The following is a 57,671-nucleotide window of genomic DNA, read 5'->3' as shown; positions in this document are numbered from 1 at the left end:
GCGTCGCCCGGGAAGTCTTCCTGCTCCAGCTGGTGCTCGTGGTGCTGCTCGTCGCGGCGGCAGTGGTGGCCATCGTCGTCCAGGCCCGGCGGGACACCATGACCGACGCGCGGCACCGGACGCTCGCCGCCGCTGAGTCCTTCGCGCACTCCTGGGGGCTCCAGGAGGCGCTGAACAGCGACAATCCGACCGCGAAGCTCCAGCCGCTCGCCGAGGCAGCCCGGAAGGCCTCCGGCGTCGACGCCCTCATCGTGTACAAGCTCGACGGGATCACCCTCACCCACAGCGACCCGCGGCAGATCGGCAAGCACGTCATCGGCCCGTATGCCGACGCCGCCCGGGGCAAGCCCTTCACCAGGACCTTCGAGGGCGCCCTGGGCCTCTCCGTGATCTCTGCAGTCCCCGTCAAGGACTCCTCGGGCAAGGTCGTCGCCATCGTCGCCGCACCGGTCAGGGTGGAGGAGGTGCAGAAATCGGTCGACCAGCAGCTGCCCCTCTTCCTGGGCACCGCAGTCGCGGCGCTGGCACTCGCCGGAGGCGGCGCGGGGCTGGTGAGCCGTAGGCTGCGCCGGCAGACCCATGGCCTGGGACCGGCCGAGATGACCCGGATGTACGAGCATCACGATGCGGTCCTGCACGCGGTGCGGGAGGGCGTACTCATCGTCGACCGCGACGGGCGGTTGTTGCTGGCCAACGACGAGGCACGGCGGCTCCTGGACCTGCCCACGGACGCGGAGGGACGCCACGTCGGCGACCTGGGGCTGGACCACCGCACCGCCGAGCTCCTGTCGTCCGACCGGATCGCCACCGACGAGGTGCACCTGGCCCAGGACCGGCTGCTGGCCCTCAACAAGCGGTCCACTGCCCCCCACGGAGCCCACCAGGGAAGCGTGGTGACCCTCCGCGACACCACCGAACTCAGGTGGCTGTCAGGGCGCGCCGAGGTGGCGCGGGAGCGGTTGCGGCTCCTCTACGACGCCGGAGTACGGATCGGCTCCACGCTGAATGTGGAGCGCACTGCCGAGGAGCTGGCGCAGGTGGCTGTCCCCCGGTTCGCCGACATCGTCACCGTCGAGCTGCTGGACGCGGTCGTGAAAGGCGAGGAACCGACCGTGGCGGGTACCGTGCTGCGCCGGACGGCCATCGCCGGCCTGGCGCCGCACCATCCGCTCTACCCCGTCGGCGAGCTGATGGGGTTCGTCCCGGGCACCGTGGTGGCGGCGGGTGTGGGCGACGGCCGCTCCGTGGTGGAGCCGGACCTGGCCGGCTCCACCGGCTGGCGGTCCCAGGACCCGGAACGCGCCCGGCGCATTCTGGACCACGGGGTGCATTCCCTGGCGGTCGTACCGCTGCGCGCCCGGGGGGCGGTACTGGGGCTGGTGGACTTCTGGCGGTCGGGGGGCTCACCTCCGTTCGACGACGAGGATCTGTCCTTCGCCGAGGAACTGGCGGGGCGCGCCGCAGTGGGGATCGACAACGCCCGGCGATATACCCGCGAACGCACGATGGCGATGACGCTGCAGCGCAGCCTGATGCCCCGCGGCCTGCCCGACCAGGACGCTCTGGAGGTGGCACACCGCTATCTCCCCGCCCAGGCGGGAGTGGGCGGGGACTGGTTCGACGTCATCCCGCTGCCCGGCGGCCGGGTGGCGCTGGTCATCGGCGACGTGGTCGGACACGGCCTGCATGCGGCGGCCACCATGGGCCGGCTGCGCATCGCCGTGCACAACTTCTCGGCCCTGGACCTCTCCCCCGGTGAGCTGCTGAGCCACCTGGATGAACTGGTGACCCACATCGACGTCCAGGACGAGGACACCGAGGACGGACCGGCGATCACCGGCGCCACCTGTCTGTACGTCGTCTACGACTCCGTCTCCGGGCGGGCCACCGCGGCGACGGCCGGCCATCTGCCGCCCGCCGTGGCCCACCCCGACGGCAGGGTGGAGTTCCTGCACTCACCGGTCTCCCCACCGCTGGGACTGGGCACCGGCCTGCCCTTCGAAACCGCCGAGCTGTCGCTGCCGGAGGGCTCCCGGCTGGTGCTCTACACCGACGGGCTGGTCGAGAGCCGCAGCCGCGACCTGGATGCGGGGCTGGAAGCACTGCGCGCGGCCCTCGCCGGGCCGGACCGCACGCCGGAGGACACCTGTGCCGCCGTCATGCAGTCGCTGCTGCCCGCCGGGTCCACCGACGACGTCGCGCTGCTGGTGGCCCGGACCCGGCGGCTGGACCCGGCACACGTCGCCGAGTGGGACGTGCCCCGCGATCCGGAGGCGGTGGGCCCGGTCCGCAACGGCTGCGTCCGGCAGTTGGCGGACTGGGGTCTGCAGCACATCGCTTTCGGCACCGAGCTCATCCTCAGCGAACTGGTCACCAACGCCATTCGCTACGGCGCCGACCCCATTCACGTACGACTGCTGTACACCACCCGAACCCTGATCTGTGAGATCTCCGACGGCAGCAGCACCTCCCCGCACATCCGCCATGCGAAGGACACCGACGAAGACGGCCGCGGCCTCTTCCTCGTCGCGCAGCTCGCCGAACACTGGGGCACCCGCTACTCCCCCAGGGGCAAGACGATCTGGGCCGCTCAGGCGGTCTCCCCCGACGCCCTGCCCTCCGAAGAGGAGCCGCGGGAGGACCTCCTCAGCCATTGGGAGAACCGCGAGGAGTGGTGAGGTCGTGGGTGACGCGCTCGCGCCCGGGGACGAACGTGGCGCCCCCATCGCGCGTTGCGCCCACTCGCCGCCATGACCTGGCCCGATCACCGTCCTGGCAGTGGCCCGCAAGGGGGCGGAGTACGCTGGTTTGGACCATTGCTGGAGAGAGAAGCGTCGGGCAGTGACACGTCGCGGCGAGATGACTCAAGGACCGCCCGCGCGCGAAGCCGTCGGCGGCTCTGTGGGAGTGCCGAGAACACCCACTCAGCGAGCCTGCGAGGCCCCGTCGGCGATCCGCCCCGCCTCCGGGCGTGCACCGTCCTTGGCGGTCGGGCCGCTGTACGGGCCATACGACCGCCCGGTGTCATGGCTCGCCCCGGTCCGCGTCCGCCACCCGCTCGGCGGACCGCTCCCCACCTGGCCCTGCTGGAGGCGTCGTGGCTACACATCACCGGGTCCGTGCGGGCGCTCTCCTCTGCTGTCTCGGCCTTGCGGCGCTCGGTCTCGGCGCCTGCCAGGAACAGAGCACCACCCGGCCGGTCGAGCCCTCCCGGGCCGAATCCGCCGCGGAGGTCGGCGGGACGACGGCACTGATCAAGGCTGCGAAGAAGGAGGGCAGGCTCAACACGATCGCGCTGCCGCGCCAGTGGGCCAACTACGGCGCGCTGATCGACGGCTTCGAGAAGAAGTACCGCATCAGGGTCGTCGTCGACAATCCGTCCGGTCACAGCCAGCAGGAGATCGATGCCGTCAAGAGCTACCGCGGCCAGGAGCGCGCTCCCGACGTGCTCGACCTCGGGGACTCCTTCGCCCAGTCAGCGGCGCGGCAGAACCTGCTGGCCCCCTACCGGGTCGCACAGTTCGACAAGATCCCACCGGAACAGAAGGACGCCGAGGCCCACTGGTACAACAACTACGGCGGTTACGTCTCCATCGGCTGCGACGCCGCCCGCGTCCGGACCTGCCCCGCGTCCTTCGCGGACCTGCTCCGTCCGGAGTACAAGGGCCTGGTCTCGATGCACGGCGAACCCACGATCGCGGGATCGGCCTTCGCCTCCGTGTACGCGGCGGCACTCGCCAACGGTGGGTCGTTCGACGACATCCAGCCGGGCATCGACTTCTTCGCCCGGCTCGACAAGGTCGGCAACTACAACCGGGCCGACCCCAACCCGGCCGCGATCGCCAAGGGCAAGACACCGATCAGCATCGAGTGGGACTACCTCAACCTGCAGCACATCGACCGGCTCCGCGGGACGGGCGTGGACTGGAAGGTCTCCATTCCCTTCGACGGCAGCTTCTCGCAGTACTACGCACAGGCGATCAACAAATACGCCCCCCACCCGGCCGCGGCGCGACTGTGGGAGGAGTACCTCTTCAGTCCGGAAGGCCAGAACCTCCGTCTCGTGGACTACGCCCGCCCGGTGCTGATGTCCGCCATGGCGAAGAACGGCACCCTCAACAAGGCCCTGGCCGCCCGGCTGCCGACGGTCGAGGGCACACCCCAGTTCCCGACCGAGGCCCAGCTGAACAAGGCGCTGCAGACCGTCCGTGAGAACTGGGCCAAGGCCGTCGGCGGCTGATCCGTCCTCGCCGAGCAGTCGATGCGCATGGTGAGCAGTATCCAGGAGAGCGGCGGCGGGCCGTACAGCGGATCCACGGCACCACCCGGCCCCTGAGTTCGGCAGAAAGTGCCCGCTCTCGGGAGTCACCGAACCCAGGAGCCGACCGTACTGAATCGAGAGGTACCGACCTGGCTCCGCGCCGACAAGGGTTACGACTGCGACCACCTGCACCGATGGCTTCGCAGGCGAGGCATCCAACACCGCATCGCATGCGCAGGAATTGAGCCCTCGCGGCCGCTGGGCCGACACCGCTGGGTGGTTGAGCGGACCGTGTGCCGGCTGGCCGGCTGCCGACGCCTGCATCGTCGCTACGAGCGCAAGGCCGAGCACTTCCTCGCCTTCGTCGGCATCGCCGCAGCTCACTTCGACGACCGACGACTCACGAAATGAAGCAACATCAAGTCGCGCCTGGCTTCTACGACATACCGTGTGGCCATGTCGGCGTTCATACAACAGCTCCCCGCCCTGATCGGCGTGGTGATCGGCGCCCTTGGCTCGTACTTGGCGATCATGCGCGGCGATCAAGCCCGATTCCGTCGCGAGCAGGCGGCCCGTTGGGAAGAGCGGCGGCTGAAGGCCTATGCCGACTACGCCAGGTCGCTGAAGAAGAGTGTCACCTTGACGTACCGGATCGCGGCCCATCTCGGCAACGACCCTCACCCGCACCCCTTGTCACCCGAGGAAGCGGCGCCTCACCTGGCCGATGCCACCGACGCCCGGGATCCAGCCGGGGAGGCACTGTTGATGCTTGGCACCCCGGACGTGGTGGAGAAGGCCCGCGAATGGGTCGTCGTGGTGATGGAGATGGAAGGGTTCCTGCGGGACCAGACTCATAGCCCGGAAACATGGTCAGCCATGATTAAGCGCCAACGCGCTGCGCGTGAGGGGTACTACACGGCTGTCCGACGCGACCTGGCGCTCCCACCTGGACATTCCGGGAAATGGCGGCTTGCGCCGACCCAGACTCCCTGAATGCGCACTGCCATCACGGCCCGGCGTTGTCGCGCTCGGGGCGTCAAGCCTGACCATTCCCGGCATTCGTCGGCCTTGTCGCCGAACGGTTCACCGTCCTCAGCAGCACCGCCACCTCACCAAAGTGAAACGACGTCTAACCTCACCAAGCAAAACGACGCCTAAGGTGACTAAACAGTCGCCGGGTCGTGGTGCACTTGCGCCGCGGCGCGGCGTTGGCGCCCGGAGGAGCAGGTCAGTCGAAGTGCGCGGGCAAGGGCGGAAGGCGCAGGTGCGCGAGGTCATCCGGGGGTGGGCTGGTGTGGGGCCACATGGGGGTGATGTCGGCGTCGGCGGTCGCGGGGGCATCGGTCAGGCGCATCCGCTCACGCAGCCTGCCGTAGAAGTCCGTCGGCCCGAGCCGCACGACGCGCAGGCGCTGCGGAGCCGCGTAGACACCGATCCAGTCCCCTGGGTCCAGGACGCCGCGCAACTGACCGTCGACGCTCACCGCCGCACGGCCGGAGTGCTTCAGGACGCGTAGGGCAACGGCCTCGTCGGGTGCGGCAACCACCGAGCGGTTGAAGGTCATGTGCGGAGCGACAGGGGTGAAGACGATGGCGTCGGCTCGGGGGGAGATGACGGGGCCGCCGGCGGCGAAGCTATAGGCGGTGGATCCGGTGGGTGTGGCGACCAAGACGGCGTCGGCGGAGTAGGAGGCGAGCAGTCGGCCCGCGAGGTACACGCCGAGGGAGACCTGCCGGTCGCGTGCCAGTTTCTCCAGGACGATGTCGTTGAGAGCCGTCACGTTCAGGGCCACCCCCCAGTCCCGGTCGACGGCACACTCGGGGCGCACCGGCGGAGGCGGTAGCGCGGGACCCCGGCCGTAGCGCAGGAGGGCCTCCATGCCCTCGGGGAGTTGCAGCGGACAGGACGCCCGCATCGTCAGCATCAGGCGGGACTCGATGTTCACTTGGCCTCGATGGACGGTGTCCAGTGCACGCTCGACATCGTCGGCCGGGACCTCGGTCAGAAAGCCGAGGGTGCCCAGGTCGATACCGAGGACGAGCGCGTCGTTCTGTGCGGCCAGGCGTGCTCCACGTAGGAAGGTGCCGTCCCCTCCGAGCGTGACGATCAGGTCGGGGCTGCCGGCAGTCCCGACCTCTTCCCACGCATCACGCCGTAATTCGTCCTGACGCCACACGTCGATGGCGACGCAACCAACACCCTGGCCCTCGCACCACCGTCGGACGACGTCGGCGGCCGCCACGGCACCTGGACGGCCCGCATGGACGACGACGCCCACCCGTTGCACGCTCACACAGCGTCCTTTCCATCCGGGCGCTCGGTTCGCTCGCCGCTGTGCGAACACCCCGTCCGGGACGGTCGCGGGCTGTGCGTCCCGTCCGGCGAGCTGTGCCACCAGCACCATCAGCGCATGGTGCCGACCATGAACGCCCGGCCCGTGAGCGGACCGGCACCTGCCCTCAGGCGCCTTCCCGAATATCAGCGATCCGAAGGCCGATAGCTCATATCTAGGGATGTTTGCATTCTCGGGCATCTTAGCGGGTGCCCCTGGTCTCCACTGGGGCTGCAGCTCACGCCAAGCGGCGTAATTTCCCTGAAATTACCAGGGACTCCCCGTCTCCAGCCGCCGAGTCGCGCCTCCACGCCATATTGCGGATTCAAAAGAATCACGTGATAGCCGAGCTCCATGGCGAACCGGCACCGCACCGCACCGTACCGGGCGACGTCGAGGTCAATCGGGCAGTGCGGGTGATCGTCAACGCCGCGCCGGAGCCACGACTGACTCCCCTCCCGGACGTGTTCATACGTGCCCACGGACATCCACCCACCACCATGGACGAAAACGTCCGATTCACCCGGAGGTCTTACATGCACCGTGAGGGTTTTCCCGCCCCGGATTCCGGGCTCCTCGTCACTCACTTCCTGACGGTGGCCGACGTAGCCCGATCTCGCGGCTTCTACACCGACGTTCTCGGCGGTGAGGTGGTGCTCGAGGAGAATCCCTGCACCGTCAAGCTCGCCAACACATGGATCATCATGAACCCAGGCGGCGGCCCCACCCCGGACAAACCAGAGGTCACCCTGCGCCCGCCCACCGACCCGAGCACGGTCAGCAGCTTCCTCAACCTCCGCGTCGCCGACATCGAGGCGTGTCACCGAGAGTGGAGTGCGAAGGGCGCCGAATTCCTCACGCCACCCATCGACCGCAAGGCCGAGGTGCGGTGCTACTTGCGCGACCCGGACGGCTATCTCATCGAAGTCGGGCAGGCCACCGGCATGCTGCACGGCGTCTACGCCGAACCGCCCGCCGGTACGAGCTAGTGCCGCATCAGACAACGTTCGCGCTGTGACGGTTGCACTCGCTCCGCCTCCTCACCGGCAACCTGCCACCGACAGCGAGGGCGCCCGCGGCACACACCTCCGCGGGCGCCCCAAGACGCTGATCGAACCCCCGCGTGACGGCAGCCTGACTGCCGCGATACGGAGACCGTGAAACCCCACCCCGGCCGGCAGCGGCCGAACAAGGCGGACGGCACAAGGACCCCGACCGGGAACCCCCGGCCCCGGCGCCGGGCGACCTTCACCCACCCACACGGCGTGCGACACCTGGTGCCGGGGCCCGGTCGGCCATGCGGGGACTTGCGCCCGGGTCCGTGACCCGCCCCTCAGCGCACCCGGTACACCTGCCCTGTCTGTGCCCCCTCGACCGCGCGGACGTACGCCGTCGCGACGCGCGTCGCCGGGACGGGCTCCATCCCCGCGAAGAACGGCCCGTAGGCGGGCAGCGACTCCTCGGCCACCGTCGGGCTCACCGCGTTGATCCGCTGCGGCGGGAGCTCGATCGCGGCGGCGCGTACGAACGCCTCGACGGCGCCGTTGGCCGCGGACGCGGCGGCCCCGGCCACGATCGGCTCCTCCGTGAGGATCCCGCTGACCAGCGTGAACGAGCCGGTCGCAGCCACGTGCCGAGCGCCCTGGCGGACCAGCTCCAGCTGGCCGAGGGCTTTGCCGCGAAACGTCGCCGCGAAGTCGTCCGCGGCCAGCTCGGCCAGCGGCTTGAACACGGCGTCGCCCGCCGCGACGGCCACCGCATCCAGCGGACCGGCCTGCATGTACATCCGGGCCACGGCAGCCGGAGCGGTGACGTCGCAGATCAGGTCCCCGCCCGTGCGACCCACGCCGATCACCTCGTGGCCGCGCTCCATGAGCGCCTTGCGCACCGCGGAGCCCAGCGTGCCGCCCGCGCCGACCAGAAGAATCCTCACAGCCCACCGTCCAATGTCTGAAAACAAACCCCCGGAAATGCCGGGAGATCCCTGGGAGTACCCCAGTAGGGGATACCGGGCGAACCACCCGGCGCATCCGACGCTACGGATCCCGCTCCCTACCCGGAAATGCCATCTGGGCAGCGACTATGCTTCGCACGCATGGATGTGGAGCTGCGTCACCTCAAGGCCCTGGCCGCCATCGCCGAGGCGGGCACCGTCACCGCCGCGGCCGCCCGGCTGCACATGACGCAGCCCGCCCTGTCCCGCACGCTCGCCCAGTTGGAGGCGCGCGTGGGAGTCCGGCTGGTCGACCGCTCCTCCCGGCATCTGGACCTCACCCGGGCCGGGGTGACCCTTCTCGGGCACGGACGCGCCATCCTCGCCCACCTCGACGCGGCACTCGCCGACACCCGGGCCGTCGACCGGCCGCTGCGGCTCGGCTACACGTGCGCGGTCCTCGGGCAGCAGACCGTCCCGCTGCTGCGCTCATGGAAGCGGGGGCAGCCGCACGCCCCGCTCGAGGTCGTCCGGCAGGACAACAGCACCGCGGGCCTGGCCACCGGCGACACCGACGTGGCGGTGCTGCGCACCGTCCCCGCCGACCCGCGCATCCGCACCGAGGCCCTCTACACCGAGGACCGGGTCGCCGCCCTGCCCGACGACCATCCGCTCGCGGCCCGCGACCGGGTGCGCCTGGCAGAGCTCACCTCCGGCCCGGCCCTCCCACTCGCCCTGTGGCCGGACACCGGCACCGCCTCGGTGGACCTCTGGCCCCCGGCGCAGCGCCCGCAGCGCACGATCGAGGTGCGCAACGTCGACGAGTGGCTGAACCTCATCGCCACGGGCGGCGCGTTCGGCGTCGGCGCCGCGGGCACGGTGGAGAGCCATGGTCACCCGGGGGTCCGCTTCGTCCCGGTCGACGACGCGCCCGCCGCCACGGTCTACCTCGCCCACCCGGCCCACCCCACGCACCCCCGCACGGAGGAGTTCCTCGCCGCGGTGCGGGAGGTGGTCGGCGCCTGACCGCTCGTTTCGGAGTGCGGTGCGTGGTCGGGGACCTGCAAAAGGAGCCGCCCGGAGGCATCACTGCCGAACCGAACGACCACGGTCTCGGACGCTCCCGTGGCGGTCTGACCACCAAAATGCACCTGGCCGTCGAACAGGGCCAGAAGCCCATGGCGATCGTCATCACGGCCGGACAGCACGCGGGCTCCCCGCAGTTCGAGCCCGCCCTGAAGGCGATCCGCGTGCCCCGCACCTGGTCGGACCGACCGCGCACCCGGCCCGACCGGGTGCGGGCGGACAAGGCGTACGCCTCCCGCAAGTAGCGCAGCTTCCGCGGTGGCCGTCCGCCGCTACGAGGGACCGTCCTCGTAGCGGCCGTCAACGAGTGGCTGTGATTGACGGGCCCCGCTGGTCTTGCACGCGCTCCGCCGGTACCGCGCAGGCCGCGGCGATTGCGGCGGTGTCCCAGTAGAAAGGGCGGATTTCGGCTATCTGCCCGTCCTTGACCTTGAGCGTCTGCAGGATGGGGAAGGCAAGCGCCCGGCCGCTGGCACGCGCGCGAGCACGGACCTGGGTGAGTACCACCGTGGTCTCGCCCGTGACGAGGAACTCCTGCTCCTCCATGTCGAACGATTCCCACGTCCGGCTCATCGCAAGGAAGAACCTTTCCATGCCCGCGTGCCCGCGCCAAGTGCCGCAATAGGGAAGAGCACCAGCCTGGTGCAGTACGACATCTGGAGCGAAGAACGACGCCAGCAGATCGAACGAAGCTTCACCTGGACCTCCTGCCGCTAGATATTCCGCCTCCGCCGAGTACATGCCGGTGAGAACGGCTGCGGCGTCTACCGCGAGTGGATCAGTCATGCCGCAAGCATGATGGGCCCCGTCAGGGCGTGCTGGCGGCAATCAGACATCAACCTGTAGCCACAATCGTCGCTTTCGTAACAGGCTCTAGCAGTGCACCTCGGTGACCAGCGGATTTCCGTCGTCGAAAACAAGGCGCGAGGAGCCCGGACAACCGTCCAGGCCCCGCGACCTCCGGCAGTGGACCGCGAGCGGCTCCGCGGCCCGGCCGCCGCCCGCGACATCCTCGACCTCAACGGCCTTCACCCGCCCGTCCAAGCCGTCGTTCTCAGCTGAAGAGCCCGGTGATCTCGTCAGCCGCCTCCTCGATGGCCGCCTCGTAGTCGTCATCGTCGAGGATCGGCGTGCACGAGGTGACGCGGTGCCGGAGCGCGGCCAAGTGGCTGCGGACCTCTTCGTCGGACAAGGTCTGGTCGAACCCGTCAACGTGGAGTTCGGTGTCGTGCTTCATCGCGTGCCTCCCTCGCGGAAGTCGTAGCCGAGTGAATCCCTGAGATCCTTGCGGGCCGCACTGAGCCTGCTCTTCACTGTGCCAGGGGGGATATTCAGCAGCTCGGCGATCTCGTTGACGGGGTACCCGTGCACGTAGTGCATGATCAGGCACTCGCGCTTGTCTCGCGTCAGGTTCCCGATCGCGGTGTACAACGCGAGCTTGTCCACCGTCGTTGACGCAACATCGAGGCCGGCGCAGGGCATGCCCGCATCCGTGTCGTCCAAGGGGCGCTCGGGGCGGGAGGCCAGCTTCTGGTACGCCCGATTCAGGATGCGTCGGCCGGTGAAAGCCACCCAGGCGACGGGATTGGGATGTTCACTCACTTCCGGCCACTTGCGGTAGGCGATCTCGAAGGCCCGGCTGGCTGCCTCCTGCGCGAGCTCCCAGTCGTTCTGCCGAGCGTTGAGGATGCGGCAGATCTGCAGGAAATGGGCCTTGAAGAAGTCGTCGAAGTTCTTGGCCGGTGGGCGAGGGGGTGGAACCACGGCCCTCACACCGGCCAGAAGCGCGTTGGCACGCTCCTCAAGTGGCCAGGCGGTGTGCTCAATGAGGGTGTGAGGGGCGCAACGATCCCCGAAGAGCACCACCTGATGGTGGCCGCGGCGGGAGCGCGAGGGCCACAGGAGCCCCTGGGCCCAGGGATTGTGTTGACGTAGCACCGATGACCAGGCCCGTGCGCGAACGAAGTCGTCGGAGAGGACGAGTTCGGAGGTAGCCCCGGCGGCGGCGAGAGATTCCGCCGTCGTCAGGTCGATGAGCAGGAGAGGGTCAGCGGTCCGCACCTGAGTGAGCTGACGGTCAACAACCGCCGCCGATGGCACTAGCCGCAGCCCATCGCGGTTGAACGGCAGCGCCCTCAGCAGCGTGTCGGCCACGGCCGCCTCGGGAGTCCGGGCCGCGTAGAGATAGGGATACGGATCCTCCGGAGTGCCGTCGAAGCGCCCGCCTGTAAAGACGTCCGCCGGTCGGGGGTTGAACGCTGTCGATGAGAATCGCTTGCGGTGGACCCTGTACAGCCAGGTGTCTGCTGGAAGCTCAGCGCGCCGAGCGGTCAACGGCCGCGCCGGCGGAGGAGAGATGGGCATTGATCACTTCTCCTCAGCCGTGGTGAGGGCGTTGCGACGGGCCCGGAGTAGTTCTGGGGACTCCGATGCAGCGCCATCGCCGCGGACAGCCTCACCTGCGATGACATCCGGCCGCTCCTGCAGGGGGACGGTGATCTCCAGGATGCTTCCGTCGGCCCGCTCGTCGTAGACCCTGCCACCTTGCTGAATTGCCAACGGGGCCGTGAGCAGAGTCGTACGCCGCTCTCGCTCGAACGTCGCCGCGTTCTTGCCCTCGACCCAGATCCGGATCGCGTGCCACATGCCGCCTTCCCTTCCGTTTCGGGCTCCGCCTACGAGCGACAGCGCCGCTCGGATCATCTGAACCACCATGCCCACTCCCTCAGCCTGTCGTGTCTGCCTTCACCCCGGTAAGGCCTTCGACCCGCGGACTGGTTCACACGAACTTCTGGGAATCCGACGCGGTCGACAACGGCTCCGGCGCCGTGCACGGCCCCGGTCGTTGTACCGGGTGGCGCACCGTCGAGAGGGGCGAGCACGAGCACGTGGGTACGGCCCGGCCCCCGATCCGTACGGACCGGGGGCCGTCTCATGCCTGGTGCCGGGGCCGGCGCGGCGCACCCGGCAGCACGGGACGTCCGGTCGGGGCCGTGGCGCCGGGCGGGGGGGCGCGTCCCTTCCCAGGACCGCGGAAGGGAGGCCTATGAGCATCGACGCAGGAGCGATCGACGTCCGCCTCGGTGGCGCCCGTGAACTGTCGCAGAAGCTGCCCGGCGCAGGTCTCTGATCAGCCTCACCACGTCAGTATCCGGGCACACGGCCCGAGCCCGTTCTCACCAAGATCCTGTCACGAGCTCGCAGAAGTCCGAGCGGGCGAAGGGCTCGGGTGCCATTCGCGGGTCGTGTCCCCTCATCCCGGCGGGCCGTGACAGCCCGTCTCGAGGGCTGCGCGAAGGATGGCCAGGGTTGAGGCGATGCGGGCCAGGTCGTCAGGGGGGACCGCCGCGGTCAGTGAGAGGAGCTCGCTTTCGACAATGGGGCGGGAAGCGGACAGCTGCTCCTCGCCCGCGGGTGTGAGGCGGAGACGGACGAGCGGCGGTCCTGGGGGTGCGCGACCCGCAGGCACCAGCCCGCAGCCACCAGCCGGTCGACCGCCTTGCTGACGGGAACGGCTTCCTCACGTGCGCTGACGGCCAGTCTCATCGAGATCCCCCTGCCGTCCTTGCTCCGGAATCGGCCGTTTGTGAAAGCACATGGGTGCGGACCGCCGCAGGTGCGTGATCTTCCGTATTGACAGGCGACTGTCGGGTGCATGTAATAGAAGCGGTGTCGCGTGACGCCGACCAAAGAGCAGTGGGCCGGTCGGCGATCGGGCGAACACCCTTCCCCAAGGGATACGCCATGAGTTCATACTCCGCGCCCTGCACATGACGTAGCGCAGCCGCACGTCGTCTTCCGTTCTTCGCGCCTCCCCGCACCGTCACGTATGCCGCGTGACGTCTGCGTGGCGCGCCCTGACGGCTCTTGCACCGCAGCAAGTGCTGCGGATGCGCGTACTCGACCACAGTCCGCGTCCGGCGAAAGGCCGTGCGGCGGCTTCGCCTTGCGCACGTCATCACCAGCCATGACCGCAGTCACTGCGGATTCACCTGCATCTCCGGAGACACAAAACCGTATGCCCACGTCTTTTAATCAATCGGTCATCGAGGAATTCCGCGCCAACGGGGGGAAGGTCGGTGGCCCGTTCGAAGGCGGGAATCTGCTCCTGCTGACGACCACCGGCGCGAAGTCGGGGACCGAACGGACCACTCCCCTCGGTTACGTCCGCCACGGCGACTCGCTCCTGCTTGTCGGGTCCAACCTCGGTGCCCCGAGTCACCCAGACTGGTACCACAACTTGCTCGCTCACCCCGTGGTGCGGGTGGAGCTCGGCACCCAGACTTTCCAAGCCCTCGCGGTCCCCGCAGAGGGGGCCCGGCGCGACGAACTGTTCGAGCATGCCGTGCGGATGGCCCCGGGATACGGCGACTATCAGGCCCAGACCAACCGGACCCTGCCGGTCGTCGTGCTGGAGCGCGCTGAGCCCGACGGCTGGGAGGGTGCGCGCGAAGTCAGTACCCTCGCTGACAAACTCATGGAGGTCCATACCTGGCTGCGCGGCCAGTTGCGTCAGGTGAAGGCAGAGGTCGACGCCCACTTTGCCGCATGCGCGGCTCACCGCGGCCCTGGTGAGCCGCCGGCTCCGAGTCTCGGGCTGCAGATTCGGCAGCGCTGCCTGGCGTTCTGCCAATCCCTGGAGTTCCACCACACCAGCGAGGACGCACACGTATTCCCCGGGATGGCCCGCTTTCACCCCCACTTGGCTGACACCTTCGACCGGCTCCGCGACGAACACCGCACCGTCGCGCGCATCCAGAGCGAGCTGGTGGGCCTGCTGGCCGGCATCAGCATCGCCGACCCTCAGCGCTTCCGCACCGAGCTGGACGAGATGTCGACGGAGCTGAACGCGCACCTCGACTACGAGGAAGAGTCGATTCTCCCCCTCCTGGCCGAGGTTCCATGGCCGCCGGCTCCTCCTGCGAACACGGCTGAGGACAGCGAGGACGGCAACGCCTGACAGCGCATGCGGGGCCGTGACGGCCCGGCCCCCCGAGCCGTCACGGCCCCGCAGCTCGCTGCTACGACCTGGTACTACGCCACGCTGCCCGACCAACGGGCCAAACGAAGATTCCGGTCGAAACCGGATCGATCCGAATCAGTGGAAGGTTCTTCCATGCGAGTGCGAGTCAGGGATTTCGATCACCTGGTACTCGACGTGCAGGACGTCGAGCGCGCCCTGGAGTTCTACTGCGGACCACTGGGCCAGGAGCCGGTCCGCGATATCCGCAGGACGACGCGGAGGGATGAACTCAGCGACGCCGCCGGTCGATAACGTGCGGAGCCAGGTGGCGATGGCTGCTGCCGTGGCTGTGCCGAGGAAGACATAGCCGCGCTTGTCGTATCGGGTGGGGTGCGCCGCGACCGCGGGGTGCGCCACGACCGCGGGTTGCACGTCGTTCGTGGCCCAGCCCGTCTGTCCCTCGCAGGCGTTTACGGTGGGCTGGGTGTATTCGACCCCGTCGCTGGTCCTGGCAGGTCGCGGCGCGGAGGTGGCGACCGCCAGGACCAAGAGCTGGCCGGTTTCACCGGGAGCGCACGACGGTCTCCAAGACCTCGTGGACGGTCTTCGCGCGGTGGCCGATGGTCGCTTCCAGAGTGGGGTTGGTGGCGTTGAACTCGCCATTGCGCGAAGCAGTGAACATCGTCAAGGTGAACTCCGCAGCCGGCCGCGGCATCCCGCCGGCGACTGCTGCGGATGTCCACTCGTTGTCGTCCATGACGACTCGGGTGATGGTCCGGCCGGTGATGCGGCTGAGGATTTCGGCAACGTCGGCGAAGTCCAGTGTGTGGGGTGCTGTCAGCGGCGGCGTGATTCCTTCGAGTGCACCGTCTTCGGTGAGGGCGAAGGCCGCGGCTTCCGCCAGGTCCTCGTGGGCCGTCCAGGACACCGGGCCGTCCTGCGGCACGGCGAGCATGCCGCTCTCCAGTGCCGCGCCGATGTAGGAGCCCAAGGTGGAGGCATAGAACCCGTTGCGAAGAGCGGTGTAGGGGGCTCCTTGCTGCTTGAGGTGCTCCTCGGTGGCCGCGTGGACCCTCTGCGGCGGGAAGAGCGACGTGGGAGAGGCGGCCTGGTGGCTGGTGTACAGGATGTGTTGGGCGCCCACTTCCCGTGCTGCGTCGATGGCGGCGCTGTTGGCGGTCAACGCGCCGCCGCCTCGAATGGCCGCGGAGACGACCAGGACGCGCTCGGCACCTTCGAAAGCGTGCTTCAGACTGTCGGGTTCGGTGAAGTCTCCCGCTCGGACTCGGACGCCGCGCTCGGCGAGGTCGGCGGCCGCGCTCACGTCGCGCACACTGACGCCGATCCTGTCGGCCGGTACCCGCTCCAGAAGGCGGTTGACGATCAGCGACCCGAGGTGGCCGGTGGCTCCCGTGACGATCAGCATCGATGACTCCCGTCTGATGACGTTTCCAACGGAACGGAAATCACGGTAACACTGATAATTCCGTTGGCTGCAACCGCACAAGTCCATCCAGAGACTGGCCGCCTGTGCCGGCGTCTTCGGGCAGGTCGGCAGCGGAGAGGTGGCAGTATCAGCGATAACATCGCCTGTCACACATGGGCGATACCATCGTCTCCATGGCACCGAACACGCAGCGGCGAGACATCACCCGGGACCGCATCGTGAAGACCGCGGCCGGCCTGCTGCGCGACCAGGGGCCGGCCGCGGTGACCACGCGCCGCGTGGCCCACGAGGCCGGGCTGCAGCCTCCTGCTCTCTACCGCTTCTTCCAGGGCAAGGACGACCTGCTGGATGCCGCTGCCGAGCATGTCTTCGCCGAACATGTGGCGAGCAAGCAGACCGCCGCTCCCTCGGACGACCCTGTAGAAGACCTCCGCGCCGGATGGAACACGCAGATCAGCTTCGGCCTGGCCAACCCGTACGTCTACGGCCTGCTGCTCGACCCGGCCCGCGCACGCCACACCCCGGCACAGGTCAAGGGTGTGCTGATCCTCGCCGAACGTGTGCACAGAATCGCCGCCGCCGGGCGCCTTCGGGTGAGCGAGGAACGCGCCGTCAACCTCATCCGCTCGGCGGGAATCGGAACCGTCCACACCCTGCTGACGCTGCCACCAGAGCAAAGCGACCCGCACCTGGCCGACGCCGCCTTCGACGCGATCGCTCGCGCCATCCTCACGGACGAGCCCGCTGTCCCCACCCAGGACCCGGCGGCCGTCGTTGCGACCTTCCGCACCCTCCTGCCCGAACTGCCCAGTCTCAGCAAAGCCGAAGCGGCGCTTCTCGACGAGTGGCTGCAACGCTGATCCAGCACCGCGCTAGGGCCCTGGCCACGATGGCAAGGTCGGTAGGGGTGGTACGAGTTGCCGAATCGACGCGGTCGACGTGTTCCGGGACGACCTGCCCACCATGCTGCTCTACCTCACCGGGTCCGCCTACGTGCTCCTCACCCTCGCCTTCCGGTCCCTGCTGCTCCCCGTGAAAGCACTGCTGACCGTCCTGCTGCCCACCGGAGTCGACCTGTCCACAGTGACCTGGGTCTTCCAGGAGGGCCACGGCGCCGGGCTCCTGGGATTCTCCCCGCCGGGCTTCGCGGGAGTCGTTGAGGGCCCTTTCATGACGCTCCTGTTGTTCGGGCTCGCCCTCGACCACGAGATGTTTCTCGCCCGCCGTGTCCGCGAGTACTACGACCTCACCGGTGACAACGACGAAGCCGTGGTTCTCGGCCTGGCCCGAACCGGTCGGATCATCACATCCGTCGCCGTCCTTGCCGCCTTCGCCACGAGCAGCGTCATCACCGTCAAAGAGGTCTTTCTCGGGCTGCCGGCGCTCGCAGTAACCGTCGACGCCACGCTGGCCCGCACCATCCTGGTCCCCACGACTCTGAAACTCTTGGGAGCCGCGAACTGATGGTTCCCCACTAGGTGGTTCACTCGCCGATCGGGCTCAAGCGAAGGCACTCCTGGTCAGCCGCGCCGTGAGAATTTCAGCGAGGCATGACACTTTTCAACCAGTACTGTCACCAATCCAATGCGGGAGGGGCTTAATCCATAGCGCGGCGAGTAGCTGTTTCTGGTCGGCCTACGGCGAGCGCATTCCGTAGGACGCACTCCGCGCGCCCCTTGCACTCCCAGCAGCCCTCGCGACCTTCCATGCGCCCATCCGCCATGGGCGACAAGGACCACCGCCGGTAGTTGAATTCAGATGTGGCGAAAAGTGCACTTAGGGCGATAGGCACGGACCAGGTACTAGACCGGCGGCGGCTGGCGGCGGCCTCAATAGTGGCTTTGGCTGGTGCGAGCGGACTGCTGTTGTGTATGGCTGATGGGGTGTTGGCGGTGTCCGTGGCGGGGGCCGGCGGTCCGTTCAAGGTGTCCGGCGAGCGGCTGGAGGGCGACGGATTCACGGAGATGACCGACACCGTGGTCGAGCGGAACGGAAGTCACCCGGTGGCGGTGGTGACCGCGGAACGGGCGTCGGTCTGGGGGTTGTGCGCCAGCCTGCTGATGCCCACGCCATTCGGCCCGTTCACCCTCCGCGGCGCCGCTGGACGCACCGCTCCCGTCCAAGCGACCGGGCTGATGGTCGACAGCGATCGGATCAGCGGCGCCGACACCACCTTGACCAACCTGCGCGTAGGGCTCCTGCCACACGGCGGCATCGGTGTCCGGGCCGGTCATGCGACCGTGGCCCGGCCCCGGTTCACCTCCTGGGTCGCCACTGCCGGAAGCTTCCGGGTGCGCGATGTGGACGTCACCATCAAGCCCGGTCGGGCGGAATGCTACTGATGCGGCTGCGTGATCGGGCATGGCGGCGTGGCCGCCCCTGGGGGGCCGCCGTGCTCGCCGTGCTGGGGTCGGTGGAGATAGTGCTGTTGCCGTTCTCCGGTGCCCCGGCGACGGTAACCGTGGCCGGGATCGTTGGCGGCGCGGGGTTGTCCACCAGCCTGCCGCTGCTGGCGGCTTCCCTGATGCTGATCACCCATCCGCAGCTGCATACCCCGGTTGGGCTGGTGGTGGTGGCACTCGCGCTGGTCGCCCTGGTGACCTGCAATGTGGGAGGCATGCTGCTGGGCAGCCTGCTGGCAGGCGCCGGTGGCGCATGGGGGTTCGCCTGGCTGCCGCCCGTTTCCCCGGACCGCCCGTGAGGTGGGTCGGATGGGCGGTGACGGTGCTGCTCAGCGGCGTGGCCGTGACGAGTTCCGGGCAAGCCTCGACGGGCGGGCCGCTGGCCGCATCTTCGCCCTCGCTGACCGTGCGGGCCCGGACCGTCAACGGCGGACCCGTCCACTGTGTCCGGCGCACGGAGGGCCACCGCCCACTTCTGCACTGCCGGTTCGCCCGCCTCGCTGTCACCGGGGCGGTGCTGACCACTCGCGCCCCAGACGGCGAGGTCACGGTGGAGTGCGCCCGCGCGGAACTCCCCGGCGTCGTCGAGGTGGACCTGACGGCCGTCAGCGGCCGGCTCTTCGGCGTGCTGCCGGTGCAGTGGGACGCGGCGCTTCCGGTACCCGTCACCGCCGCTCCGCCGGTGGCGCTGACAGATGTGACCGCCACCGTCACTGGCTTCACCATACGGAACGGCAGGCTCCGGTCCGTCGTGCAGCGCCGGTGACTGTCACGGCGGCTCGGCCACTGCACCGAAACGCCGTTTGCGGGCGGCGAAAGCCCTGATGAGTCCACGAAGTTGGTCACCGGTGAAGTCGGGCCAGAGGGTCTCCACGAAGAAGAACTCCGAATAGGCCGACTGCCATAACAGGAAGTTGGATACCCGCTGTTCCCCAGACGTACGGACGAGCATGTCCACATCAGGCAGGTCGGGCAGCAGAAGGTGGCGGGCGAAGACCTGCTCGTCGATGGCATCGGGTTCCAGTTGTCCGGCCAGCGTGGAGCGGGCCAGCGCCACGGCTGCCCGCATGATCTCGTCGCGGCCGCCGTAGTTCAGACAGAAGACAACGGTCATCGACCGGCCGTGCCGGGTCCGGAACTCCGCCTCGCGCAGCGCCTCGACCACATTCGGAGCCAGCCCTGCCTCTGCACCGCACCACCTCAGGCGAACGCCACGTTCGGAGTACTCGTCAATCGACCGCATGCTGTCGCAAGCCAGCCGCATCAGGGCAACCACCTCAGCCTCGGGCCGACGCCAGTTCTCAGTGGAGAAGACGAAGAGCGACAGATGACTGATGCCTTCATCGAGTGCCGCGTTCAGTACGGACCGGACGGCACGGACCCCCGCCTCGTGCCCGTTGATCCGAGGCAGACCTCGCGCGGTGGCCCACCGCCCGTTGCCATCCATGATGATGGCGATATGCCGAGGTCGGCCTGCGCGAGCCGAGGGCGCCGACGGAGCTACCACCGGGGATGCCTTGGCCCGAACAGCCACGCCACGGAGCAGCCATGCGGCAGCGGATATCCGCCAGTTCGAGTATCTACTCATCAACTACCCCTAATCGGACGCCTATTTGGAGCGTTACCTGGAAGGTGGATGCCGTATGCCCCAAACCATCCGGTCGGGCGAATCATTGGTGAGTTGTGGTGAAGAAGCGCACGCGCAGCAGCAATGTGACCGACCGGCTGGCCCTTTGGACGGGCCGGCTGTTCGCGCCCCCCGTCCTCCCGGTGGCCGCCGGATCCGCGCTCAGCTGGCGTGCATCCCTGCCGGCGTGGGGGATCACTGCCGCCGGGTGTGCAGCACTGGGGGTATCAGTCATCATCCTGGGCGCACACCGGGGTTGGTGGTCGGACGTGGAGCTGAGCCGCCGGGCGGAACGTCCGTTACCTCTCGCCTGCGCGACGGCCGGCGCCCTGGTGGTGTGGCTGGTCTGTTGGCGGCTCGGTGCCCCGCGTGAGCTGCTGGTTCCGGCGGTACTCGCCCCGCTGGGAGGCGCGGCGTTCCTGGTGTGCAGCCGTCGGGGCAAGGTCTCGCTGCACACCAGCGCCGCAGCCGGCGGGATCGCGCTGCTTTCGCTCGACGTGAGCGGGTGGTGCGCAGTAGTGGGACTCCCCCTGCTGGCGCTCATCGGCTGGTCACGGGTGCGGCTGCGAGCGCATAGCGCGCGTCAGGTGTGGGCGGGCGGGGCACTGGGCTCCGGACTCACCGCCGTGGTGCTGTGGCTGGCCGGCTGACCCAGGGCTCGGCCACCATCGGCAGCGCCCTGGGGCAGGGCCCGCGCGGTGGAGCCGTCGACATCGTCGTCCCGCAGAGGGGGGGCACAACCAGGGACCGCTTCGCTGCGGTAACCCCCGGAAACGGCGTTGGCCAGTACCGCCGTACGACGCGGGTGCTTCCCGCGCCGCACCGGCATCATGCCGCACGGACATCAAGTCACGTGAGACAACCTCTAAGCCTTGATTGGTGCGGCCGACCTGGCGGCCTGCTCGATCTTCGCGCAGTAGGCTGCACGGGCTTCCTCGTCGATCTGCTTCTCGTGTTCGGCGCGCATCCCGGTCCGGCCGTCCAGGCCCTCGCGCAGGATATCGGCGTGCCCGGTATGCCGGATGGACTCGCCGAGGACATGGACCATGATGGCGAACAGGTTCGTGTTGGGATGCGGCTCCGGCCACCACGGCACGTGGCCGGGGGCGTCGAGGGGAAGCTCGTTGATCGTCGCGTCCGAGTGTTCCCACGTGCGCCGGTAGAACCCGACGATCTGATCGCGGGTCTCGTCCTCGGTCGCCCACAGATCGCTGCCGTTGGAGTCCTGCCACCGGGGCAGCGGTTCCGGGGAAGGGCGGTCGAAGACGTCGCCGAAGTACCTGGCCTCGACGGTGGCCACGTGTTTGACCAGGCCGAGGAGGTTGGTCCCGGTCGCTGTCAAAGGTCGGCGGGCGTCGTATTCGGACAAGCCGTCGAGTTTCCAGAGCAGCGCCTTGCGGTCCCGCCGCAGTCTCCCGTGCAGGTGGTCTTTCGCGAATTCATCGATCATGCGGCATGAGCCTGTCATGGGCTGTGCGTGGTCTCAAGATCCCGTACGTGGTCCGCAACGACCGGCAGAGCCGAGGCCTGGCCATGGCCACCGCCCTGACCTGCTACAAGAAGCTCGCGAAACTTGCCAGGTGAGACAACCTCATAGTCGCCACGGCCTCCCCGCAGAGCCCGAAGCGGCGAGCCGGAACCACGCCCCACCGACTTGGAACCGCCCGCGCTCACGAGCACATGTGCGTCCGCCGGATCCCGTACGCGTCGCGTGTCATCGCAGGTCGTGGGCGCGGGCGTGGTCCCATGAACGGATGACAGCTGCGTCCGGCCCCCCGGTCAGCATCGCGCTGATCGATGGTGAGCACTACCCGCCTGTGACCGCCCGCGCGATCGCGGTACTTCGTGAGGCAGGTGAGCGTCCCGTACTGGCCCTGATGGCCGGCGGTCGGGAGAAACTCGGGCAGTGCCCGCTGGACGTCGGGGTGCCGGTCGAGATGCCGGCGGACATCGAGGCCGGGCTCGCCGAGGCGATCTCCCGTACCGGAGCGCGGACCGTCTTCGACCTGTCCGACGCTCCGATCCTGAGCAACGCGCGCCGCTGCCGGACGGCGTCCATCGCGCTCTGGCGAGGCGCCACCTATCGCGGCGCCGACTTCACCTTCACCCCTCCACCCCGCCCGCCGGTGGGCGACGTGCCGTCCGTGGCGGTGCTGGGCATGGGCAAGCGGATGGGCAAGACCGCACTGACCGGGCACGCCGCGCGCGTATGGCGTGCCGCCGGTCTGGCTCCGGTGGTCGTCGCGATGGGCCGCGGCGGTCCGGCCGAACCCCAAGTGATCGCCCCCGCAACACAGGTGAGCCCGCCCATGTTGCTCGACTGGATGGCACGGGGGCAGCACGCGGCCAGCGACTACATCGAAGACGCCCTGGTCGCAGGCGTGCCGACGGTGGGGACCTGGCGGGCGGGCGGGGGCTTCGCGGGGGCCACATTCGCCGACGACTACCGGCGAGCACTCGACCGCGCACTGGAGCTCGAGCCGGGGCTCCTCGTTCTTGAGTCCAGCGGCAGCGTGGTGCCGTCCGCCCACAGCGACACCGGGCTGCTGGTCGTCGGCGCGGAGACCGATCCCGCGGACCTGTCCGGCTATTTCGGCCTGTACCGCACCCTCCTGGCCGACCTTGTCGTGCTCACCAAGTGCGAGCAGGAAACCGACGAGCAGCAGCTCAAAGAACTGGACTCCATCGCCCGGGGATGCCTGTCCCGCCCCGAGGTGATCAGGACCGTGTTCCGCCCACACCCCGTCGGCGAGCTCGCGGGCAAGCGCGTGTGGTTCGCCACGACGGCACACCAGCGGTACGGTGCCGTGCTGCGCCAGCACCTTGAAGGCGTCCACGGGGCGGACGTGACCGGCATCAGCCACGCACTGTCCGACCGTCGACGTCTGCTCCTCGACCTGGAGGAGCCGGCGGCACGAAAGGCTGAGGTCCTGGCGGTGGAACTCAAAGCCGCGGCTGTGGACGTCGTCACCCGCCACGCCGCCGAGCGGGGCATCGAGACGGTATACGTCGACAACCGGCCGGTCGCCGCCGATGAGTCCGAGATCGACGAGACGCTCCTCGCTCTGGCCGCCACTGCCCGCCACCGGCAGGGACGATGACGTCGGCGCGGTGGGTGAGAGCGTGCCGGAGCCGTGCGATCTGAGCACCGTCGCGTCGAAGCGGCCCTCGCCCCCGGCGCCGGCCCACGCCACCTCGCGCTCGTCTTCGGCGGTGATGCTCGGCCGCTGAATCAACGAGGGGTGGGCGGCCCCCCTCGCGCAGGAGGGTCCGCTCCGCGGAAGCTGCTCGGGGAGGGAGCTACCGCTTGTGCCCGTGCTGCACGTCCAGGCACGGCGCCCAGCCGGCCTGGCAGGTCCTACGGCCCGCATGCGGGTGCCGGGGCTGAACTGGGCGCGGATGGAGACCGGCTGGTGGATCGCCATAGGGCCGCCGCGTTCGATCCGGGTGCAGCGACCGGGTGTCGGCTTCGTGGTGAGGGACTGTCAGTGGGTCGCCCTACGCTCCTGCTGTGAATATCTTCCATAACCCCAACAGCCATCCCGACCGCAACCCTGACAACATGTCAGGGAGGGTCTATCTCAGGCTGATAGCCGATGACATGCTGCCGCCGGAGATCGTCGACGCCTACGAATACGTGCGGCCCGTGGCGGAGGGTCTCGCCGAGGCCCTGTCCCTCGACCTGGGCGACGCCGTCAGCATGCTCAGGGACAGTGACGTGGCGCAGTACGGCGGGCTGGAGAAGCTGCGGGCGGCCGGACGGGCCAACCTCCTGGAGGATCCGTTCGAGTACGACACGGTCGAGCTCGATGACGGGACGGTCCTCCACCTCGTCGACGGCGACTCCCATTACGTGGGGAGCCAGGTGCTGGTGCTCGACGAGGTCATGCGGACCACACACGGGCACCCGCCGCCGCCCGAAGGCGTGCTGGTCGCCGTCCCCGGCCGGCACCACTTCGCCTTCCACCCGATCACGGACCACCATGCGGGCACAGCCGTCAAAGCCCTGGCGTCCTTCGGCCTCGAATCGTACGAAAACGACGCCGGCGAAGGGAACGGCCCCATCTCCCCGTACCTGTACTGGTGGCGTGACGGAACCCTGACCTCGCTGACCGCCTTCGACAACGGAGACGGCACGCTCACGATCGAGGTGCCGGGGGAGCTGGAGCCGATCATTGGCCCGCCGGCCTAGCGGCGCGACCTTGCGACTGCCCTCGGCTGCCGCGCGTCAACCGTCACCCTGCTCGATGTCCAGATGGATCGGGCCTCGAAGAACGGGGCTGGGCCGGTACGGCGGCGGGTCGGCGACGAGCCTGGGGCGGTCGAGCCGGCGTACCAACTCGGTCAGCGCGATCTGGGTTTCCCGCCGGGCCAGCGGGCCGCCGAAACACAGGTGGATGCCGCTGCCGAACCCCAGGTGCTGGTTGTCGTGCCGATCCGGGTCGAAGCGGTCCGGGTCGTGGAAGCGCTTCGGATCGCGGCTGCCTGAGGCCAGCATGAGCATGATCTGCGAGCCCTGGGGGATGACGGTGTCGGCGACGGTGACGTCGCTGTACGCCGTCCGCCAGGGAATGATCTGCACGGGGGGCTCGTAGCGCAGCAGTTCCTCGACCAGTGGCACGACGAGGTCCGGTTCGTCGCGCAGTCGTTGCAGCACCGGCGGGTGGCGCAGCAGCGTCAGCATGCCGTTGGTGATGAGGTTGACGACGGTCTCATGGCCGGCGATGAGGAGCAGTCTGGCGGCGGCGACGATTTCGGCGTCGGCCATTCGACCGTCGGGCCCGTCGTCGTTGGCCAGGCGTGACAGCAGGCCGTCTCCCGGCCGGCCGTGGCGCTGTTCCACCAACTCGCCGAGGCACTGGCGCAAGTCCTTGCGGGCCTGTACGCCCTTGTTCAGTTTCTCCTTCGGGTCGGTCTCGGGGTCGTAGTCGATCGAGTTCATGATGTCGTGCACCCAGAGGTGGAACCTCGGCTCTTCCTCTCGTGGCACGCCGAGCAAGTGGCAGGTCACGGTCAGGGGGAATGAGAAGGCGAAATCGTCGACGACGTCGATCTGCTCCTTGCCCGCCAGGTCGTCGATGAGGTTGCCGGTGGTGGCGGTCAGGAAGCCTTCAAGTCCGGTCACCAGCCCAGGGGTGTGCGGGGGGCCGAAGTGACGCATCGCCATACGCCGCAGGCGATCGTGCTCGGGCGAGTCCATGTGGATGAACGTCGACGTGGCCCCTTCCTCGGGTGGAGGCGGCGGACGCGACAGATTGCGCAGGTCGGAACTCAGATGCGGGTCGTTCAGTACGTCCGTGATCTCGCGATAGGTGCTGATGACGTAGCTGCCGTCCTCCTGCCGAGCCACCGGCGTCTTACGCAACTCGGCATACAGCGGGTAGGGGTCGGCCCGGGCGGAGTAGTCGAAGATCCGTTGCAGCGTCGCGGGCGTCCCGGTCTTGGGCGCCCCGGTCGTGGGCGTCGAGCCCTCCTCCTGCCGATGCTGGTGCACGGCCGTGACGCGGCGCTCACCCGGGTCTTGGCCTGTGACGAGCGCCGTGGCGCCCTGCTCGAGCAGGGCGGGGCCGGGCAAGTCGACGGGCAGGGGCTTCATGTCGGCCGGCTGATCCGGCGTGGGGCAGGGGGGCGGGAACGGTGCGGCCGCCTCGATCAACCTTCGGTAGTGGTCCAGCCACTTACCGTTGTTGAAGCTCACGGCAGCGGTGACGCGGCCCCGATAGCCATACGCGGTGACGAAACGGTGGTCGTCGAGCGATCCCTGGGTGACGACCACCTCGTCGGCGAAGGTCGGCACGCCGACGGACTTGATGTTGACGCCGAACTGGATCGACCAGAACAGCGGGATGGACAGGTGGGGCCGGCAGTCCGCCTGGGCACTGACCATGTTGTGTGCCACGACCTCTGCTTGCTCCACGGCGTTGGCCCAGTGCTCCTGTGAGATGAGCCGGTGTTCGTAGAGGGGGTGCGGGCAACGTGCCACGTCTCCCGCGGCGAAGACGTCGTCGGTGGCGCGGCCATTGATGTCGAGGGCGCGGCAGCCCGTGTCACAGGTGATACCCCACACGCCCGCCGCCAGTCCCGACCCCCGCAGCCACTCGGTGTTGCGGATGCTCCCGAGTGCCACCACCGCCACATCGGCCTCGACCGTACTGCCGTCGTCGAAGTGAGCACGGCGAAACCGTCCCGGCGCGTCGCCCTCCAGCCGGGCGACCTTGACACCGCACCGCAGGTCGACACCGTGAGCGCGCTGCATACCGGCCGCAACCTCGCCGATCATGGCGCCGAGCGCCCCGACCAGCGGGGCCGGCGCGAGTTCGGCGACGGTCACCGGGATGTCCCGCTCGCGGCAGACGGAGGCGATCTCGGAGCCGGTGAATCCCGCACCGATGACCAGCACACGGGAGGGCCCGGCGGCGAGGGCCCGCTGCAGGCTCTCGGCATGCTCGCGTGTACGTACGACGAACACCCCGTCCAGGGCCGCCTCGGGCTCGACGAACCACGGCCGGGCCCGTACCCCGGTTGAGATCAGCACCCGGTCGAAGGGAACCTCGCGTCCGTCGGCGAGACGCACGTGCTTCGTCGCGAGGTCCAGCCCGCTGGCCGGCACCCCCAGCAGCCACTCCGCATCGATGTCACGACGGCGGGGCAAAGTGGTGCCCCGGGCCGGCACCCACCCGGTCAGTACTTGCTTGGACAGGGGAGGCCGATCGTAGGGCTCGCCCAACTCGTCACCGATCATGGTCAACGATCCGGTGAAACCCTCGTCGCGCAGAGCCTCCGCGGTCCGCAACCCCGCCAGCGAAGCCCCGACGACCACGATGCGGCCATCGCGCTTGAACGCACGCAGGTCGTCGGCACTGGTCATGACGGCGACGCCTCCGCCGGTGCGTGCCGCGCCGCCGGCTGGTCGACCAGGACCGCCTGGACCGGACAGGCCGCCACGGCGCGTAGCACCTGGTCGCGCTGGGCGTCGTCGGGGTTCGGGGCGTATATGAGCGCTTCCTCACCGTGCACCCGGAACACCTCCGGAGCCAGGAACGCGCACTGGGGAGGATCCGGCCACTGCCCACCCCCGCGAGGGGCGAGGGGGCGCACCGCGCTCGTCGGGTCTCCATGGAAGGAATTGGTCATCGCGGCTAAGACGATCGGCGCCGGACCAGGGACGTATCCCTGGTTGCGGCAGCATTTTGGTTACGCAAGCGACGCTGTTTTGGATTGCCGTTCCGACGGAAACCGTGTGGCACGGTGCGCCGGAATACCGTCCCGGAATCAGCCTAACAGCGGCCCCGATACCGGCGAGTCCGATGGCCGGGGAGGCAAACGCCTGCTCTCACGTTGACATCAACGACGCTGGACAGCGGCGTACCTTGTGGGTGGAGAACCGGCGTGCGCGGCACGGCAGCGAGACGCCGACCTCGTTACGACGATCAACGGTGCGACGGAGCACGGCGGGCAACACCTGCCTCGGCGTGCCTGTCGGCCTCGTGCGCACAGCAGCGTGATCAAATAGGGCATGGCATCGTCCTGGACCGGTAATCGGGTACGCCTGCGCGCTGTGGAACCCGACGACTGGACGGAGTTCGCGCGTTTCGCCGACGATGACGGGCAGCGAAGGGGCCGGCTGGATCTGCCGCGGTCCGCCGAGAGCTACCGTGCCTGGGCGAAGGAGCAGGCCGTTGCCGAGTGCGATGACGACCGCTTCCGGTTGGCGGTCGAAGCGACGGCCACGGGAGAACTGGTCGGTACAGTCGCCTCCCATCGCACCGGCCCTCGCTCAGGCTGGTTCGAATGCGATATCACCATCGGCGCCGACCACCGGCACAAGGGCTACGCGACGGAAGCCGTGGTGCTGCTGCTGCGCTTCATGTTCGCCGAGCGGCGCTATCACAAATGCCTGGCGTCGATTTTGGCCCACAACCAGGCATCGCTGGCACTCTTTCGCGGGCTCGGCTTCACCGAGGAGGGGCGCTTGCGGGAGCACGTCTTCTTCGCCGGCCGGCACCACGAACTCGTCATGATGGGCATGCTCGTCAACGAGTTCGACCGGCGACACACGATGAGCAGACCATGAGCCGGTGATCCGAGCGCGTATGGAGCGGCACTCGGACTTGATCGACGTGAGTTGTTCGCGGATGGAGGCTGCCTGCCACCGACAGCAGGACCGAGCAGGACTGCCCTTAGCCGCGCAAGGTGGCACGCAGGTGCAGGCCGGCGGTTGCGAGACCTTCGAAGGTGGTGAGCCGGTAGCCGGCTTCCGCGCCGGGCGGCTCGCTCAAGTGGTAGAGGCGGGCGGTCTGCGCGGTCATGAGCGTGAGCATGGCCATGGCAAGAGCGGCGCCCTCGCAGCCGTGCGGCCCGGTACCGAAGGCGAGGAAGACCCCGGGTTTCGCCGGCGAGCCCGAATCGTCGAGCCAGCGCTCCGGCCGGAACCGGTCCGGCTCGGGGTGCTCCCGTGCGTCGCGGTGGGCGGTGTAGGGGCAGACCAGAACGGTGGCCCCGGCGTCAATGGTGTAGTCGGCGAGCTGAGTCTGCCGTGTGGAGCGCCGGGTGAGCAGCCAGCTCGGGGGGTGCAGTCGGAGCACTTCGCGTACCAGCGCCTGGGTGTATCGCAGGTTGTCGAGGTGGGTGCTGGTCGTCGTGGCCGGGTCGGCGGGCAGCAGAGCGGCTTCGGCCGCGACGCGGTCCGCGGCCTGGGGGTATCGGGCGAGGTGGAGCAGGATCCATCCGGCTGCCCGGGAGGGTGTCTCGAAGGTGGCGACGGTGATTCCGGGGAGGGTGTCGAGGACGGCTTCTTCCGACAGCGGGCCGTAGCGGGAGGAGGGCCGGAGCATCTGTCCCAGCACGTCGTCACCGAGCCGGCCCGATGAACGGCGTCGGCGAACGACGGGCCGCAAAGCGTTGGTGAAGGCGACTTGCCGCCGTGTGCGGAACCGCCGTGCCGGCGTGGGGATCCAGCGCGGCCACACCCAGCGCGAGGGGCGTACGAGCACCTCCCGGGCCACGAAGAGCTGCCAGGCGAAGGGCAGCAAGGCGGGAGCGTCTTCGGAGAAGAGGTAGCGCACGCCGATCTCTGCCAGGACGGGCCGGACCAGGGGCAGAATCTCGACGTCCCGGCCTGTGGGCCACTGGTCGGCGAATCGAGCGGTCCCTGGCGCGATCTCACCGATCCGGGCCGCAACCGCCTGCGGGCGCAGTCCCCGCATGCGGGCGGCGCGAGCGTGCGCACGCTCCTCGGGCATCGGCGCTCCGCCGGCCCGCTTCAGCGGCGGGAAGAGAGGCGAGGACGGCTTGGGGAAGTCCTGCGCGCGGTGCAGGACCGCTTCGCAAACCCCGGCCGTAGCGGCTACGTAGACACCCGGCTCCAGCTGCCAGACGTCACCGCACTCGTCAGCGCCACGGCGCGCCAGACCCAGCCGGTCGCGGCTCCAGGCCGCGAAGCTGCCTCCGGTCAACCGCGGCGGCTCATTCACTCGGCCCATGGGATCGCCCCCGACTTCTCGTACCAGTCAGGCCGATATCGTCGGCAGCGCGGCCAGGAGCCGGCGGGAACCTGGGGCGCCCGCCGACCGTGTGGTCACACCCTGTCGTCGCCGGTGTGCGTGCCCCAGTCGTGGGCTCCGTACGCACCGTAGTTGCGGGTGAAGGACAACTTGGCGAGCAGCTTGGCGATCATGAGGCACTCCTCTCGCTTGCCTTCAGCGCCATGTGCCGCACATTCATTTGTGCCGTACATTCATTTTTTTCTCACACATAGCACGTATGTCGCATTTTAGAGCATCAGCGGCATGTGTGGATGAATGGCACGGCTTTCGCGCGAACCGGTCACCTCGGATTGGGGGCCCCGACCCTGATGGCCCTGAACACCCGGAGTGTCCGCGCGGCCGCCGGGATCCCCGCGTCCACGACTGGCCGGGACGCCGCGATACGGGTTCCGGGCCGCAAGCGGGGCCTTGCCGTGTACGTGCTCGGACTGGTGAGCGGTGGTCATCCTCGCCGCGAGCGCACGCACAGGCTCGCCGGCCGGACCGCCCGTTGGCGAACGGCGTGATCACATCTCACTCAGCAGTTACGGGACAACGCTTAGCCATCGGCGCTGGTGTAGTAGCTGCACTTGTCTGCGAGGACCAAGCCGCGTTGCCAACTCCCCTGCTACACAAGGCAGTTGGCACGAAGATCATTGACAACACCGGAGCCGAGACCCTAGGCTCGGCCGCCAACTACCGGCTATAAACCCGTTATTCATCATCTGGTTGGAACAACTGTGGAGGTAATTCAGTGAGGACCAAGCGACTGGTCGGTGCGGCCATTGCAGGAGCAGCATTGTCGGCTATTGTCGCCGCGCCTGCGATGGCGGATACCGCGGTCACCGGCGGCAACGTGGAAATGGTCATATTCGGCAGCGGTTACCACGTCAGCAAGGTCACGATTCACGGCGTTCCGGAACTTCAGGGGCCCGCGCAGTACGAGTTCATCTACTCCGCCACGACCTCGCCCACCAAGACGTACACGATGATTTGCGGCGGTAGCGGCACGGGCAACAGCTGTAGTCACAACTTCACCATCAACGCCACGTACTCGCACGGGGTCGGCATCAAGAGCTGCGGTCAGATCAAGCGCATCGACAACAACCAGAGCATGGGGGTTGCCTGCAAGAAGTGGTGATTCGGTGAACTCGACTGAGCAGAGCCAGCCATTACTCGGCGGCATTGCTCAGTCGTTCCCATGAGTGGACTGATCGGCCGGCCCAATCTGGGCCGACGTACGACGGCGGGCGACCACGAGGGTGCCACCGGGCCCGTGCGTCGGCTTGTCCGAGGGATCGTGGTCCGGCTTGGTCGCGGTCTTGGAATTGGTGACGCTCACGGTCACTGCGGCGCCGGGGCGCACGGTGACCGTCTTGGGCGGTTTCAGGATTCGTAGCCGGCGAGACCTTTGATCTGCTTGCCCCAGAAGTCCGTCTTCCGGCCCGACACCGGCAACTCGCCGGAAGCCGTTCCCATATCCCCGGCGGTGAGGGTGAGCAACGTCTTGTCACCGCTGCCGATGTTCACGGTCGCACCGGGCAGGAGCTGGGCCGTGTTGTCGTCCTTGGCTTCGAAGAGGAACTTGGCTGCCTTGAGCGGATCGGCGATCGCCCGAAGAGATCGCCGAAGTCCTGTGCTCCCTCGCCTCACCACGCTCCCGCTTCAGCACAGGAGCCGTGGTCGCGGCTGACGGCGGCTTCACCGCGGTCTGGTGCCGCATCAGGCAATGTGTCTGCGGCGACCCGCAAGCGGACCACGTACGTCGTCCGTCACGAACTCATCGGCGTCGCCTGCATCCAGCGGAACAAACCGGCCGGGCGCCGAGGCGGCGATTTCGCCCGCACCGCCCCCGCACGCAGACCGCCGCGGAGAAGACGCAGCACTTAGAGGAGGTGCTGCAGAAACTGACGGAGCAGCAGGAGTGTCAGGCACAGGCGCTGGAGCGACTAGTTTGTGTGCAGGACTGGTACGCAGGCCCGTGGTGGCAGAGGTGCACGGGGGACGGGAGATCGGAAAGAGTGTCGCTGCGCGAAGGTGATCCAGCCGAGATCGGCGGCTATCCACTTGAGGCCCGACTCGGCTCAGGTGGCATGGGCACGGTCTTTCTGGCCCGTACGAGTTCAGGGCGACCTGTCGCGATCAAACTGGTCCACCCGCAGTTCGCGGCGGACGACGAGTTCCGCACCCGCTTCCGGCAGGAGGTGACGGCGGCGAGGCGGGTGAGCGGCGCGTTCACCGCCGCCGTGGTCGACGCTGCCCCTGAAGCCGAGCAGCCGTGGATGGCGACGACCTATATCCAAGGGCACACGCTCTCCCGGCGCATCGCCACGAAGGGCCCGCTGAGCGGGGCGGAGCTGAGGAGGCTTGCCATCGGGCTGGCGGAGGCGCTGCGGGACATCCACCGGGTGGGGGTCATCCACCGTGACCTGAAGCCCTCGAACGTCGTGCTCTCACCCGAGGGCCCACGCGTCATCGACTTCGGCATTTCGCGCGCCGTGGACCAGCAGACGCTGACGGTGACAGGGCGGGTCATCGGTACGCCGCCCTTCATGTCTCCGGAGCAGTTGCTGGCGCCGCGTGATGTGGGACCGCGGTCCGATGTCTTCTCGCTGGGGACGCTGCTGGCGTACGCGGCGACGGGCCACGGGCCCTTCGACGCGGAGAGCCCCTACATCGTTGCGTACCAGGTGGTGCACGGGGTGCCGTCGCTGGAGGACGTGCCGCTGACCTTACGCACGGTCGTCGAGTCGTGCCTGGCCAAGGAGCCCGACGGACGCCCCTCGGCGGACGAACTCCTCGTGCTGCTAAGGGACCTGCCGGCCGACCTCGGCCAGACCGGCGCGGGGGGAGTTGACGCGGGCCGTACCCGCGACATGATCACCCAGCATCACTTCGCGACGCCGGCCACCCCGGCGCCGACTGCCCCGACCACCACCCCGACCACCACCCCGGCCGGTCCCGATACGGGGAGCGCCGACACCCCCATCGGCCGCCGACTGCGTCGCCGGTGGCGTCCCGTGCTCGCAGCCGCGGTCGCGGTCACGGTGGCAGCGATCGGTGGAGGGGTCGCGGCACTGACGGCGGGCGGCTTTGGGGGGAACAGCGGCGGCGACAAGGGCGACAGTCTCGCGGCCCCGGTTGCCGCACTTCCGGACGGCTTCAAGCCATGGCACAAGACCGTGTCGGGCGGTCGCGAGGACATACCCGACGAGCTGCGTTGCGTCACGCACGGCGACGCGCTGTTCTGCGGGGGCGGCGGTGTTGTCGCGGCCCGCATCAGGGCCAGGGACGGCTCGCGGGTGTGGACGGCGAAGAGCCCCGGCGTCCCCACCAATGGCATGTACCTGGTGGGCGCCACCGACGACACGGTGCTCGGCTACCGCTTCGCCGCCCAGGACGCCCCGCAGGACCCTCACAGCGAGGTGGTGGCCCTCGACGCGAACAACGGCCGGGAGCTGTGGTCCGTGCCGTCCGGCGCCCAGTCGACCGCCGTCACGGGCCGGACTCGGGACGCCGTCGTGGTCGGCTCCGACGTCGTGACGGTCGACGCTTCCAACTCCCGCTTCGAGGCCCGCAACGCGCACAGCGGACAGGTTGCATGGACGTCGCCGTTCCCTGCGGGTTCGCAGTGCGCTCCCGTCCCGGTGGGCCCACAGCTCGTCGCGATGTGCGCGACGGATGCGGAGGTGGATGCCTTCGCGGTGCGCCACCCCACCCTGTACCCGGTCGACCGCGCCTCGGGGACACTGGGCAGGCCCATCGCGGTCAACGGCCCCGCCGTGCCGACGGGCGTCGCCAACGGCAAGCTCGTGCTCCTGCAAGTACACATGGGGGGAACGGACCTGGCCCGCTACAACGGGGTGGCACGGGTCGACCCGGCCTCGCGCAAGGTTACGTACTCCCGACTGGCCAAGACATACGCGGGGACGCCGGGCATGGCGGACGGCACCGTCTACGTGAGCGGGCAGACCGGTCTCGTCACAGCACTCGACCCCGCGACCGGCCGGAAGAGGTGGGCGCGGCAGACTGGCGTGGAGGGCGCGTCGGGTCCTGTTGCGGGAGCCGGCGCACTGTATTTCAGCTCGGCCACCGGCCGGGTGGTCGCGCTGTCGCCGTCCGATGGCGAACTCCTGTGGACGACAGATCCGCAGGCCGATGGGCTGACGGGCGAGCTGGGCGCAAGCCCGCGTGTGACTCTTGCGGGGCGTGCGGTGATCGTGGCCGCGGACAAGAACACTCTCTTCGCTTTCGATGCACAGAAGCCGCCGAAGTCGGGCTGATCCAGGTGGCTGGACGGCGGCTGCAACATTGTTATGGAGCACCGGGGGGAAGCTCTGCCGCCGGCACCACGTACCAAGATCCGGGCCAGATGCGGACCAACTCGGCTTCGCCTCGAGCATGTCCGCAGCGTGCCGGCAGCGTGCGTGAACCTCTGGCGAGAGGCCCCTGCCTACGTCCTGTCGGGCTACTACGGCGCGGAACCGCACACCGCTCCCCCGACGGCGGTTGTCCGGGCCGTTCACCAGTCAGGGCAGCGTCCAGAACCGGACCGTGACGAGGTAGAAGACGACAGCCCAGAAGGCCATCGCCACCGCGACGACCCCGAGGCCACGGAGGTTGCTCCTTGCCGCCGGTTCGTCCGGCGCCGGCCGCAGCCATCGCCCGAGCAGCGGGTTCACGTAGTAGGGCATGGTCAGGAAGCTCATGATGAGACTCGACAGCAGGTTGCCCACGAGCAGGCCGATCCACAGCGGCATGTGCAGCGGGGACAGCGCGAGTGTCAGCAGCACGACGGTCGGGTACAGGCCGACCCAGATGGCCAGGGAGGTCCTGGTCTCGGAGGGCGGCGGGGGTGCCTCCTTGCCGTTGCCCTCAAAGGCGAACCAACTGCCGAACGAGTTGTCGATCGTATGCAGTTTGAAGTCGCTGAACTTCTCCCCCGCGGCCAGGACCTCCTGTCGTTGCGGCGACGTCAGCCAGGCATCGAGGTGCTCGGCGCTGTCGTAGCGGTACAGCGTGGTCCATTCCTCCTGAAGCCCCTCGATGGGGCGGAAGAGCTCGCTCCCGCGAAACCCCTCGAACTTGCTCTCCTCCCGGACCATGTGGTGCTGCCAGGCGAGGAAGTCGTCGATGTGGCTCGGGTGGACGCGGTGGGTGACCACCACGGTGACCAGCGGATCCAGTGACTGGGTGCCGCTGCTGACCACCTGCTGGGTCGCCGGGCCGTCGAAGTACCTGGCGCCGACGTCGAGATACGTCTGCCTGGTCGCGCTGTTGATCCACGCCTGCAGGTGCGCCACCGAGTCGAACCGGTACACGACGACCCAGTCGGGTTGCAGCGGCGTCGGCGGGGAGACCTCGGCGCCGAGGAAACCGGGATAGTAGGCGGCCGCGGCGTTGAGGTCCTCCTGCCAGGACTCGAACTCCCGCTCCATCCCGGGCAGGACCTTCTGACCGATGATCGCCGTCGCCGCGGCGGCTAGGTTCTTTTCGGTGTTCATGGTGGTTCAGCCTGTCGACACCGACTGCTCCGCAGGGAGCCGGCCGTAAATGCGTTCCGGAGTCAGCGGCAGCGCACGGTAGCGGACGCCCGTGGCGTCATGCACCGCGTTCGCGAGCGCGGGAGCCACCGGGTTGATACAGCATTCCGCCATCCCCTTGGCCCGCATGGGCCCCACCGAATCCGTCGAGCCCACCAGAAGGACCTCGGTGCGGGGGATGTCGGCGTAGGTGGGGATGCGGTAGTTCCGGAAGTTCGGATTGACCATGACGCCGTTGTCGTCGACGTGATGGTTCTCGGTCAGCGCGAAGCCGATTCCCTGGGCGACACCGCCCTCTATCTGCCCCCGGACCTGTGCGGGGTTGATGATCACCCCGGCGTCCGCGGCCTGCACGCTGTACAGGATCCGTATCTCGCCCGTCACGCGGTGCACGGCGACCCGGAACCCCTGTGTGTTGGAGGTGACGCTCCGGGGCGAGCCGTATGCCTTGCGTGCGGCGGTGAAACGGATTCCACGCGTCCGGGCCAGCGCGACAAGTTCGGCCAGCGACACCCGCCGGTCCCCGCAGACGACACCGTCGTCGACCATCGTGCACAGCACGACATGGACGCCCGTGTGCGCAGCGGCGAATTCCAGGATGCGGTCGCGCACGGCATTGGCCGCCCGCAGGACCGCGTTGCCCGACACGAAGAGACCCGCACTCGCGAAGGCACCGGTGTCGAATCCCGTGCGGTCGGTGTCGGACTGCACCAGACGGATCCGCGACGGCGTCGTGCCCAGCTGGTTGGCTGCGATCTGGACATGAGCGGTGGAAGTCCCCTCGCCGAACTCGACGGTCCCGACGGCCAGTTCGTAGATGAGATCGTCGCCCAGCGTGACCCAGGCCTCGGAGAGGTGTTCCGTCGGGGGCGCGGTCTCGTGCAGGGAGCTCGCCACGCCGGCTCCGACGAGCCACTGGGGCCCGGGAGGCGGCCGGTCGGCCGTGCGGGCCAAGGCGTCCCCTACGAGGTCGACGCAGGTGGCGAGTCCGTCCTCGGTGAAGACCACGTCGTCGGGGCCCTCGTGCAGGGCGACCAGGGGCTCGCCCGGCCGCACGATGTTGCGTCGACGCAGCTCCAGCGGGTCGATGTGCAGCGCGCGGGCCAGTTCGTCCATCGCCGACTCCACGGCGAACGCCGGCTGCGTCATGCCGTAGCCGCGCAGCGCTCCGCTCGGCACGGTGTTCGTGTAGACGGAGTACGCGTCGTACTTCTTGTTGGGGCAGCGGTAGATCATGACGGCAGCTCCGCCCGCGTACAGCGTTTCGCCGCCGTGATTGCCATAGGCGCCCGTGTTCGACACGTTGCGTACCTGGAAGGCCGTGAGCGTTCCGTCGGCCTTCGCGCCGAGCTTGACCGTCAGGGTCATCGGGTGCCGTGGTGAGGCCGTGGTGAACTCCTCCTCGCGGGTGTACTCGAGACAGGCGGGCCGACCGGTGTCCAGGGTGGCGAGCGCGACCAGGTCCTCCGAGATCACCTCCTGCTTGCCGCCGAATCCGCCGCCCACGCGTTTGCAGAACACCCTCAGCTGGTCCGGGCGCAGCGAGAACAGGTACCCAAGTTTGCCCTTGGCGATCGACGGTGACTGCGAACTAGTGCGGACGTTCAGCCGGCCGTCCTCCATCCAGGCGATGGAGCCGTGGGTCTCCAGATGCGCGTGCTGCACCCGCGGGGAGAAGTACGTACCTTCGTGGATCACGTCGGCCGCGGCGAATCCCGCGTCGACGTCGCCGATGTGCGAGTGGAGTTCGACAAGGATGTTGTGGACGGGGTCGCGGACGAACGGATCGTCGAAGCCGTGCAGCTGAGGTGCGCCGTCGGCCATCGCCGCCTCCGGGTCGAACACCGCCGGCAGCACCTCGTACTCGACCACGAGACGCCGGCAGCCCTCCTCGGCCGCCCCGACCGTGTCGGCCAGGACCGCGGCGACGCGCTGGCCGGCGAAGCGGACCGTGTCGTCGAGGATGTAGGTGTCGTCCGGGTCGACCAGGTGGTCGGTGTGGATCGCCGTGGTGAAGCGTCTGCGGGGTACGTCTTCCCATGTGTAGACCCGGTGCACGCCGGGCACCGCGAGGGCGGCGCTCTTTTCGATCGAGAGGATCCGGGCGTGCGCGTGGGGTGAGTGCGCCACCTTGAGGTGCAGCATGCCGTCGATCCGTGTGTCCATGGTGAACTCGGCGTGCCCCGTCACCACGTCGTGGCCCGCGGGCGCGCCGACGCTCGTCCCGACGGCCTTGCCCGGTGCTGCCGTCTCCACCGCACCGACGCCCTTCACGGCGTCCTCGATCGCCCGGTATCCGGTGCAGCGGCAGAGGTTGCCCTTCAACGCCCGTGGCAGATCCATCTTCTGATCCTCGGTGATCGCAGCATGCGGATGAGGAACCAACCGAGGAAAACCAAAAGTAGCCGCCTCACCCCGGGGGGTTACCGTCGCGTTTTACCGGGCGGCCTTGTACCAGGTCGCCCCTGCCGCCGCCCCTTCCGTCATCACGTCGCTGACCCGACGGAAAGGGCTCGACAAACCCGCCCGCCACTACCAAGCCCTGGCCACCATCGCCTGCCTCCGACTATGGCTGCCCTGGCATCGCGGACACGAGCCAAGGGCTGTCCCGTCACCGCTGGCGGGGCAGCCGTCCGGCCCGATGGCGTCGCAGCCAGTAGTGCCCGGCCACCACCGCGAGCAGTGGCCCCCAGGCCACCAGCGGCAGATAGCACACGGTCATGACCCAGTACCCGATGCCGTCCGGTGAGTCCGGGTGGCCCATGGTGTCCGGGCCGTTCCAGCCGAATGCGCCCATCCCGCAGAAAACGGTGAGTACGGTCGCCCCCAGCCCGGCCGGAATCACGGCCACCGCCGTTGGTATGCGCCGGTCGCCGATGAGTGGGATCCAACGGGGGAAGATCTCGCCCCAGCGCTGGACCAGGCCGAGCGTCAGCAGCCCGAGGCCTTCGGCGAACAGGGTCAGGGCGATCATGTAGAGCGAGAACCAGCTGCCGAAGGTGACCGTGGCCATCGCTCCCCCGCCGGTAAAGCCGACCGGGATACCCAGCGCCGCCGCGAACCGCCACAGGCCGCTGGGCAGCGGGGTGAGCGCGGTGAGGTGCGCGAGCCGGACCACCCAGCGGGGCGGATCCGCTGTCGCCGTGCTCGGCTTTCTCGCCACGGTCGCCCTGGTCGTCGTGTTCGTCGTGGAGGTCATCGCGCGCGCTCCGTACCGGGCGTGGGCGCAAGGACGTGCCGCACCGTGAAGTCGCCGCTCTTGACGGTCTCGTACGGCGCCGCGCTCAGGCACTGGGGCACGTTCATCTCCGGGATGTCGTCGACCGCCCAGCTGTAGCCGAGCCGGTCATGCGTGCCGTTGTCGTACACGGTGAAGCCGACCCGCTTGCCGATGACCCGACCGTCGGAGTGGTCGGAGCGCGTGATGATCCCGGTGGCGGTGGCGACCGGGCCGCCGGTCAGAAGGCAGTCGATCCGGCCTTCGAAGGTGGCGCCCCGCTTGCCGTCGTGGGAGTGGTGGCTGAAGCGGAAGGTGCCACGTGAGGTGCCGCCGGGCAGATCGGCGGGGGCGAAGCCGTGGGCATCGAAGGAGAAGGTCACACGATCGCCGTTCCTTCCCCGGTCCATCGTGGCGGAGCCGGTGAGGCTGGACTCCTGGGCCTTCTTGGGCTTCGTGGACTCCATGGTCGGCGTGCCGGCGGTGGCGGTCCCCGCAAGCAGCCCGAGCGTCGCCGCCGTGGCGAACGCGCCACTCACCGTCGTTCTTACGTATCGCATACTGAACATCCCTTGTTCTGAGGCCTGTTGGGCGAGTGGCCTCGTTGACGTGATCAGCTTCCCTGGCGTGTGGGGGCCGCGGCCATCGGCCAACCAGCAGATCTCCGGGCGTACGGAAGGTCCTGCCTCCGCCGATCGGCAGAGGCAGGACACGGAACGTGGTCCATAAGCTGGACCTCGGCGGACCTGGTCGGACTTGGGGAGGGGGCGGGCAATGAGACGTGGCCCGATGGCTGTGGTGGTGCGTGCGTGGGCGGGACGGGCGGCCGCGCTGGCCGCGGCCGTACTGATCGCCGTCACCTTCGGATGGGCCCCGGGCGCCACGCAGGACGAATCCGGACCGCTCTTCGCAGCGGCGTCGGCGCTCGTGGTGCTGCAGGCGGCTGCGTTCCGGTGGGCGCCGCGCCGGGAGGCGGCCGTGGGCATCGGCCTTGCGGCGGTGGCGCTGACGCTGTGGCCCCAGCCGCTGGTGCCGGCCGCGTCGCTCTATGAGCGGGTCGGTCTGGGCGCCTTCTGGTTCCTGCCCACCCTGGGGGCGGCCGTCGTGGGCGGATACCCCCGGCTGATGGAGCGCCGCAGGAGCCAGGCCGTCCGCGAAGCCCGCCACAGCCAGCAGCTCGAACTCGCCCACGACCTCCACGACTTCGTCGCCCACGACATCAGCGGCATCGTGGCGCAGGCCCAGGCCGCCCGCTTCGTGGCCGGACGGAATCCGGAGGCGGCGGCCGGGGCACTGGAGCGGATCGAGCGGGCCGGCCTCGCGGCGCTGGCCTCGATCGACCGTACGGTCCATCTGCTGCGGGAGCCGGGCCACAAGGCCGACTGCGCCTCCCTCCCGGGTGTGGCCCAACTCGCCGAACTCGTCGGGCGGTTCAACGAGAACGGCCGCACTCGGGCCCGTATCGACATCACCCCCGCAGTGGAGACGGCGTTGTCCCGCGAGGCCGCCGCCACGGTCCATCGCGTCGTGACGGAGGCACTGACGAACGTCCGCCGCCACGCCCCCGACGCAACCGGCGTCGAGGTGGTCCTCACGCTCGCCGACGAGGCCGTCCGGCTGACCGTCACCAATGACACCGGCCGCGGCCATGCCCGTACGCGCGAACACGGCGGGATCGGCGGGACGGGTCTGCTCGCCCTCACCGAACGCGTCCGCGCCATGAGCGGCACCCTCCACACCACCCGACGCGACGGCACCTGGCGCCTCACCGTCACCCTCCCCGCCACTGGAGACACGGCATGACGACGACCCGCATCCTGATCGCCGACGACCAGGAGGACATCCGCAACGGCTTCCGGCTGATCCTCGACTCGCAGCCGGACATGACCGTGGTCGGTGAGGCCGCCGACGGCGTCACCGCCGTCGGCCTGGCCCGTACGCTACGCCCCGACGTGGTCCTCGCCGACATCCGGATGCCGCGCCTCGACGGCCTGGAGGTCACCCGCCAACTCGCCGCCGACACCCGGGTCGTGGTCGTCACCACCTTCGACCTCGACGACTACGTACACACCGCACTGCGCCACGGCGCCTGCGGCTTCCTGCTGAAGCGCTCGGGCCCCACGCTGTTGATCGAGGCGGTACGGGCGGCGATGGCCGGCGACACCCTGATCAGCCCCCAGATCACCGTCCGCCTGCTGCGACACCTCACCCCACCGGCCGCAGCCACCGCTGCCCCCGATCCGCTGACGGCCCGCGAACGGGAGATCGCCCGCCTGGTCGCGCAGGGCCTGACGAATGCGGAGATCGCGGCGCGGTTGGTCGTCACGGCGGCACGGTCAAGACCCATCTCGCCAATATCCAAGGGAAGTTGGACGTCCGGAACCGGGTCGGGATCGCCGCCTGGGTATGGGAGTCGGGCCTGGCGACACCCGGCGCGACACCGGCCCGATGACACGTCCCCCGCCCCACGCCCGCACCAGGCCCGAGGCCACGCAGAAGGCCTTCGCCTCGGACTCCCGGAGCGTGCATGAACCGCGGCAACCGCGTTCGGCGCCGCTCAGGGGCGGTCCCTTTCGAAGGTCCGGAGCAGGTCTGCCGCGACGCTCACGGCAATTGTCGCGGGTTCCTTGCCGGTGATGTCGGCCAGTCCGATCGGCGTCTTGATGCGATCGATGGTGCCCTCGTCGTGACCGCCCTCGGAGGCGAGGCGTTTGCGGAATCTCCCCCACTTGGCCGCCGACCCGATCAGTCCGATGGAGCCGAGATGGGTGGTGCGCAAGGCCGCATCGCACAGCGCGGCGTCCTCGGCGTGATCATGGGTCATGATCAGGATGTGGGTGCCTTGCGGCAACTCCTCCAGCACTTCCTCGGGCAGCAGCGGCGTGTGATGCACATGCACCTGCGCCACCGCGTCCGCCAGCACGTCGAGCCGCTCCTTGGTGAGGATGTCGGACCGGGTGTCGATCAGATGGAGGTCGAGGTCCTGACGTGCGAGGATGCGCGCCAGTTCCAATCCGACGTGCCCGACGCCGAAGATCGCCACCGCCTCCACCACCGGCAGCGGTTCGAGCAGCACCGAGACCGTGCCGCCGCAGCACTGCACGCCATGCTGGTTGGTCACCTTGTCGTTCAGGGCGAATTCCATCAGCTCCGGCTCCGGCTTGGAGGCGGCGATCATCTCCCGCGCCCGGTCGATCGCGACGGTCTCGACATTGCCCCCACCGATCGAGCCCCACGTCTCGGTCTGCCCCACAACGAGTTTCGCACCGGCGTCGCGCGGGGCATGGCCGCGCACCGTCGCGACGGTCACCAGCACGCCGGGCTCCCGGCGTGCTCGCAACCGTACGACCGCGGCGACCCACGCCATGTCAGGCACCGTTCAACGCTTGGGCGTCGGTCCGGACCCTGCCGTTGGCGGCGTGCCCGTTTCCGGTGTGGCCGTTTCCGGCGTGGCCGTTCCGGGAGGCATCGCCCTGGCGAGCCGCCTGGATCGCCCAGTACACCGCCTCCGGTGTCGCGGGGGAGGCGAGTTCCACGCCGACTCCGGCGGGCCCGAATGCCGCGGCGGCTTGCCGCAACGCCTCTCGCACCGAGAACGCCAGCATCAGCGGAGGCTCACCCACCGCCTTGGACCCGTACACCGCGCCCTCCTCGGTGGCGTTCTCCAGCAGCGTGACGTTGAACTCCTCCGGCATCTCCGAGAAGCTCGGCAGCTTGTAGGTACTCGCGGCCTGGGTCAGCAGCCGGCCGCGGTTCGGCCCGTCACCGGCGTCCCAGCGCATGTCCTCAAGCGTCAGCCAGCCCGCGCCCTGCACGAAACCGCCCTCCACCTGACCGATGTCGATCATCGGGGACAGGCTGTCGCCGACATCGTGCACGATGTCCACCCGCCGGATGCGGTACGCGCCGGTGAAGCCGTCCACCTCCACCTCAGTTGCGGCGGCGCCATGGGCGAAGTACTTGAACGGCGAGCCCCTGAACGTCTTCGCGTCCCAGTGCAGACCCTCGGTCCGGTAGAAACCGGCCGCCGACAGCTGAACCCGCTGGAAGTACGCGGTGCGCACCAGGTCGTCCCAGGCCAGCTCCTTGTCGCTGCCCAGGGCGCGTGCGACGCCCTCGACGATGCGCACGTCCGAGCCGTTCGCACCCAGCTGGCCGGCGGCCACCTGCCGCAGCCGCTCGCGCAACTGCTCACAGGCGTTCTTCACCGCCGCGCCGTTGAGATCCGCGCCGGCACTGGCGGCGGTGGCGGAGGTGTTGGGCACCTTGTCGGTCCGCGTCGGGGCGAGGCGCACCTTGTGCAGGGGAATGCCCAGCGTGGTCGCGGCCACCTGCAGCATCTTGGTGTGCAGACCCTGGCCCATCTCGGTGCCGCCGTGGTTGATCAGGACCGAGCCGTCCTTGTAGATCAGCACCAGCGCGCCGCCCTGGTTGAAGGCGGTGAGGTTGAACGAGATGCCGAACTTGAGGCCGGTGACCGCAAGTGCCCGCTTGGTATGCGGGTGCGCGGCGTTGAAGGCAGCGATCTCGCGCCTGCGATCGGCGACGCCGGCGTCGTCCTGAACCTGGTGCCAGACGGCAGAGATCCGTTCGGGGTGGGTGACGGGCTGTCCGTACGGCGTCGACTGGCCCTGCCGGTAGAAGTTGCGCTCCCGCAGCTCCATCGGATCGAGGCCGAGCAGCGGCGCGCACCGGCCCATGATGTCCTCGATCACCAGCATGCCCTGCGGTCCGCCGAAGCCGCGGAAGGCGGTGTTGGAGACCTTGTTGGTCTTGGCGATGCGCCCGGCGATGCGCGCGTTGGGAATCCAGTAGGTGTTGTCGATGTGGCACAGCGCACGGGCCACCACCGGCTCGGAGAGGTCCAGGCTCCAGCCGCCGTCCGCGGTCAGGGTGGCGTCCAGGGCCCGGATGCGGCCGTCGGCGTCGAAGCCGATCTTCCACTGGGCGTGGAACCCGTGCCGCTTGCCGGACATGGTCAGGTCCTGCGTCCGGTTCAGCCGCAGCCGGACCGGGCGACCGGTCAGCTTGGCGCCGAGCGCGGCGACGGCCGCGAACCCGTGCGGCTGCATCTCCTTGCCGCCGAAGCCGCCGCCCATCCGCAGACACTGCACGGTCACCTCGTGGCTGTGCAGTCCGAGTACGTGGGCGACGATCTCCTGGGTCTCCGAAGGATGCTGGGTGCTGCTCTGGACGAACACCTGCTCGGCCTCGTCGATATGGGCCAGCGCCGCGTGCGTCTCCAGGTAGAAGTGTTCCTGGTCGGAGAACTGGAACTCGCCGGTGAACACGTGCGCGGAGTCGGCGAAGCCGGCATCGACGTCGCCGGTCAGCATCATGGGCCGAGCGCCGTGGAAACTGTCCGCCGCGATCGCGTCCTGCAGCGTGATCAGGGCGGGCCGTTCGTCGAGCTCCACTTCGACGGCCGCCGCACCGAGCCGGGCCGCCTCCAGGGTCTCGCCGAGCACCCAGGCGACCGCGTGGCCGTGGAACATGACCTCGTCGGGAAACAGCGGCTCGTCGTGCTTCATCCCGGCATCGTTGACACCGGGCACGTCCGCACCGGTCAGCACGCGGACCACGCCGGACACGGCGAGCGCGGGCTCGGTGCGCAGCGCGGTGACCCTGCCGTGGGCCTTCATGACCTGGACCGGGTAGGCGTGCAGCACATCCTTGGTGCGATGGACCAGGTCATCGGTGTAGAGCGCGGTGCCGGTGACGTGCAGGGCGGCGCTCTCGTGCGGTATCGACACGCCGACGACAGGCTTTTCGGGGCGCTCGGACAGATGGCTCATGACGACACCGCCTCGGTGGTCTGTGCGTACAGCTTCAGCAGGCTCTGGCCAAGCATCGCGGAGCGGTAGTCGGCGCTGGCGCGATGATCGTTCATCGGCGTGCCCTGGGCCCGCAGCACCTGGGCCGCGGCCTCGACGGTCTCCGACGCCCACGGCTTGCCCTCCAGGGCCGCCTCGGTGGCCACGGCGCGGATCGGGGTGGCGGCCACACCACCCAGGCCGATGCGTGCCTTGCGGACGATCCCGTCCTCGATGTCCAGCGCGAAAGCGACTGCCACGCTGGAGATGTCGTCGAAGCGCCGCTTGGCGATCTTGTGGAAGGCCGCGACCGGCGAAAGCGGCAGCGGGATGCGCACCGTGCGGATCAGCTCGCCGGGGCGGCGCACGCTCTGGCGGTAGCCGGTGAAGTAGTCCGCCAGCGGGACCTCGCGCTCGCCGTCGGCGTCGGCGAGCACCACCGATGCCTCCAGCGCGAGCAGCGCCGGCGGGCTGTCACCGATGGGCGAGCCGGTGCCCAGGTTGCCGCCGAGGGTCGCAGCGTTGCGGATGAGCCGGGATGCGAACTGCGGGAACAGTTCCGCCAGGAGCGGGACACCGCCGTCGAGGCGGCGTTCGATCTCGGTGAGCGTCAGCGCCGCCCCGATCTCGATGTAGTCGGATTCGACTCGCAGCTCCCGCAGTTCGGACAGCCGGTCGATGGCGACCACGCAATTCGCCCGGCGGGAGCGGATGTTCACCTCCACGCCCCAGTCGCTGGAGCCTGCGACCACCACCGCGTCGGGCCGCTCGCACAGCAATTGCAGCGTTTCGGCCAGGGTGCTCTTGCGTAGGAACGCGCTGTCGTCCCGGGTGTATTCGGTGGCGACCGGTACGGGAGGGGACTGCTCGCGACGCTGCGCCAGGGGGTCCTCATCGGTGGGCGCACCTACGGCGAACGCGGCATCGCGAATCGGGCGATAGCCGGTGCAGCGGCACAGGTTGCCACTCAGCGCGTGCAGATCGAAACCGTTCGGACCGTGCTCGGCGTCGATACCGTCGGCCGAGTCCGCGTGCGCGCAGCGGTCGGGTCGGTAGTACTCGGCGGCCATGCTGCAGATGAATCCCGGTGTGCAGTAGCCGCATTGGGAGCCACCGCGGACCGCCATCTCCTCCTGCACGGGGTGCAGGGTGGGCGGCTTGCCAGGTTCGCCGGCGGTGGCGAGCCCTTCCGAGGTGATGATCTCCTGACCGTCGAGGGCCGCGACCGGAGCCAGGCAAGCGTTGACCGCCACCCAGTCGGTGGGCTTGTGCACCCCGGGGCGGGCCACCAGGATCGAACACGCGCCGCATTCGCCCTCGGCGCAGCCTTCCTTGCTCCCGGTGAGGCCACGCTCGCGCAGGAAATCCAGGACCGTCGTGTGGGGTGCGGCCGGGGAAATCGGTGTGACCTTCCCATTGACCGTGATCCGCGCCGCTACCATGGCACATCCTCATTTCGGTGCGCGGTCGTTCTGATTATCCTGGTCGCCATTTCAGGGGACTTTCTGTCTCGGTGGCGCAGTTTGTGGGCCCGCAGCACAAATCAGCACGCATCGACGTGCTGCGGGCGGTGACAGAGAGAGGAAGCCGCCGGGGCCGTGAATCGGGCACGCCGGGGCGGGGGGGCTGGGGGGCTGCTCAGCAGCCGTGCGCTACACGCCCCGGAATCCAGGCGGTCTGCCGAACGAGGCGATTCAGGTCAGAGATGGTCGACATCCGACTTCGCCTCCTTCCGGCAGCTCACTAGTTAGTTCGCTAGAAACTAAGTTGCCGCAGGTACATCGTCAAGCCGACCTGCGGAAACCGCTCGCACCTTATAGGAAGCTACAACGAGCCGGTCGAGCGGCTCCGACCCTGTTGGAGCAGGGAAGGACAGTGAGCCGGCAGCGTCGTCGACGGCGGGATCTGCCCGCTCGTCACCTGTGAGGTGAAACGAACCCCCAGGCCCAGGGCGATGTCTGCCTTCTCCGCGTCCTGAATCTCCCGGAGCAGGTCCTCGATCGGTGCCTGGCCGTTGCCGTTTCGTGTCTGCTCGGCCCCGACGGTTCGTTCACAGCGACGGCACCCTGCAGCGGTCCACGCCGCCGGACCGCTCATCGAGACGCCACGCTCCTCGGCGAGCGGGTGGCGCGGGCTGTCCGCCGGTGCAGTCAGATCCTGCCGAACGGAAGGAAGTACTTCCCTTTCAGGCATTCACTGCCGAAGGGGTATCTAACGGCGACCGCGGCACCCTACTCTGGAGCCGCCCCGGTCGCGTCCACGGACGTACGGACGTGGCGTACGGCATCGCGCCGGTGCGGGAGTTCCGGCCTGTCCGTCCGTCCGGCCGTATGCCCAAGTCCCCGGGCCCGGTGCATCGCGTCACCCAGGGAGGCGAACGTGCCCAGTGGGGCTGGATCGACCGGTTCCGCACCCATCGAGCCCTCCGGCGACACCGCCCCGGGCGCTCCCCACACGCCGGTGATCTCGCTGCCGAAGGGGGGCGGCGCCATCCGGGGGATCGGGGAGAAGTTCACCGCGAACCTGGTGACCGGCACCGGCGGGCTCTCGGTTCCCCTCGCGATCAGCCCGGGACGGTCCGGGTTCGGTCCGTCCCTGACACTCGGTTACGACTCCGCCGCCGGCAACGGCCCGTTCGGGATCGGCTGGGGTGTCGGACTTCCGGCGATCACCCGCAAGACCGACAAGGGCGTTCCGGGCTACGCCGACGACGGCGAGGACTTCGAAGACACCTTCATCCTGTCCGGCACGGAGGACCTTGTCCCGGCTCTGGTGGAGCGCGGTGGGGAGTGGATCCGGGATCGCCGGTCGTGCACGGTGGACGGCTCGGATTTTGCGGTGTGCCGCTATCGGCCGCGCGTGGAAGGCCTCCATGCGCGCATCGAGCGGTGGACCGACGTACGGTCCGGCGACGTACATTGGCGCTCCATCAGCCGGGACAATGTCACCACCGTCTATGGACGTGACGCCGCCAGCCGCATCGCCGACCCGAACGACGCACGCCGGGTTTTCAGTTGGCTGATCTGCGAAAGCCATGACGACGTCGGCAACGCGGTCCGCTACGAGTACAAGGCCGAGGACGGCCGCGGAGTCGATCTCGCCGCCGGCTGCGAACGGAATCGCACCGCGGCCGGTCGCGCCGCGAACCGGTATCTGAAGCGAATCCGCTACGGAAACACGGTCTCCCGGCTGGTCTCCGATGATTCGGACCACATGTTCGAGATCGTGTTCGACTACGGCGAACACGACGAGAGTACGGCCGAAGTCCGGCCGTGGACCTGTCGGTTGGACCCGTTCTCCTCCTACCGGGCCGGATTCGAGATTCGCGGCTACCGGCTCTGCCGCCGGGTGCTGATGTTCCATCACTTCCCGGACGAGCCCGATGTCGGTCGTGACTGCCTGGTGCGCTCCACCGAGCTGGCATATCGCGGCGATGCCGAGCGAGGCGGGGTGACGGGCGCGTTCTTGGAGTCGGTGTCGCACAGCGGCTGGCGGCGGGCTTCCGGTGGATACCTCACCAGGTCGCTGCCGCCACTGGAATTCTCCTATTCCCAGGCCGAGATCGACACCGAGGTACGCACGCTCGACGCGGCCGACCTGGAGAACGCGCCGATCGGCGTGGACGGATCGGCCTACCGATGGACGGACTTGGAGGGCGACGGGCTGGCCGGGCTACTCACCGAGCAGGCCGGGACCTGGTACTACAAGCCCAACCTCGGCGGTGGCCACCTCGGACCGATGCGCGTGGTGGGCAGCCGCCCGACCGGCGGCCGGACCGAGCTGCTGGACCTGGACGGCGACGGCCGCCCGGCCGTGGTGGATTTCGGTGGCACCACACCGGGGTTCACCGAACGGTCCGACCAGGACTGGGAGGTGTTCCGGCCGTTCCGGTCCCGACCCAACCTGGCCTGGGACGACCCGAACCTGCGCTTCGTGGACCTCAGCGGCGACGGCCGGGCCGACGTGCTTGTCACCGGCGAGCCGGGCTGGACCTGGTACCGATCGCTGGGCGAGGAGGGATTCGACACCGGCCGCCGGACCTGGCCGTCACGGGACGAGGAATCCGGGCCGCGACTGGTCTTCGCCGACCGCACCTCGTCGATCCACTTGGCGGACCTGTCCGGCGACGGGCTCGCCGACCTGGTCCGGATCCGCAGCGGCGAGATCTGCTACTGGCCGAACCTGGGCCACGGCCGGTTCGGCGCCAAGGTCGGCATGGACGGCGCTCCCCGGCTCGACAGCCCGGACCAGTTCGACCCGGCCAGGATCCGGCTGGCCGATGTCGATGGTTCCGGTCCGGCGGACCTGATCTACCTGCACCGCGACGGGGTCCGGCTCTACCTGAACCGTTCGGGCAACGCGTGGAGCGCTGCGCACGCCCTGCCCGTGGCCTTTCCCCGGATCGAGAACGTCTCCAAGGTCGCCGCGATCGACCTGCTCGGCTCCGGCACCGGCTGCCTGGTGTGGTCCTCGCCACTGCCCGCCGAATCCGGCCGGCAGCTGCGCTATCTGGATCTGATGCGCGGCGGCAAACCCCACCTGCTCACCGGGGTACGCAACAACCTGGGCACCGAAACGCATATCCGCTACGCCCCCTCGACCCGCTTCTACGCCGAGGACGCCGCCGCCGGGCGCCCCTGGCTGACCCGGTTGCCGTTCGTCGTGCACCTGGTCGAGCGCGTGGAGACGGTGGACGCGATCGGTCGTCACCGATTCGTCAGCCGGTACGCCTACCACCATGGCCATTTCGACGGGCCCGAGCGTGAGTTCCGGGGTTTCGGCATGGTCGAGCAGACCGATACCGAAGCGTTGGAGACGTTGGCCGAGGCCGGCAATGTGGACGAGGCCACGTACCGGCCACCCACGCTCACCCGGACCTGGTTCCACACGGGTGCCTTTCTCCCCGGACGGCGGATCTCGCGGCAGTTCGCACGCGAATACCACAGCGATGACCTGTTACTCCCCGACACGGTGCTGCCGGCCGGCCTGACCGCCGACGAGGCCCGGCAGGCATGTCGTTCCCTGAAGGGATCGGTGCTCCGCACCGAGGTGTACGCGCTCGACGACAGTGACGTCGAAAGCCGCCCGTACCGCGTCACCGAGCACAACCATCTGATCCGGATGCTCCAACCGGCCGCCGGCCACGCCGACTCGGCGGGCGTGCCGCACGCGGTCTTCGACGTACACCCCAGGGAGACCCTGACCGGGCACTACGAGCGCACCGTGGACCCGCGGGTCGGCCACGAGCTGACCCTCGCCGTCGACGCATACGGCAATGTGCTGCGGTCGGTGACCATCGGCTACGGCCGTACCCGCCCCTCCCCCGCTCTCGATGAGCGGGACGCGGGGCCGCAGCGGCGCACGCATATGGTGCTCACCGAGCACGACTACACCAACGCCGTCGAGGAACCCGACAGCCACCGGGCACCCCTGCCCTGCCGGACACGCGCCTTCGAGGTGCTGGCGCTCCGCCCCGCCGGGGACCGGTTCACCCACGCCGAGCTGACCCGCGCGCTGACCGGCGTCGATCAGACGATTCCGTACCAGGACTGGGACGCGCTGCCGGCGAAACCGGCACTCCGGCTCACCGAGCACGTGCGCACCCTGTACCGGAGCGACGACCTCTCAGGGCCGCTGCCCCTCGGCACGCTCCAGTCCCGCGCGCTGCCCTACCAGGAGTACCGACTCGCCTTCCCCGACGGACTGGTCACCGCGCTGTACGGGGACCGGGTCGACGAACCGATGCTGCGGACCGCGGGATATCTGCGGCACGAGGGGGGATGGTGGATTCCCTCGGCGCGGGCCGCGTACGCGCCACCGGACACGAGCGAACTGGACTACGCCGAACGCCACTTCTTCCTGCCCCGCCGGTTCACCGATCCGCTCGGTGACACCTCGACGGTCTCCTACGACGACTACGACCTGCTCCTCGTCGACAGCACCGACCAGCTCGGCAACCGCTACACGGTGGGTGAACGCGACGCCGACGGCAGGACGCTCTCCCAGGGCAACGACTACCGCGTGCTGCGGCCGGCCCTCGTCACCGACCCCAACCGCAACCGGGTCCAAGTCGCCTACGACGTGCATGCCAGAGTGGCCGGGACCGCGACCATGGCCAAACGCGAGGAGTCCCTCGGGGACTCTCTGGACGGCTTCGACCCCGACCCGTCACCCGCGCTGGTGGCCCGATACCTCGCCGATCCGCTCGCGGCCGGACATGCGTTGCTCAAGTCGGCGGGGATCAGGTTCTGCTACGACGAGTCGGCATTCTGGCTGCGCGGGGAACCGGCCGTGGTCGCGACCCTCGCCCGGCACACCCACCAGTCCGACCTCGCCCCTGGTGAGCAGAGCAGGATCACCCACACGATCGCCTACGGAGACGGCTTTGGACGCGAGGTCCAGTCCAAGGTCCAGGCCGAACCCGGGCCTCTGTCCGAGGGCGGCCCGGTCGTCGAGCCCCGCTGGGCCGGCACCGGATGGACGATCTTCAACAACAAGGGCAACCCGGTTCGTACCTTCGAACCGTTCTTCACCGAGACCCACGCCTTCGAGTTCGCGGTCACGGCCGGGGTGAGCACGGTGCTCCTCTACGACCCGCTGGAGCGGGTGGTCGGCTCCCTGCACCCCGACCACACCTATGCGAAGACGGTGTTCGACCCGTGGCGGCAGCGGGTGTGGGACGGCAACGACACCGTGCTGACCGATCCCCGGCAGGATCCGGACATCGGCGGCCAGGTCCGCCAGCTGCTGGCCAGTGAGCCCGGGTGGAGCACATGGCATGCCGCGAGGGCCGACGGGGCGCTCGGCCCCGAGCAGCGGCGCGCCGCCGAGAAGGCGGCGCTGCACGCGGACACTCCCACCGACACCCATCTCGACTCCCTCGCCCGCCCGTTCCGCACCGTTGCGCACAACCGGCACGCCAAGGACGGGACGCTCGTCGAGGAGCGTCTGGTGACCCGGACGAGCACGGATGTCGAGGGCAACGTCCGCGAGGTGCGCGACCCGCTCGGCCGCGCCGCGGTCCGCCACGACTACTCGATGGTGGGCATGCAGGTGAGCCGGGCCGGCATCGACTCCGGGGCCGGGGCACTGCTGCCGGACGTGCTCGGCAACCCGCGCTGCACCTGGAACAGCAGGGGCTTCCGGTTCCGCACCGAGTACGACGCCGGCCACCGTCCGGTGCGCGCCTACGTCAGCGGTCCGGGCCTCGCCGATGAGGTCCTGCACCAGAAGACCGAATACGGCGAGGATCCGGCCCGCAACCTGCGGACGCGGGTCTTCCGGCGGCAGGACGGCTGCGGTGTCAGCACCCACGAGGCGTACGACTTCCGCGGCAACCTGCTGGAGGCGACGCGCCGGTTCCCGGTGGACTACCGGCGAGCGCCCGATTGGCGGGAGGAGGTCGAGCTCGAGGAGGAGGTCTACACCGGCCACACCCGATTCGACGCGCTGGACCGCCCCATCAGCATCACCAGCCCGGACGGCACCGTGGTCCGGCCGTACTACAACGAGGCGAACCTGCTGGAGCGTCTCGTGGCCACGTCCGACGGCAGGGATACCGTGCTGGTCGCGGCGGTGGAGTACAACGCCCGCGGGCAGCGCACCCGGATCGACTACGGCAACGGCGCGCGGACCCGCTACGCCTACGACCCGCTGACCTTCCGGCTCACCGCGCTGCGGACCCGCCGTGAGCGGCCGCGTTCCCGCCGCGAGCGCAGGACGGTGCAGCACCTGGCCTACTGCCACGACCCGGTCGGCAACATCGTCTCGATCCGGGACACCGCGCAGCAGAGGGCGTTCTTCCGTAACCGGGTCGTCGAGCCCGGCGCGGACTACACCTACGACGCGGTGTACCGGCTCATCGAGGCGACCGGCCGGGAACACCTCGGCCAGACCGACCCCGGTGACACGGGCGACGCACCCAGGGTGGGGCTCGCCCACCCCGGTGACGGTGCAGCAATGGGGCGTTACCTGCAGCGGTATGTCTATGACTCGGTCGGCAACATGCTGTCCCTGGAACACCGCGCGTCCACCGCTCCCGGCTGGACCCGACGGTTCCGGTACGCCGAGCCCAGTGCGCTGGAACCGGAAGTGACCGGCAACCGGCTGAGTGGTGCGCATGACGGGGACTTCGCGTACGACGCCAGGGGGAACACCACCGCGCTGCCCGGCCTGCCGCTGCTGCGCTGGGATCCCGAGGACCAGCTGGAGGCCACCGCCCGGCAGGTCCGCGGCGCCGGAACCCCGCGGACGACGTACTACTCCTACGACGCCACCGGACAACGCGTCCGCAAGGTCACCGACTCGTCCTGTGGCGAGGGGGGAACGCCGAGGAGAAGCAGCGAACGCCGTTACATCGGCCCGTTCGAGGTCTACCGGGAGTACGGCGCGGGCGGCGCGGTGACTCTGGAACGCCAGACGGTGCACGCGATGGACGACACGCGTCGCGTCGCGCTGCTGGAGCGGCGGACCCGCGGCGCGGATTCGGGTCCGGAACACCAGGTCCGGTATCAGCTGGCGGACCATCTCGGCTCCGCCGCGCTGGAACTGGACGAGCGGGCCCGGATACTCACGTACGAGGAGTACTACCCATACGGCGGCACGGCCTACCAGGCGGTACGTGCCAAGACCGAGACGCCCAAGCGCTACCGCTTCACCGGCCGGGAGCGCGACACCGAGACCGGCCTGTACTTCCACGGCGCCCGCTACTACGCCCCGTGGCTGTGCCGCTGGACCAGCTGCGACCCGGTCGACACACCTCAGGCCGGCTCGTACGAGTACGCCCATGGCAATCCGGTGCGCCTGATCGATCCCGACGGTCGCCAGACGCAGACCCCGACGCTGATGGACGTCTGGCAGTACGGCGTGAAGGTCGCGAACCGCGCGCAGCTCGGCCGCAATGTCCAGGTGGACCATCCCATCCAGGTCGCGGCCAGGATCGCCCAGCGCACATCGCCGACGGGTGCCTCGTTCTATTCCCGCGCGGTCTCCAAAGCCGGCCAGGAGCTGGGCGTCCTGGTCGAGACGGGCAAGGGCCTTTTCCACACCGAAGTCGGCAAACTCCAGAAGGTCATCACCCAGCAGGTCAAGAGCGGCGCCCTCGCGAGCGAAAGCGCGCTGATCGAGGCCACCCGTGACGCCTACCGGGCCGCGGGCCAGGCCACGAACACCGCGGTCAACTGGCAGGCCCTGGACAAGGCCATCCTGACCAACCAGGCGGCGATCCACCGGTCCCTCGTCGACACGGTGAGTGAGGTGCAGGCGCTCGGCGGGGGCGGATCCGCCTCCGCATCGGCGGCGTCTGTCGGCGCCGAGGTGGAGCAGTCGTTCGCCCAGACCTTCAACCTGGCAGAGGAAGCCTTGGCCGGCACCGCGCCGGCGGCGGCGGAGACCGCGGCGGCCGCGACCGAGACCGCGTCCGTCGCCAAGAGCGTTTCGACGACCGCGCAGGTGGCCTCCGAGACCGGAACCGTTGGCAGGGCGCTGGGTACGGGAGCACGGGCCCTGCAGGCTGCCGCGCCGGTGCTCAAGGTCGTCGGGAAGGTGGCGGCACCGCTGGCGGTGGGCGCCACCGCCCTCCAAGTGGCCACCGCGAAGACCACGACCGAGAAGGTCGACGCCGGGATCGGCGTCGTGTCGACGGCCGTCGGATTCGCGGGCGCGCCGGGGGCGGTGGCCGCGGTCGGCATTCAGGGGACCGCGTACGTCAGCGGCAAGGTGGGCGAGATCGTCACCGAGAAGACCGGCAGCGAGACCGCCGGGGTGGCCGCGGCCACGTTGACCGGAGCAGCGGCGGGGGCGGGGGTCGGCGCAGTGGTGGGAAGCATCGTGCCCGGGGTGGGCACCGCTGTCGGCGCCGGGGTGGGCGCGGTCGTCGGAGCCGGCATCGGATTCGTCAAGTCGTACTGGAAGTAGTCGTACAGGAAGCAGCAGCAGCTGGAATCGGGGCAGAAGGGCGCAGATTGATATGCCGGAGTTGATCATCGTTCGGTTGCACCCGACGAAACCCATGTCCGCGTCGGATTTCCGGGCAGCCCTGGACAAGTTGACCGTGACGGCCTTCGACCTGACCTTCGCCGAGCCCAGGAAGGGCGTACAGATCGGCTCGGCCAAGGGGCTCGCGGTCACGCCCGCCGATGTCACCAAGCACGACGTGAACGTGGCCGACACGGCGATCATCCAGCACTACCTGGACATCGTCGGCGGTGGCCTGCCGCCGGTGACCACACGGCACCAGGAGGCGGTCGCCACCGCGGTGATCGTGGTGACACCGCCGCCGGGCCATCCGGAGTACCCGGCCGGCTCCTCGTACGACCTCCGGCTGGAGCTGACCCGCGACGGCGTCCCCCTCGGCGACGGGGAGCTGGACTTCAACATCAAGGTCATCAGCGTGGGCACGCTGCCGGTGCGCCAGCCGGCGTACTTCGCGATGCCCGCCAGTGCCTATGCGGCGGTGCCGGCGACGTCGCCCGGAGGGGACCAGGTCGAGCTGCCCAGGGACGGCACCCCGCCGAACTTCGCCGACCTGGTCGCGAAGATCGACAAGGTACTGGCGAAGGATCCCGGCACGGGTGGCCCCCTCCGGCAGCGTCCGCCGCTCAGCCAGGCGCAGAGCCGGTATGTGGCAGCCGAACTGACCTGGGACCGGCTGGTGTATCCGCCCCCGGACCTGCCGCGCCCGCTCGGCGAGATGTACACCAAGCCGCCCGTGGACCCCGGTCTCGACAAGCAGCAGGTGGAGAACGACCGGCAGCGGTTCGAGGCGGAACTGGCCGGCTATCACGCCACCGTCGACGCGAAGGCGTCACTGCTGACCACCTTCGTCTTCGCCGCCTCGGCGGCCGTGCAGGGCGAACGGCTGGCCGCGGACGCCGCCCGGGCGAGGCTCACCTTCCCGGTCCTGGCCGGCGCGGAGACCGGGCACGCCGCGGTCACCTTCGTTCCCCAGGGCGGCTCGACCACACTGGACCCGACGTTCGCCGTTCCGGCGGCGTACCTGTACGCGCTCGGCGCGACACTGCCGATGACGGTCGATCCCGAACACCGCTACGACGCGGCCCGTTTCGGCGTCGAGACGCAGTCCCTGGCGCAACTGCGCATCGCGATCGAGAACGGCGTGGTCGCCGCGTCCGAGCCGCTGCTCACCAGGCCCGCCGAACCGGCGATCGGCCCGCAGGCCGCGGCCCGCCGACTGCGCGCGCTGGGCTCGGTCACCACGTCGGAGCCGACCGTCGCGCTGGCACCGCCAATCTCCACGGTGGTGCGGTCGTGGAGCACGTATTCCGGGGCCACGGAAGCAATCGACGCGGGGTTCTGGGCCCCGGCCGCGGCCGCGTCACCCGGACCCTACCTGGAGCTGGTGCTGCGAGCAGTCACCGGAAACCACGATCCGCTGGTGGTCGCGGTGGGGCAGCCGCCGCTCTCGGTCACCACGGTCTCCGGGCTGGTGGCGGTCACCGATGAGCAGTGGCGCACCGTCCTGCGGGGCAATCCCGCGCTGCTGCCGCCGTTCACCGAGCCGGGCACGGTTGCGGAGCGGGCGCAGGCCTTCGTCCGGCACCTGCGCAAGTTCTTCGCCGTCCCCGTCGAGCCCCCGACCGCGGAGGGGCCCGCCGCCGGCGGCCTTCCGACGCTTGGCGTGTCCGCCTCGGACGTGTTCGCCCGCCTGATCGCGGCATACGGCGACCACGGAGGTGGCCCGTTCGCCTTCGGAGCGCCCCGGGACGAGGTCGCGTTCGCGGCCGCGCTGGCCGACACCTTCGGCGCGGACATCGCGGCGCAGCGGTGGCTGGAACAGGCGGTCGCGGTGCTCGACGCGCTGCACGAACTGACCGCGTTCGCGGCCGGTGACGAACTGCGGTTCTCGCTGATGGAAGCGCTGTACTCGGTCGGCTTCACCAGCACGTCGCGGCCCGCGGCGCTGCCGGCGGCCGATTTCGCCGCGGCGCTCGCCGGCACCGTCGCGCACCCGTTCGCCGCGCGGATCCAACAGGCCGCGGGGGGACCCGCCGATCCGGCCGGCCCGCCGGACGAGGGCTTCGCGCCGGTCAACCCGGACGGCACGCTGACCGACTGTGTGCCGCCGGAGCACCTTTCACCGTTCGGCCCGCCGCAGTACCTGCATGACCTGCTGCGGATCTCGTCCGCGTCGACCTGCGAGCACCCCACCACACCGGCCAACGTGGCATCGGTCGGCGAACTGCTCCTCGACCGCCGTGGCCCGCTCGGCGATCTGCAGGTGACGGCCGCCAACCTCGGCACTCCCCTGCCGGTGATCGACCTGGTGAACGAGAGCCTGGAGAAGCTGGCGGGCGGCGGGGCGCGGGGCGCGATCCACGACACCGCTGCGGACCGGCTTGCCGGGCACGCGCTGGGGCGGCCGCACGATCCGGCGACCCTGTTCGCCGCGGTGCCGGAGCACTCCTCCCCGGCCACCGAGGCCCTGCCCCGGGCTCACCTCGACGCGTACGCCCGGCTGCGCAAGGATTTCACCGCACCCGGCCTGCCGTACCACCAGCCCTTGGACGTGAACAGGTCCTACCTGCGCTTCCTGGGCACCAGCCGGTACGCCGCGATGCGCCGGTTCCGCAAGGAGATCACCGAGCTGGTGCTGGACCCGGCGCACGAGCCCGCCGGGTTCCAGAGCCACCGGTGGCGCTACCCCGTACGGCTGGAGATCGCCTGCGAGTACCTGGGCATCTCCGCCGAGGAGTACGACCTGCTCTATGCCCACGACATCGCGTTCCGGAAGACGCGGGGCCGACTGACCCTGTACGAGGTGTACGGGTTCACCAAGGAGTCCGCCGACGGCTCGTCCTGGACCGGCGCCGTGTTGCGGGTGCCCGAGTTCCTGGAGCGTACCGGCCTGGGCTACTGCGAGTTCCTCGCACTGTGGCGCAGCGGCTTCGTCGCGTTCGAACGCGCCGTGCCGGAGGGCGAGGCCCCGGACTTTCCCGACTGCGAACCGTGCTGTCTCGACGATCTGCGGATCAGGTTCACCGATCCCGCCGACGAGCAGGACCCGCGCACCGCGCTGCGCAAGCTGATCGTCTTCGTCCGGCTGTGGCGGCGGCTGGGCGAGGGCGCGGCGCCGGGGATCACCTTCGCGATGCTGCGTGATGTGTGCGAGGTGCTGCGGCTGTTCAACGGTTCCACGATCAACACGGACTTCTGCCGCCAGCTCGCGGCGCTGATCATCCTGCACGCGGAGCTGGGTCTCTCTCTCGTGGACACCTACCGGCCCGACGCGGCGTCGCCGGCCGAGAGAGTGCCGCTCCTGGGGCTGTGGGCCACCGAGCCGCCGTCCGCCGGAGCCGTCGAGCTCGTGCTGGACCGGATCGGCGATCTGGCACGGGTCCGCTATTCCTGTGGGGCCCGGGAACCGCGCTTCGCCAAGGCGCTCGCCGGGAACCTGACGGTGTTGTCCCGGCTGGCCGGGTTCGACCCAGACACCGCGAGCGATACCTGGCACGCACTGCCGACACACACGCTGCGGTTCGTGGAGGTCCTCGGCAAGATCTACG

General features: G+C 69.3%; 43 protein-coding genes and 5 pseudogenes (2 of these 48 cut by a window edge). 26 read left to right on the top strand and 22 right to left on the bottom strand.

Annotated features, from left to right (window positions below; genetic code table 11):
• The 4 genes from AC0680_RS19200 to AC0680_RS19185 all read left to right on the top strand — a co-directional run.
• A protein-coding gene (locus AC0680_RS19200; RefSeq protein ID WP_478630047.1) for a SpoIIE family protein phosphatase crosses the window boundary here: on the top strand, positions 1–2,678 show its 3' portion. It extends 166 nt beyond the left edge of the window; 2,678 of the gene's 2,844 nt are visible here — the last part of the coding sequence; its start codon lies off the left edge, out of view; its stop codon occupies positions 2,676–2,678.
• A gap of 419 nt (positions 2,679–3,097) precedes the next feature.
• Positions 3,098–4,240 carry an ABC transporter substrate-binding protein gene (locus AC0680_RS19195; RefSeq protein ID WP_478630044.1) on the top strand — a complete coding sequence of 381 codons (1,143 nt, stop codon included), beginning with the start codon at positions 3,098–3,100 and terminating at the stop codon, positions 4,238–4,240.
• 108 nt (positions 4,241–4,348) lie between these two features.
• Complete coding sequence (locus AC0680_RS19190) at positions 4,349–4,672, top strand: transposase (protein ID WP_478630041.1); 324 nt, start codon at positions 4,349–4,351, stop codon at positions 4,670–4,672.
• A 45-nt stretch (positions 4,673–4,717) separates the two neighbouring features.
• On the top strand, positions 4,718–5,254 hold the full coding sequence (locus AC0680_RS19185; protein ID WP_478630038.1) for a hypothetical protein: 537 nt from the start codon (positions 4,718–4,720) through the stop codon (positions 5,252–5,254).
• A 235-nt stretch (positions 5,255–5,489) separates the two neighbouring features.
• Here AC0680_RS19185 and AC0680_RS19180 read toward each other — a convergent pair whose 3' ends face one another.
• Entirely contained in the window at positions 5,490–6,554 is a 1,065-nt protein-coding gene (locus tag AC0680_RS19180; protein WP_478630036.1) for an NAD(+)/NADH kinase, read from the bottom strand.
• Positions 6,555–7,129: 575 nt separating this feature from the next.
• Here AC0680_RS19180 and AC0680_RS19175 point away from each other — a divergent pair.
• A complete protein-coding gene (locus AC0680_RS19175; protein ID WP_478630033.1) occupies positions 7,130–7,582 on the top strand; it encodes a VOC family protein in 453 nt (150 codons plus the stop codon).
• A 168-nt stretch (positions 7,583–7,750) separates the two neighbouring features.
• A pseudogene (locus tag AC0680_RS19170) lies at positions 7,751–7,870 on the top strand (IS630 family transposase); the annotation flags it as partial.
• 56 nt (positions 7,871–7,926) lie between these two features.
• On the opposite strand, the gene AC0680_RS19165 reads toward AC0680_RS19170, so the two are convergent.
• Positions 7,927–8,526 carry a short chain dehydrogenase gene (locus tag AC0680_RS19165; RefSeq protein ID WP_478630031.1) on the bottom strand — a complete coding sequence of 200 codons (600 nt, stop codon included), beginning with the start codon at positions 8,524–8,526 and terminating at the stop codon, positions 7,927–7,929.
• 162 nt (positions 8,527–8,688) lie between these two features.
• Here AC0680_RS19165 and AC0680_RS19160 point away from each other — a divergent pair, with 162 nt between their 5' ends.
• Together AC0680_RS19160 and AC0680_RS19155 are read left to right on the top strand one after the other, a co-directional pair.
• Positions 8,689–9,552 (top strand): LysR family transcriptional regulator, encoded by an 864-nt coding sequence (locus tag AC0680_RS19160; protein WP_478630028.1) that lies wholly within the window; start codon positions 8,689–8,691, stop codon positions 9,550–9,552.
• Between the two features lie 23 nt (positions 9,553–9,575).
• A complete protein-coding gene (locus AC0680_RS19155; protein ID WP_478630025.1) occupies positions 9,576–9,857 on the top strand; it encodes a transposase in 282 nt (93 codons plus the stop codon).
• Positions 9,858–9,912: 55 nt separating this feature from the next.
• Here the strand turns inward: AC0680_RS19155 and AC0680_RS19150 are convergent, their stop codons facing one another.
• The 5 genes from AC0680_RS19150 to AC0680_RS19130 all read right to left on the bottom strand — a co-directional run bounded on the left by AC0680_RS19150 (position 9,913) and on the right by AC0680_RS19130 (position 12,327).
• A complete protein-coding gene (locus AC0680_RS19150; protein ID WP_478630023.1) occupies positions 9,913–10,398 on the bottom strand; it encodes a nuclear transport factor 2 family protein in 486 nt (161 codons plus the stop codon).
• Between the two features lie 87 nt (positions 10,399–10,485).
• On the bottom strand, positions 10,486–10,644 hold the full coding sequence (locus AC0680_RS19145) for a hypothetical protein (protein WP_478630020.1): 159 nt from the start codon (positions 10,642–10,644) through the stop codon (positions 10,486–10,488).
• Positions 10,645–10,666: 22 nt separating this feature from the next.
• The gene (locus AC0680_RS19140) at positions 10,667–10,849 is read right to left on the bottom strand and encodes a hypothetical protein (protein ID WP_478630018.1); all 183 of its coding nucleotides are present in this window, start codon (positions 10,847–10,849) and stop codon (positions 10,667–10,669) included.
• A complete protein-coding gene (locus tag AC0680_RS19135) occupies positions 10,846–11,976 on the bottom strand; it encodes a sigma-70 family RNA polymerase sigma factor (protein ID WP_478630015.1) in 1,131 nt (376 codons plus the stop codon). The genes AC0680_RS19140 and AC0680_RS19135 overlap by 4 nt, the downstream gene beginning before the upstream one ends.
• 3 nt (positions 11,977–11,979) lie before the next feature.
• Positions 11,980–12,327, bottom strand: a complete 348-nt coding sequence (locus AC0680_RS19130) for a hypothetical protein (protein ID WP_478630013.1) — start codon at positions 12,325–12,327, stop codon at positions 11,980–11,982.
• A gap of 1,303 nt (positions 12,328–13,630) precedes the next feature.
• On the opposite strand from AC0680_RS19130, the gene AC0680_RS19125 reads away from it, so the two are divergent.
• Together AC0680_RS19125 and AC0680_RS19120 are read left to right on the top strand one after the other, a co-directional pair.
• On the top strand, positions 13,631–14,572 hold the full coding sequence (locus AC0680_RS19125; protein ID WP_478630010.1) for a nitroreductase/quinone reductase family protein: 942 nt from the start codon (positions 13,631–13,633) through the stop codon (positions 14,570–14,572).
• Between the two features lie 156 nt (positions 14,573–14,728).
• Positions 14,729–14,833: pseudogene (locus AC0680_RS19120) on the top strand (VOC family protein); the annotation flags it as partial.
• A gap of 304 nt (positions 14,834–15,137) precedes the next feature.
• Here AC0680_RS19120 and AC0680_RS19115 read toward each other — a convergent pair.
• Complete coding sequence (locus AC0680_RS19115; RefSeq protein WP_478630007.1) at positions 15,138–16,001, bottom strand: SDR family oxidoreductase; 864 nt, start codon at positions 15,999–16,001, stop codon at positions 15,138–15,140.
• A gap of 173 nt (positions 16,002–16,174) precedes the next feature.
• Between AC0680_RS19115 and AC0680_RS19110 the strand changes: the two genes are divergently transcribed.
• From AC0680_RS19110 to AC0680_RS19090, 5 genes are all read left to right on the top strand, one after another.
• Positions 16,175–16,882: a TetR/AcrR family transcriptional regulator gene (locus AC0680_RS19110; protein WP_478630005.1), complete on the top strand. Its 708-nt coding sequence runs from the start codon at positions 16,175–16,177 to the stop codon at positions 16,880–16,882.
• Positions 16,883–16,961: 79 nt separating this feature from the next.
• Positions 16,962–17,486 carry an MMPL family transporter gene (locus AC0680_RS19105; protein WP_478630003.1) on the top strand — a complete coding sequence of 175 codons (525 nt, stop codon included), beginning with the start codon at positions 16,962–16,964 and terminating at the stop codon, positions 17,484–17,486.
• 407 nt (positions 17,487–17,893) lie between these two features.
• Positions 17,894–18,364 carry a DUF6230 family protein gene (locus AC0680_RS19100; RefSeq protein WP_478630000.1) on the top strand — a complete coding sequence of 157 codons (471 nt, stop codon included), beginning with the start codon at positions 17,894–17,896 and terminating at the stop codon, positions 18,362–18,364.
• Entirely contained in the window at positions 18,355–18,723 is a 369-nt protein-coding gene (locus AC0680_RS19095) for a DUF6114 domain-containing protein (RefSeq protein ID WP_478629997.1), read from the top strand. Before AC0680_RS19100 ends, AC0680_RS19095 begins: the two co-directional genes overlap by 10 nt.
• A complete protein-coding gene (locus AC0680_RS19090; RefSeq protein ID WP_478629995.1) occupies positions 18,720–19,190 on the top strand; it encodes a hypothetical protein in 471 nt (156 codons plus the stop codon). The genes AC0680_RS19095 and AC0680_RS19090 overlap by 4 nt, the downstream gene beginning before the upstream one ends.
• Before the next feature lie 3 nt (positions 19,191–19,193).
• Here the strand turns inward: AC0680_RS19090 and uppS are convergent, their stop codons facing one another.
• Complete coding sequence (gene uppS, locus AC0680_RS19085) at positions 19,194–20,012, bottom strand: polyprenyl diphosphate synthase (protein WP_478629993.1); 819 nt, start codon at positions 20,010–20,012, stop codon at positions 19,194–19,196.
• Positions 20,013–20,110: 98 nt separating this feature from the next.
• Between uppS and AC0680_RS19080 the strand changes: the two genes are divergently transcribed.
• Positions 20,111–20,701, top strand: a complete 591-nt coding sequence (locus tag AC0680_RS19080) for a hypothetical protein (protein WP_478629991.1) — start codon at positions 20,111–20,113, stop codon at positions 20,699–20,701.
• Between the two features lie 215 nt (positions 20,702–20,916).
• On the opposite strand, the gene AC0680_RS19075 is transcribed toward AC0680_RS19080, so the two are convergent.
• Positions 20,917–21,501 carry a DinB family protein gene (locus AC0680_RS19075; protein ID WP_478629989.1) on the bottom strand — a complete coding sequence of 195 codons (585 nt, stop codon included), beginning with the start codon at positions 21,499–21,501 and terminating at the stop codon, positions 20,917–20,919.
• Positions 21,502–21,805: 304 nt separating this feature from the next.
• On the opposite strand from AC0680_RS19075, the gene AC0680_RS19070 reads away from it, so the two are divergent.
• The gene (locus AC0680_RS19070; protein ID WP_478629987.1) at positions 21,806–23,152 is read left to right on the top strand and encodes a hypothetical protein; all 1,347 of its coding nucleotides are present in this window, start codon (positions 21,806–21,808) and stop codon (positions 23,150–23,152) included.
• A 410-nt stretch (positions 23,153–23,562) separates the two neighbouring features.
• Positions 23,563–24,243 carry a hypothetical protein gene (locus AC0680_RS19065; RefSeq protein ID WP_478629985.1) on the top strand — a complete coding sequence of 227 codons (681 nt, stop codon included), beginning with the start codon at positions 23,563–23,565 and terminating at the stop codon, positions 24,241–24,243.
• A gap of 36 nt (positions 24,244–24,279) precedes the next feature.
• On the opposite strand, the gene AC0680_RS19060 is transcribed toward AC0680_RS19065, so the two are convergent.
• The 3 genes and pseudogenes from AC0680_RS19060 to AC0680_RS19050 form a co-directional block, all read right to left on the bottom strand.
• Complete coding sequence (locus tag AC0680_RS19060; RefSeq protein ID WP_478630124.1) at positions 24,280–25,401, bottom strand: cytochrome P450; 1,122 nt, start codon at positions 25,399–25,401, stop codon at positions 24,280–24,282.
• A 147-nt stretch (positions 25,402–25,548) separates the two neighbouring features.
• A pseudogene (locus AC0680_RS19055) lies at positions 25,549–26,919 on the bottom strand (NAD(P)/FAD-dependent oxidoreductase); the annotation flags it as partial.
• Complete coding sequence (locus AC0680_RS19050) at positions 26,916–27,185, bottom strand: ferredoxin (RefSeq protein ID WP_478629983.1); 270 nt, start codon at positions 27,183–27,185, stop codon at positions 26,916–26,918. The gene AC0680_RS19050 and the pseudogene AC0680_RS19055, both read right to left, overlap by 4 nt.
• A 382-nt stretch (positions 27,186–27,567) precedes the next feature.
• On the opposite strand from AC0680_RS19050, the gene AC0680_RS19045 reads away from it, so the two are divergent.
• On the top strand, positions 27,568–28,125 hold the full coding sequence (locus AC0680_RS19045; protein ID WP_478629980.1) for a GNAT family N-acetyltransferase: 558 nt from the start codon (positions 27,568–27,570) through the stop codon (positions 28,123–28,125).
• Between the two features lie 106 nt (positions 28,126–28,231).
• On the opposite strand, the gene AC0680_RS19040 is transcribed toward AC0680_RS19045, so the two are convergent.
• A complete protein-coding gene (locus AC0680_RS19040; protein WP_478629978.1) occupies positions 28,232–29,506 on the bottom strand; it encodes a cytochrome P450 in 1,275 nt (424 codons plus the stop codon).
• Positions 29,507–29,895: 389 nt separating this feature from the next.
• Between AC0680_RS19040 and AC0680_RS19035 the strand changes: the two are divergent.
• Together AC0680_RS19035 and AC0680_RS19030 are read left to right on the top strand one after the other, a co-directional pair.
• Positions 29,896–30,055, top strand: a pseudogene (locus tag AC0680_RS19035) (IS5/IS1182 family transposase); the annotation flags it as partial.
• 274 nt (positions 30,056–30,329) lie between these two features.
• Positions 30,330–30,716 carry a hypothetical protein gene (locus AC0680_RS19030; RefSeq protein ID WP_478629975.1) on the top strand — a complete coding sequence of 129 codons (387 nt, stop codon included), beginning with the start codon at positions 30,330–30,332 and terminating at the stop codon, positions 30,714–30,716.
• 245 nt (positions 30,717–30,961) lie between these two features.
• Here the strand turns inward: AC0680_RS19030 and AC0680_RS19025 are convergent, their stop codons facing one another.
• Complete coding sequence (locus tag AC0680_RS19025; protein WP_478629973.1) at positions 30,962–31,228, bottom strand: hypothetical protein; 267 nt, start codon at positions 31,226–31,228, stop codon at positions 30,962–30,964.
• A 368-nt stretch (positions 31,229–31,596) separates the two neighbouring features.
• On the opposite strand from AC0680_RS19025, the gene AC0680_RS19020 reads away from it, so the two are divergent.
• Positions 31,597–33,858 carry a protein kinase domain-containing protein gene (locus AC0680_RS19020; RefSeq protein WP_478630121.1) on the top strand — a complete coding sequence of 754 codons (2,262 nt, stop codon included), beginning with the start codon at positions 31,597–31,599 and terminating at the stop codon, positions 33,856–33,858.
• Positions 33,859–34,104: 246 nt separating this feature from the next.
• On the opposite strand, the gene AC0680_RS19015 is transcribed toward AC0680_RS19020, so the two are convergent.
• The 4 genes from AC0680_RS19015 to AC0680_RS19000 all read right to left on the bottom strand — a co-directional run bounded on the left by AC0680_RS19015 (position 34,105) and on the right by AC0680_RS19000 (position 38,895).
• Positions 34,105–35,079, bottom strand: a complete 975-nt coding sequence (locus AC0680_RS19015; protein ID WP_478629970.1) for an antibiotic biosynthesis monooxygenase — start codon at positions 35,077–35,079, stop codon at positions 34,105–34,107.
• 6 nt (positions 35,080–35,085) lie between these two features.
• Entirely contained in the window at positions 35,086–37,461 is a 2,376-nt protein-coding gene (locus AC0680_RS19010; protein WP_478629968.1) for a molybdopterin cofactor-binding domain-containing protein, read from the bottom strand.
• Positions 37,462–37,729: 268 nt separating this feature from the next.
• Positions 37,730–38,317 carry a hypothetical protein gene (locus AC0680_RS19005; protein ID WP_478629966.1) on the bottom strand — a complete coding sequence of 196 codons (588 nt, stop codon included), beginning with the start codon at positions 38,315–38,317 and terminating at the stop codon, positions 37,730–37,732.
• The gene (locus AC0680_RS19000) at positions 38,314–38,895 is read right to left on the bottom strand and encodes a hypothetical protein (RefSeq protein WP_478629963.1); all 582 of its coding nucleotides are present in this window, start codon (positions 38,893–38,895) and stop codon (positions 38,314–38,316) included. The genes AC0680_RS19005 and AC0680_RS19000 overlap by 4 nt, the downstream gene beginning before the upstream one ends.
• Before the next feature lie 229 nt (positions 38,896–39,124).
• Here AC0680_RS19000 and AC0680_RS18995 point away from each other — a divergent pair, with 229 nt between their 5' ends.
• Positions 39,125–40,138, top strand: a complete 1,014-nt coding sequence (locus tag AC0680_RS18995) for a sensor histidine kinase (RefSeq protein WP_478629961.1) — start codon at positions 39,125–39,127, stop codon at positions 40,136–40,138.
• A pseudogene (locus AC0680_RS18990) lies at positions 40,135–40,787 on the top strand (response regulator). Before AC0680_RS18995 ends, AC0680_RS18990 begins: the two are co-directional and overlap by 4 nt.
• A 105-nt stretch (positions 40,788–40,892) precedes the next feature.
• Here AC0680_RS18990 and xdhC read toward each other — a convergent pair.
• The 3 genes from xdhC to AC0680_RS18975 are packed head-to-tail and all read right to left on the bottom strand — an operon-like array spanning position 40,893 to position 45,590.
• Positions 40,893–41,702 (bottom strand): xanthine dehydrogenase accessory protein XdhC, encoded by an 810-nt coding sequence (gene xdhC, locus AC0680_RS18985; protein ID WP_478629958.1) that lies wholly within the window; start codon positions 41,700–41,702, stop codon positions 40,893–40,895.
• Position 41,703: 1 nt separating this feature from the next.
• The gene (xdhB, locus tag AC0680_RS18980) at positions 41,704–44,130 is read right to left on the bottom strand and encodes a xanthine dehydrogenase molybdopterin binding subunit (RefSeq protein ID WP_478629955.1); all 2,427 of its coding nucleotides are present in this window, start codon (positions 44,128–44,130) and stop codon (positions 41,704–41,706) included.
• Positions 44,127–45,590 (bottom strand): xanthine dehydrogenase small subunit, encoded by a 1,464-nt coding sequence (locus AC0680_RS18975; RefSeq protein ID WP_478629953.1) that lies wholly within the window; start codon positions 45,588–45,590, stop codon positions 44,127–44,129. Before AC0680_RS18975 ends, xdhB begins: the two co-directional genes overlap by 4 nt.
• A gap of 937 nt (positions 45,591–46,527) precedes the next feature.
• Here AC0680_RS18975 and AC0680_RS18970 point away from each other — a divergent pair.
• Positions 46,528–54,063, top strand: coding sequence for a SpvB/TcaC N-terminal domain-containing protein (locus AC0680_RS18970; RefSeq protein ID WP_478629950.1), 7,536 nt, complete (start codon positions 46,528–46,530; stop codon positions 54,061–54,063).
• A 94-nt stretch (positions 54,064–54,157) separates the two neighbouring features.
• Positions 54,158–57,671, top strand: partial view of a Tc toxin subunit A-related protein gene (locus AC0680_RS18965; protein ID WP_478629948.1) — the 5' portion only. 6,326 nt of this gene lie beyond the right edge of the window; only the first 3,514 of its 9,840 coding nucleotides appear in the window; the start codon lies at positions 54,158–54,160; its stop codon lies off the right edge, out of view.

It is taken from the genome of Streptomyces sp. NPDC043738 (genome assembly GCF_056436545.1).
This window is presented reverse-complemented; position numbering and strand designations above follow the sequence as displayed.

Bases quoted from the DNA above. Each gene is read 5' to 3' on its own strand.
- AC0680_RS19115 (WP_478630007.1), bottom strand. From the start codon at position 16,001: ATGCTGATCGTCACGGGAGCCACCGGCCACCTCGGGTCGCTGATCGTC.
- AC0680_RS19125 (WP_478630010.1), top strand. From the start codon at position 13,631: ATGCCCACGTCTTTTAATCAATCGGTCATCGAGGAATTCCGCGCCAAC.
- AC0680_RS19110 (WP_478630005.1), top strand. From the start codon at position 16,175: ATGGGCGATACCATCGTCTCCATGGCACCGAACACGCAGCGGCGAGAC.
- AC0680_RS19175 (WP_478630033.1), top strand. From the start codon at position 7,130: ATGCACCGTGAGGGTTTTCCCGCCCCGGATTCCGGGCTCCTCGTCACT.
- xdhC (WP_478629958.1), bottom strand. From the start codon at position 41,702: ATGGCGTGGGTCGCCGCGGTCGTACGGTTGCGAGCACGCCGGGAGCCC.
- AC0680_RS19050 (WP_478629983.1), bottom strand. From the start codon at position 27,185: ATGACCAATTCCTTCCATGGAGACCCGACGAGCGCGGTGCGCCCCCTC.
- AC0680_RS19045 (WP_478629980.1), top strand. From the start codon at position 27,568: ATGGCATCGTCCTGGACCGGTAATCGGGTACGCCTGCGCGCTGTGGAA.
- AC0680_RS19095 (WP_478629997.1), top strand. From the start codon at position 18,355: ATGCTACTGATGCGGCTGCGTGATCGGGCATGGCGGCGTGGCCGCCCC.
- AC0680_RS19070 (WP_478629987.1), top strand. From the start codon at position 21,806: ATGACAGCTGCGTCCGGCCCCCCGGTCAGCATCGCGCTGATCGATGGT.
- AC0680_RS19010 (WP_478629968.1), bottom strand. From the start codon at position 37,461: ATGGATCTGCCACGGGCGTTGAAGGGCAACCTCTGCCGCTGCACCGGA.
- AC0680_RS19185 (WP_478630038.1), top strand. From the start codon at position 4,718: ATGTCGGCGTTCATACAACAGCTCCCCGCCCTGATCGGCGTGGTGATC.
- xdhB (WP_478629955.1), bottom strand. From the start codon at position 44,130: ATGAGCCATCTGTCCGAGCGCCCCGAAAAGCCTGTCGTCGGCGTGTCG.
- AC0680_RS19135 (WP_478630015.1), bottom strand. From the start codon at position 11,976: ATGCCCATCTCTCCTCCGCCGGCGCGGCCGTTGACCGCTCGGCGCGCT.
- AC0680_RS19130 (WP_478630013.1), bottom strand. From the start codon at position 12,327: ATGGTGGTTCAGATGATCCGAGCGGCGCTGTCGCTCGTAGGCGGAGCC.
- AC0680_RS19150 (WP_478630023.1), bottom strand. From the start codon at position 10,398: ATGACTGATCCACTCGCGGTAGACGCCGCAGCCGTTCTCACCGGCATG.
- AC0680_RS18975 (WP_478629953.1), bottom strand. From the start codon at position 45,590: ATGGTAGCGGCGCGGATCACGGTCAATGGGAAGGTCACACCGATTTCC.
- AC0680_RS19140 (WP_478630018.1), bottom strand. From the start codon at position 10,849: ATGAAGCACGACACCGAACTCCACGTTGACGGGTTCGACCAGACCTTG.
- AC0680_RS18995 (WP_478629961.1), top strand. From the start codon at position 39,125: ATGGCTGTGGTGGTGCGTGCGTGGGCGGGACGGGCGGCCGCGCTGGCC.
- AC0680_RS19075 (WP_478629989.1), bottom strand. From the start codon at position 21,501: ATGATCGATGAATTCGCGAAAGACCACCTGCACGGGAGACTGCGGCGG.
- AC0680_RS19160 (WP_478630028.1), top strand. From the start codon at position 8,689: ATGGATGTGGAGCTGCGTCACCTCAAGGCCCTGGCCGCCATCGCCGAG.
- uppS (WP_478629993.1), bottom strand. From the start codon at position 20,012: ATGAGTAGATACTCGAACTGGCGGATATCCGCTGCCGCATGGCTGCTC.
- AC0680_RS19100 (WP_478630000.1), top strand. From the start codon at position 17,894: ATGGCTGATGGGGTGTTGGCGGTGTCCGTGGCGGGGGCCGGCGGTCCG.
- AC0680_RS19015 (WP_478629970.1), bottom strand. From the start codon at position 35,079: ATGAACACCGAAAAGAACCTAGCCGCCGCGGCGACGGCGATCATCGGT.
- AC0680_RS19000 (WP_478629963.1), bottom strand. From the start codon at position 38,895: ATGCGATACGTAAGAACGACGGTGAGTGGCGCGTTCGCCACGGCGGCG.
- AC0680_RS19005 (WP_478629966.1), bottom strand. From the start codon at position 38,317: ATGACCTCCACGACGAACACGACGACCAGGGCGACCGTGGCGAGAAAG.